At 61.1% G+C, this 56,845-nt stretch carries 48 protein-coding genes, 3 tRNA genes and 2 riboswitches (1 of these 53 cut by a window edge); of the genes, 27 read left to right on the top strand and 24 right to left on the bottom strand.

The window, feature by feature from the left end; genetic code table 11:
* A protein-coding gene (locus tag ABWU19_RS03815; protein ID WP_435900438.1) for an aminotransferase class V-fold PLP-dependent enzyme crosses the window boundary here: on the top strand, positions 1-517 show its 3' end. 677 nt of this gene lie to the left of the window's left edge; only the last 517 of its 1,194 coding nucleotides appear in the window; its start codon lies beyond the left edge, outside the window; the stop codon is at positions 515-517.
* Between the two features lie 29 nt (positions 518-546).
* Here the strand turns inward: ABWU19_RS03815 and ABWU19_RS03810 are convergent.
* Positions 547-637: transfer RNA gene (locus tag ABWU19_RS03810), tRNA-Ser, on the bottom strand.
* 64 nt (positions 638-701) lie between these two features.
* On the opposite strand from ABWU19_RS03810, the gene ABWU19_RS03805 reads away from it, so the two are divergent.
* Entirely contained in the window at positions 702-1,367 is a 666-nt protein-coding gene (locus ABWU19_RS03805) for a PIG-L deacetylase family protein (RefSeq protein ID WP_435900437.1), read from the top strand.
* Here ABWU19_RS03805 and ABWU19_RS03800 read toward each other — a convergent pair.
* The 5 genes from ABWU19_RS03800 to ABWU19_RS03780 form a co-directional block, all read right to left on the bottom strand.
* Positions 1,270-2,601 carry a chloride channel protein gene (locus ABWU19_RS03800; RefSeq protein WP_435900436.1) on the bottom strand — a complete coding sequence of 444 codons (1,332 nt, stop codon included), beginning with the start codon at positions 2,599-2,601 and terminating at the stop codon, positions 1,270-1,272. The two genes, ABWU19_RS03805 and ABWU19_RS03800, sit on opposite strands and share 98 nt — an antisense overlap.
* 43 nt (positions 2,602-2,644) lie before the next feature.
* Positions 2,645-3,694 (bottom strand): amidohydrolase family protein, encoded by a 1,050-nt coding sequence (locus tag ABWU19_RS03795; RefSeq protein ID WP_435900445.1) that lies wholly within the window; start codon positions 3,692-3,694, stop codon positions 2,645-2,647.
* Positions 3,695-3,778: 84 nt separating this feature from the next.
* Positions 3,779-4,573 (bottom strand): GNAT family N-acetyltransferase, encoded by a 795-nt coding sequence (locus ABWU19_RS03790; RefSeq protein ID WP_027878354.1) that lies wholly within the window; start codon positions 4,571-4,573, stop codon positions 3,779-3,781.
* A 21-nt stretch (positions 4,574-4,594) separates the two neighbouring features.
* The gene (gene menC / locus ABWU19_RS03785; protein WP_027878353.1) at positions 4,595-5,707 is read right to left on the bottom strand and encodes an o-succinylbenzoate synthase; all 1,113 of its coding nucleotides are present in this window, start codon (positions 5,705-5,707) and stop codon (positions 4,595-4,597) included.
* Positions 5,708-5,969: 262 nt separating this feature from the next.
* Positions 5,970-7,625, bottom strand: a complete 1,656-nt coding sequence (locus tag ABWU19_RS03780; RefSeq protein ID WP_027878352.1) for a S8 family peptidase — start codon at positions 7,623-7,625, stop codon at positions 5,970-5,972.
* 184 nt (positions 7,626-7,809) lie between these two features.
* Here ABWU19_RS03780 and ABWU19_RS03775 point away from each other — a divergent pair, with 184 nt between their 5' ends.
* Positions 7,810-9,234, top strand: coding sequence for a pyridoxal phosphate-dependent decarboxylase family protein (locus ABWU19_RS03775; protein ID WP_333659671.1), 1,425 nt, complete (start codon positions 7,810-7,812; stop codon positions 9,232-9,234).
* On the top strand, positions 9,224-9,901 hold the full coding sequence (gene mnmD, locus ABWU19_RS03770) for a tRNA (5-methylaminomethyl-2-thiouridine)(34)-methyltransferase MnmD (protein WP_051529449.1): 678 nt from the start codon (positions 9,224-9,226) through the stop codon (positions 9,899-9,901). Before ABWU19_RS03775 ends, mnmD begins: the two co-directional genes overlap by 11 nt.
* A gap of 1 nt (position 9,902) precedes the next feature.
* Here mnmD and ABWU19_RS03765 read toward each other — a convergent pair whose 3' ends face one another.
* From ABWU19_RS03765 to ABWU19_RS03740, 6 genes are all read right to left on the bottom strand, one after another.
* Complete coding sequence (locus tag ABWU19_RS03765; protein WP_435900435.1) at positions 9,903-11,480, bottom strand: cation:proton antiporter domain-containing protein; 1,578 nt, start codon at positions 11,478-11,480, stop codon at positions 9,903-9,905.
* 16 nt (positions 11,481-11,496) lie between these two features.
* Positions 11,497-12,015 (bottom strand): hypothetical protein, encoded by a 519-nt coding sequence (locus tag ABWU19_RS03760; RefSeq protein ID WP_027878348.1) that lies wholly within the window; start codon positions 12,013-12,015, stop codon positions 11,497-11,499.
* A 342-nt stretch (positions 12,016-12,357) separates the two neighbouring features.
* On the bottom strand, positions 12,358-13,671 hold the full coding sequence (mnmE, locus tag ABWU19_RS03755) for a tRNA uridine-5-carboxymethylaminomethyl(34) synthesis GTPase MnmE (RefSeq protein WP_435900434.1): 1,314 nt from the start codon (positions 13,669-13,671) through the stop codon (positions 12,358-12,360).
* Between the two features lie 41 nt (positions 13,672-13,712).
* Complete coding sequence (locus ABWU19_RS03750) at positions 13,713-13,838, bottom strand: hypothetical protein (protein ID WP_435900433.1); 126 nt, start codon at positions 13,836-13,838, stop codon at positions 13,713-13,715.
* Positions 13,838-16,123, bottom strand: a complete 2,286-nt coding sequence (locus ABWU19_RS03745; protein ID WP_435900432.1) for a DEAD/DEAH box helicase — start codon at positions 16,121-16,123, stop codon at positions 13,838-13,840. Before ABWU19_RS03745 ends, ABWU19_RS03750 begins: the two co-directional genes overlap by 1 nt.
* 9 nt (positions 16,124-16,132) lie before the next feature.
* On the bottom strand, positions 16,133-17,410 hold the full coding sequence (locus ABWU19_RS03740; RefSeq protein ID WP_435900431.1) for an MFS transporter: 1,278 nt from the start codon (positions 17,408-17,410) through the stop codon (positions 16,133-16,135).
* Positions 17,411-17,858: 448 nt separating this feature from the next.
* On the opposite strand from ABWU19_RS03740, the gene ABWU19_RS03735 reads away from it, so the two are divergent.
* The 5 genes from ABWU19_RS03735 to ABWU19_RS03715 all read left to right on the top strand — a co-directional run bounded on the left by ABWU19_RS03735 (position 17,859) and on the right by ABWU19_RS03715 (position 21,537).
* Entirely contained in the window at positions 17,859-18,365 is a 507-nt protein-coding gene (locus ABWU19_RS03735) for a TlpA family protein disulfide reductase (protein WP_435900430.1), read from the top strand.
* Positions 18,366-18,426: 61 nt separating this feature from the next.
* The gene (locus tag ABWU19_RS03730; protein ID WP_435900429.1) at positions 18,427-19,110 is read left to right on the top strand and encodes a DUF2461 domain-containing protein; all 684 of its coding nucleotides are present in this window, start codon (positions 18,427-18,429) and stop codon (positions 19,108-19,110) included.
* Complete coding sequence (locus ABWU19_RS03725; RefSeq protein WP_435900428.1) at positions 19,107-19,499, top strand: M67 family metallopeptidase; 393 nt, start codon at positions 19,107-19,109, stop codon at positions 19,497-19,499. Before ABWU19_RS03730 ends, ABWU19_RS03725 begins: the two co-directional genes overlap by 4 nt.
* A gap of 33 nt (positions 19,500-19,532) precedes the next feature.
* Entirely contained in the window at positions 19,533-20,333 is an 801-nt protein-coding gene (locus ABWU19_RS03720; RefSeq protein ID WP_435900427.1) for a HesA/MoeB/ThiF family protein, read from the top strand.
* A gap of 61 nt (positions 20,334-20,394) precedes the next feature.
* The gene (locus tag ABWU19_RS03715; protein WP_435900426.1) at positions 20,395-21,537 is read left to right on the top strand and encodes a citrate/2-methylcitrate synthase; all 1,143 of its coding nucleotides are present in this window, start codon (positions 20,395-20,397) and stop codon (positions 21,535-21,537) included.
* A 290-nt stretch (positions 21,538-21,827) separates the two neighbouring features.
* Here the strand turns inward: ABWU19_RS03715 and aat are convergent, their stop codons facing one another.
* From aat to ABWU19_RS03675, 8 genes are all read right to left on the bottom strand, one after another.
* Complete coding sequence (gene aat / locus ABWU19_RS03710; RefSeq protein ID WP_435900425.1) at positions 21,828-22,436, bottom strand: leucyl/phenylalanyl-tRNA--protein transferase; 609 nt, start codon at positions 22,434-22,436, stop codon at positions 21,828-21,830.
* 69 nt (positions 22,437-22,505) lie between these two features.
* On the bottom strand, positions 22,506-24,275 hold the full coding sequence (locus tag ABWU19_RS03705; RefSeq protein ID WP_435900424.1) for an ATP-binding protein: 1,770 nt from the start codon (positions 24,273-24,275) through the stop codon (positions 22,506-22,508).
* Positions 24,276-24,289: 14 nt separating this feature from the next.
* The gene (locus ABWU19_RS03700; RefSeq protein WP_435900423.1) at positions 24,290-25,225 is read right to left on the bottom strand and encodes a DNA double-strand break repair nuclease NurA; all 936 of its coding nucleotides are present in this window, start codon (positions 25,223-25,225) and stop codon (positions 24,290-24,292) included.
* A gap of 147 nt (positions 25,226-25,372) precedes the next feature.
* The gene (locus tag ABWU19_RS03695; protein WP_435900422.1) at positions 25,373-26,437 is read right to left on the bottom strand and encodes a tetratricopeptide repeat protein; all 1,065 of its coding nucleotides are present in this window, start codon (positions 26,435-26,437) and stop codon (positions 25,373-25,375) included.
* Between the two features lie 106 nt (positions 26,438-26,543).
* Complete coding sequence (locus ABWU19_RS03690) at positions 26,544-27,797, bottom strand: ATP-dependent protease ATPase subunit HslU (protein ID WP_435900421.1); 1,254 nt, start codon at positions 27,795-27,797, stop codon at positions 26,544-26,546.
* On the bottom strand, positions 27,794-28,345 hold the full coding sequence (gene hslV / locus ABWU19_RS03685) for an ATP-dependent protease subunit HslV (RefSeq protein ID WP_435900420.1): 552 nt from the start codon (positions 28,343-28,345) through the stop codon (positions 27,794-27,796). The genes ABWU19_RS03690 and hslV overlap by 4 nt, the downstream gene beginning before the upstream one ends.
* Before the next feature lie 69 nt (positions 28,346-28,414).
* On the bottom strand, positions 28,415-29,197 hold the full coding sequence (gene lepB / locus ABWU19_RS03680; protein WP_435900419.1) for a signal peptidase I: 783 nt from the start codon (positions 29,195-29,197) through the stop codon (positions 28,415-28,417).
* A 195-nt stretch (positions 29,198-29,392) separates the two neighbouring features.
* The gene (locus tag ABWU19_RS03675; RefSeq protein WP_435900418.1) at positions 29,393-30,136 is read right to left on the bottom strand and encodes a patatin-like phospholipase family protein; all 744 of its coding nucleotides are present in this window, start codon (positions 30,134-30,136) and stop codon (positions 29,393-29,395) included.
* A gap of 151 nt (positions 30,137-30,287) precedes the next feature.
* On the opposite strand from ABWU19_RS03675, the gene ABWU19_RS03670 reads away from it, so the two are divergent.
* Positions 30,288-31,106: a serine/threonine-protein kinase gene (locus tag ABWU19_RS03670; protein WP_435900417.1), complete on the top strand. Its 819-nt coding sequence runs from the start codon at positions 30,288-30,290 to the stop codon at positions 31,104-31,106.
* A 9-nt stretch (positions 31,107-31,115) separates the two neighbouring features.
* Here ABWU19_RS03670 and hemW read toward each other — a convergent pair whose 3' ends face one another.
* Complete coding sequence (gene hemW, locus ABWU19_RS03665) at positions 31,116-32,231, bottom strand: radical SAM family heme chaperone HemW (protein WP_435900416.1); 1,116 nt, start codon at positions 32,229-32,231, stop codon at positions 31,116-31,118.
* A 160-nt stretch (positions 32,232-32,391) separates the two neighbouring features.
* On the opposite strand from hemW, the gene ABWU19_RS03660 reads away from it, so the two are divergent.
* The 15 genes from ABWU19_RS03660 to ABWU19_RS03590 all read left to right on the top strand — a co-directional run bounded on the left by ABWU19_RS03660 (position 32,392) and on the right by ABWU19_RS03590 (position 54,793).
* Entirely contained in the window at positions 32,392-32,883 is a 492-nt protein-coding gene (locus tag ABWU19_RS03660; protein ID WP_435900415.1) for a roadblock/LC7 domain-containing protein, read from the top strand.
* A 2-nt stretch (positions 32,884-32,885) separates the two neighbouring features.
* Complete coding sequence (locus tag ABWU19_RS03655; protein ID WP_027877545.1) at positions 32,886-33,476, top strand: GTP-binding protein; 591 nt, start codon at positions 32,886-32,888, stop codon at positions 33,474-33,476.
* 207 nt (positions 33,477-33,683) lie between these two features.
* Complete coding sequence (gene gcvT, locus ABWU19_RS03650) at positions 33,684-34,739, top strand: glycine cleavage system aminomethyltransferase GcvT (RefSeq protein ID WP_435900414.1); 1,056 nt, start codon at positions 33,684-33,686, stop codon at positions 34,737-34,739.
* Between the two features lie 76 nt (positions 34,740-34,815).
* A complete protein-coding gene (gcvH, locus tag ABWU19_RS03645) occupies positions 34,816-35,196 on the top strand; it encodes a glycine cleavage system protein GcvH (protein ID WP_435900413.1) in 381 nt (126 codons plus the stop codon).
* A 136-nt stretch (positions 35,197-35,332) separates the two neighbouring features.
* Positions 35,333-35,418: riboswitch (glycine riboswitch) on the top strand.
* A 133-nt stretch (positions 35,419-35,551) separates the two neighbouring features.
* Positions 35,552-38,443, top strand: coding sequence for an aminomethyl-transferring glycine dehydrogenase (gene gcvP, locus ABWU19_RS03640; RefSeq protein WP_435900412.1), 2,892 nt, complete (start codon positions 35,552-35,554; stop codon positions 38,441-38,443).
* Positions 38,444-38,731: 288 nt separating this feature from the next.
* Positions 38,732-38,857, top strand: a riboswitch (SAM riboswitch).
* A gap of 283 nt (positions 38,858-39,140) precedes the next feature.
* Positions 39,141-40,433: an O-acetylhomoserine aminocarboxypropyltransferase/cysteine synthase family protein gene (locus tag ABWU19_RS03635; RefSeq protein WP_435900411.1), complete on the top strand. Its 1,293-nt coding sequence runs from the start codon at positions 39,141-39,143 to the stop codon at positions 40,431-40,433.
* A gap of 47 nt (positions 40,434-40,480) precedes the next feature.
* Positions 40,481-41,620 (top strand): homoserine O-acetyltransferase MetX, encoded by a 1,140-nt coding sequence (gene metX / locus ABWU19_RS03630; RefSeq protein ID WP_435900410.1) that lies wholly within the window; start codon positions 40,481-40,483, stop codon positions 41,618-41,620.
* A 147-nt stretch (positions 41,621-41,767) separates the two neighbouring features.
* On the top strand, positions 41,768-42,055 hold the full coding sequence (gene gatC, locus ABWU19_RS03625; RefSeq protein ID WP_435900409.1) for an Asp-tRNA(Asn)/Glu-tRNA(Gln) amidotransferase subunit GatC: 288 nt from the start codon (positions 41,768-41,770) through the stop codon (positions 42,053-42,055).
* 120 nt (positions 42,056-42,175) lie between these two features.
* The gene (gene serS / locus ABWU19_RS03620; protein WP_435900408.1) at positions 42,176-43,453 is read left to right on the top strand and encodes a serine--tRNA ligase; all 1,278 of its coding nucleotides are present in this window, start codon (positions 42,176-42,178) and stop codon (positions 43,451-43,453) included.
* A gap of 330 nt (positions 43,454-43,783) precedes the next feature.
* Positions 43,784-47,158 carry a DNA-directed RNA polymerase subunit beta gene (gene rpoB, locus ABWU19_RS03615; RefSeq protein ID WP_435900407.1) on the top strand — a complete coding sequence of 1,125 codons (3,375 nt, stop codon included), beginning with the start codon at positions 43,784-43,786 and terminating at the stop codon, positions 47,156-47,158.
* Positions 47,159-47,218: 60 nt separating this feature from the next.
* A complete protein-coding gene (locus ABWU19_RS03610; RefSeq protein WP_435900444.1) occupies positions 47,219-51,796 on the top strand; it encodes a DNA-directed RNA polymerase subunit beta' in 4,578 nt (1,525 codons plus the stop codon).
* A 286-nt stretch (positions 51,797-52,082) separates the two neighbouring features.
* Entirely contained in the window at positions 52,083-52,685 is a 603-nt protein-coding gene (locus tag ABWU19_RS03605) for a class II aldolase/adducin family protein (RefSeq protein WP_435900406.1), read from the top strand.
* A 103-nt stretch (positions 52,686-52,788) separates the two neighbouring features.
* Entirely contained in the window at positions 52,789-53,013 is a 225-nt protein-coding gene (locus tag ABWU19_RS03600; RefSeq protein WP_435900405.1) for a hypothetical protein, read from the top strand.
* Between the two features lie 26 nt (positions 53,014-53,039).
* Positions 53,040-53,909, top strand: a complete 870-nt coding sequence (locus tag ABWU19_RS03595) for an alpha/beta fold hydrolase (RefSeq protein WP_435900404.1) — start codon at positions 53,040-53,042, stop codon at positions 53,907-53,909.
* Between the two features lie 431 nt (positions 53,910-54,340).
* Positions 54,341-54,793 (top strand): cytochrome P460 family protein, encoded by a 453-nt coding sequence (locus ABWU19_RS03590; protein WP_435900403.1) that lies wholly within the window; start codon positions 54,341-54,343, stop codon positions 54,791-54,793.
* Here the strand turns inward: ABWU19_RS03590 and ABWU19_RS03585 are convergent, their stop codons facing one another.
* Both ABWU19_RS03585 and ABWU19_RS03580 read right to left on the bottom strand, forming a co-directional pair.
* Entirely contained in the window at positions 54,794-55,480 is a 687-nt protein-coding gene (locus tag ABWU19_RS03585) for a Crp/Fnr family transcriptional regulator (RefSeq protein WP_435900402.1), read from the bottom strand.
* A gap of 53 nt (positions 55,481-55,533) precedes the next feature.
* Positions 55,534-56,139: a TetR/AcrR family transcriptional regulator gene (locus ABWU19_RS03580; protein WP_435900401.1), complete on the bottom strand. Its 606-nt coding sequence runs from the start codon at positions 56,137-56,139 to the stop codon at positions 55,534-55,536.
* Between the two features lie 140 nt (positions 56,140-56,279).
* Here ABWU19_RS03580 and ABWU19_RS03575 point away from each other — a divergent pair.
* Positions 56,280-56,356 (top strand) — tRNA-His (locus ABWU19_RS03575).
* 66 nt (positions 56,357-56,422) lie between these two features.
* Positions 56,423-56,507, top strand: a tRNA-Leu gene (locus tag ABWU19_RS03570).
* Between the two features lie 115 nt (positions 56,508-56,622).
* On the opposite strand, the gene ABWU19_RS03565 is transcribed toward ABWU19_RS03570, so the two are convergent.
* A partial coding sequence (locus ABWU19_RS03565; protein ID WP_435900400.1) for a hypothetical protein occupies positions 56,623-56,845 on the bottom strand: 223 nt, incomplete at its 5' end.

The following is a 56,845-nucleotide window of genomic DNA, read 5'->3' as shown; positions in this document are numbered from 1 at the left end:
CGGCAACCTGCACAAATGGGCCCTGGCCCCCAAAGGCTGCGGTTTTTTGTGGGTGGCTCCCGAGCGGCAGCAGGGCCTGCATCCTCCGGTCATCTCCTGGGGTTTGGGGCAGGGCTTTGTGCAGGAGTTTGACTGGGTCGGCACCAAAGACCCCACCCCCTTTCTGGCCGCCCCGGCGGCGCTGGCCTTGATGCAAGAATGGGGCCTGGAAGCCATGCAGGCCTATAACCACCACCTGGCCCGGCAGGCCCTGGCCTGGCTGAGCGCACGCTGGGGGTTTGAACCTCCAGCCCCCGAAGCCATGCTGGGCTCTATGGTTACGTTGCCGCTACCCGCCGCACTGGGCAGTACCCGCCAGGAGGCCCTGCGCCTGCAGTATGCGCTGCTGTACGAACACCGGATTGAAGCCCCCATCCTGTGCCTTGGCGGGCGTTTATGGGTGCGGATTTCGGCCCAGGTGTACAACAGCCTGGAGGATGTGGAGGCCCTGGCTTTGGCCCTCGAGGCCTACAAATAAAAAAGCCATCCGCTAGCGGATGGCTTTTCTGGCGGAGTGGGAGGGATTCGAACCCTCGATACGGAGAACCCATATACACGCTCTCCAGGCGTGCCCCTTCAACCACTCGGGCACCACTCCAGGGCAACGTTGAGTGTACAGGGCAGTATTAGGAGCGTCAAGCTTTGGCGATATACTCTTGTGCGTGCGCTTGCTAGCTGTCTTTCCTCATCCAGACGATGAAATAGGCGTTTGTGGCACACTGGCCAAGCATGTAATGCGGGGCGACGCAGCCAGGATTCTCTGGCTTACCCGGGGGGAGCTGGCCAGCCAGTTTGGCCAGATGTCCCCCGAAGAGGTCGCGCGTATCCGCGAGGGGCACGGGCGTACCGTGGCCCAGATGATTGGCGCAGAGGCGCAGTTTCTCGACTTTGCCGACTCGAGCCTGACCGGAGGCCGCGAAGAGGCCCTGGCCATCGCCCAGGTGATGGCGGCCTGGAAGCCCGATGTGGTCTTTACCTGGAACCCCTACGATGTCCACCCCGACCACCGGGCCGCCTACTGGGCTACCCTCTCGGCGCTTAAGTTCTGCCGCATTCCCAAGCTGGTGGGGCAGCCACACCGCAAGCCGGTGCGGTTGCTGCACTACTACCGCAGTGATATTCCCAGGCCAGCGGTGTATGTGGATGTGGGCGAGGAGGGTCAGGCGGTGGCCGAACAGGTGTTCAGTTTTTACCGCGACTTTTACCAGTGGGAGTACAGCCTGGAGGCCTTCAGGGCGAATCGCTCGAGGCTGGGGGCGGAGGCTTCAGTAAAGTTTGCGGAGCGTTTTCAAGCGGAGGCTCCGCTGGCGCTTCCTTATCTTGGTTGAGCTCCACATCCTCAAAACTTCCCCGTGGGCTGGTAAAGGTATAGGCCGCGAATGCGCCAATCAGCGTGAGCGGCAACAGGCTATACCCGCCAATTTCGCCTGCCAGCACCACTGCGGCAAAGGGTGCACGGGCGATACCGGCCAGAAGCGAGGCCATACCCACCAGCGCAGCGGTCTGGGGCGAGGGGGCAATGGAGGGAAAAACCTCGCCCAGAAGCTGGGCCAGAATCAGCCCGCTAAGGCCGCCCAGGGTCAGGGCCGGGGTTAGCCGACCGCCGTAGGCCCGCACACCGCCACCCAGTATCAGCAAGGCCAGCTGTACCAGGAACAGCACACCCAAAAAAGGCAGCGTCAGGATGGGTGAGGTGCCGAGCTGTACCCAGGGCAGCCCATTGCCGATGGCCTCGGGCATGAGCAGCAACACCACTGCCAGCACCAGGCCGAACAGGGCGTGGCGTAGGCCAAACCCGATGCGCCTTAAGTAGCGCTGCAAAACCCGCTCGGACTCGAGCCAGAGCGTCCCTACCCCGGCGCACACCAGCCCGATGGCCAGGCCAAACAAGAGCTGGGGCCATTCCAGTGGTCCTGGGGGCAGCTCGAGCAGCGGCCCGTAGCCATGAAAAAGCCCATACACGGTAAAGCCGGCCAGGGCCCCAATCAGCGCTGGGGCCAAGGCACCGACCTCGAGGGCCAGCCCCCGGTAGACAATTTCACTAGCCAGCAGGGCGCCGGCCATGGGTGCATGAAAGGCTGCGGCGAACCCTGCAGCCATCCCCGCAAATGGCAGGAACCGGCTCGACTCCCCCAACGGGATGCGCCGCCCCAGCGCACCGCCTACCCACAAGCCCAGGGCGGCCATGGGCCCTTCACGACCCAGGGGTGAGCCTGCCCCTAACTGAACCAGCGAACCGATAATGCCCCGAAAGTACTCAATGGCCCGTACCGGGCGGCCTGCCCGGTAGGCCGCTAAAAGCCAGCCCAGCCCTCGGCCCGAACCCAGATAGCTCGAGGCTGCGAAGGCCAGGGGCAGCAGCAGGGCCAGCCACCAGAAGGTCGGCCCACGAAAAACCTGGGACAGCCCACCCTCGCCGGGCAGGCCGGGCGGCAGGTAGCCCAGGGTTTCACCCAGCAGGTAGCGCTCGATCAGCTGCAAGATGAATACAAACCCAGCAGCAAAAACGCCGGTTAAAGCCCCGACGAATGCGCTATAGAGGATGAGTGAACCAATCTGCATAGTGTTTTGGGCGTTGCGCGGTGTTTTGCAACCGCTGTGCTCACTACCAGGATTGTACTTGGGAAATTGGTGTTCCGCGGGTGATGCGCGGGGCCTCGAGGCCCAGCACCCGGTAGCCGTTGCGGGTTGCAGCCCGCACCAGCACCCTGGGGTCTACCTGTTTCCACAAGAAAAGCGCCTCCTTTCGCACGTCCAGGTCGGGGCTGCTGCTCTTTGAGTCGGTGCCCAGGGCGGGCTCGAGGCGATGCTTCAGGTACAGCGTCCAGGGCAGCGAGCCACAGGCCAGGCCCTCGTTGCTGCGCGGGCAGGAAACCAGGCGGGTTCCCGACTGGGCCAGCATCTGCACCTCCTCTTCGTCTACCTGAACCCCGTGCACGATGGTTAGGTGCGGCCCCAGCACCCCCAGTTCGGCCAGATAGCGCACGGGGGTGAGGCCAGGCCAGTCCTGATAAGCGGGAAAGCCATACTGCAGGGGTACTTCCTGTAGCGCCCCGCTGCCCTGGGTCATCAGCTCGGTCTCCTCGGGGCTTTCGGCCACGTGCATCTGCAGGGGGAAGCCCTCCAGCCGGGCAATCTCCACCAGCTTTTTGAGCAGAGCCGCGCTCACGTTGTACGGGGTGTGGGGCGAAATGCCCACCCCAACTTGACTATTCTGCTGCCTCCAGTCCGATAACTGCTGGGCGACTTTTTTCGCCACCGAATCTGCCTGACTGGGGTTTCGGTTGATCACTTCCAGGTAAAGCACCCCTGGGAGTGGGCTATGTTCTAGGAGCCATGTGAGCACCTCGGGCTTGTACACGATGTCGCCAAAGCCGCCTACACCGAGCGCCTGAAGTTCGCGCAGGCCTCGTTCGGCAGCCTTTACGTTGCGTTCGGAAGCGTGGTCAATCACGTGCCTGATGAAGCTGCTGTAGCTTCCTCGAAAATATGGAACCGTGGACAGATCCAGGTGGGTGTGGGCGTTCACCACCGGCGGCGTGAGGGCTTTGCCTTTGTGCACCAATGGCGTATCAGGATAGGCTTGCTGCAGCTCGGCCAGTTGACCCACTGCCGCTACATGCTGGCCCACCACCACCAGGCCCCCCTCGAGCATGGGCGTGCCAAAGCCCGCATACACCACCTCAGCAGTCCAGATTTCAGGCTTGAGTATCAGGTTATCCTCCCGATGATGTCTGGCTCAATCGTCCCGTTCCAGCACGTAGCGGTTGGGGTTTCGCACAAAGTCCACCGCCCGGTAGCCCTGCTGGAAGTAGTGCTCGAAGACCTCGCGGCTGTGGGTGCGCCAAAGCTGGGCCAGGGGCGGGTTGGTTTGCAAGATCTGGCCCCAGTTCTCGGGTATCTGTACCAGGACGTGCTTTTCGGTCAGGCTCAGCTCGAGCCCTACTGGCACCTCTCTTTCGATCTGGTTGGCCTGGGGCAGGCCCCTGGGGTCAAAGGCAGGGGCGGGGGCGTAGATGCGCTGAAAAACCCTGGGGGAGCAGAGCTCCCATACCGCGTAGGCCCGGTCGGAAGGTGCGCCCGCATTGATGCCGCCCATAGTGCCGTAGCAGTTGGGGATATAGCGGTTGAAAGTAGCCCCCAGCTTGCGAAGGTTGAAATGGGCGTTGAGGCTCCGCAACGGGTCGAAGGTCCAGACCACCCGCAGGTAGCCCTTGCTCAAGGCCCAGTCGCGCTGGTAACGCTTGAGCAGGAGGCCAATCTGGCTGCCCTGAAACTCCGGCAAGACCCCGGCCATGTGGGAGTGGTGTTCGCTCGGGCGGTCGGTGGGGAAGCCGAAGATGAAGCCCACCAGGCGCTCGGTGGCGTTGGGCTCGGGCACATAGGCCCCTGCCAGCAAAGCTCCCTCATGCACCAGGGCCATCAGGGTGCCGGGGCGGATGGTGTCGCTGGGGTCGTTCCAGATGGCCTGCTCGAGCCGGGGAATTTGTGCTATTTCCTCGGGTTCGTGCAGTTCACGAATCACAACGTTCATAAGGCGAGGGCGTTGGGCGTTTTAGCTCCGGGGGGTCACATAGGCCGATTTCTCGGTCAGGCTTTGAATCAGGTCGCGCTTCAGCGTGATGCCCAGGCCGGGGCCTTGCGGCACAGGCATCAGGCCGCTGGTGGCCTCGAGGGCCTCCTCGATGATGTCCTCCTGCCAGTAGCGGCTGGCGCTGCTGGTATCGCCTGGCTTGATGAACATGGGCAACGTGGCCACGTGGATGTTGGCGGCGCGGCCAATGCCGGCCTCCAGCATCCCGCCCATCCAGACCGGCAGGCCGTAGCTCTGGGTGATGTCGTGAATCTTGCGGCTGGCCAGGATACCGCCCACCCGCCCCGGCTTGAGGTTAATCACCCGCCCGGCCCCAATTTCCAGGGCTTTGCGGGCGTCCTCGGGCGAGGTGATGGACTCGTCTAAGCAGATGGAGGTGGAGATGGCCGCCTGCAACTTGGCGTGGTCCAGGATGTCGTCGAAGGCCAGGGGCTGCTCGATATAGTCCAGCCCGGCGGCGTCCAGGGCCTTGAAGGTGGCAATATCGTTTAGGCTGTAGGCCGAGTTGGCGTCTACGGTGAGGCTGGCCTCGGGGTAGGCTTCGCGCACCGCCATCACCACCTTGACGTCCCAGCCGGGCTTTATTTTCAGCTTGATGCGCTTATAACCTTCCGCCAGTCCCCGGCCCACCTTCTCGAGAGTGGCCTCGAGGCTGGGTTCTATCCCCAGGCTGATGCCCACCGGAATCTCGGTTCGCACACCGCCCAACACCTTCCAGAGGGGCTGTCCCAGGCTTTTGCACCAGAGGTCCCAGAAGGCCATCTCGAGGGCCGCCTTGGTCATCTTGTTGCCCCTAAAGCCGGCAATCTCGCCCCAGAGCTGCTCGGGGTTGGCGAAGTCTTTGCCCAGCACTTTGGGAAGCAGCAGCTCTTCCAACAGCGCCCAGGCCCCTGGGATGGTCTCCTCGCGGTAGTGGGGTGTGAACTCCATCACGGTCTCGGCGTAGCCCTCGAGGCCCTCGCCGTAGAGCGTCAGGACGATAAGGTGACGCATGGTCTGCACCCCAAAGGAGGTCTCGAAGCGAAACTTGAGTGGTAGCGAGATCAGGCGGAGGTCGGCTGCTTCGATTTTCATGCCTGTATGCTAACACGCTGGATGCGAAAAGCCCAGTAAGTGTACCGGATGGTCGGTGTAGACGGTTTTCACAAGCGTCAGTATAGTGAACAAAGTCACAGATTGCAGACTACTGTGACCTGAGTTTTCATGCCAAAATCACAAAAACCGGGCTAACGGTATAGGACGAAACCGACCCAGTCTGAAAAATGCTCGCGCCAAGGCCAAAGCAAAAGGAACGCATCAAGGGCGCAAGGTTTTCTTCGGCTTAACTGGGCCAGCCTTAGCGCAGGAGCTGCTGGATGAGGCCCTGCAAAACCTGCGCCTGCTGCTCGAGGCCCATACGGCCCAGGTCGCCGCTGACAAAGCTGGCCTTGCCTTTACCAAAGGTGCTGGACTCGGCCAGGGGGCGCTGGCTGGGGTCGTTGGTTATGAGCATCAGCCTGCCGCCCTGCTCCACGTAGGCCCGCAGCATCTTGCGCTGGGTTTCTGGCCAGTGGTTGCTCCAGTCGGGCGGCAGAACCCAGACGACCAGTGGGTATTCTGCCACTTTTCCGGCCTCAGGCCGCTTTGTAGGGCTTGCCTGAACCAGGGTACTGCTAAAACCCAGGCCATCCAGGGCCTTTTTTACGGCGTCTACCTCGGAGGCTTCGACCACCAGAAGGGCGGATTTTTTGGGGATGGGCGGGCTATCTGCTGGGGTGTTTGGGGCTGGCTGGCCGACCTGAGGGCTGCTGGGCGGTGCGGGCTTTAGCGCAGCCAGCGCTTCTGCCAGCCGAATCAGGCCCCTGCCGCTGCCAGCAGATGACAGGGGCAGCGCTGCACTAAGCAGGGCTTGCCGCACCTGCTCGGCCTTGAAGCCCCCGGACATCAGCAAGGCCGCACTGCCGGCAGCAATGGCGGTGCTGACGGAGGTTCCACTCATGGCCATATAGCGCCCGCCGGGAATGGTTGAGTGCACGTCCACCCCCGGGGCAACCAGGTCGGGCTTGCTCACCACGGTGTGGTAGGGTGCGCCCCAGCGCACCTCGCCGCGGCTGCTGAATCCAGCAATCTGATTGGCGGGGTTGCTGGCTCCTACCGCCAGCACCCCCGGCATGTTGCCAGGGGAGGCCGGGGCGCCGCCGGAGTTCCCTACCGCAAACACTGGCAATACCCCCATTTGCTTCATGCGTTCGACCACAGGCACAAACTCGCTCCAGCTCCCCTCGAGGCCCAGCGACATCGAAACGATTTGCACGTTTTGCTCGAGCACCCAGTCCAGGCCGCCCAGCACCTGGGCCAGCGTGCCGTAGCCGCCCGGCAAGACCAGAGCTGAAACCAGGCGTGCCTCTGGGGCCACACCCACATTGTTGGCCACCAGCAGACCGGCAGTAAAGGTTCCGTGCAGCGAGGAGTCGTAGGGGTCGCTGGGGCGGGCTGTGCCGTCGGTGTCAACCTCTGCAAAGGCGGCTATTTTCCCACGCAGGTCGGGGTGGGATGCATCTACCCCAGTGTCCAGGTGGCCAATGCGGATGCCCTGACCCCGCATCCCAGCCGCCCACAGGCCAGGCACGCCGATGTGCTGTAAGGCCCAGTTGCTTCCACTGTTGACCGGGTTAGCAAGGGCCGAGGCTACGGGCTGGCTGATATGTACCGGGCGGTTTGGGTAGACCCGTCGCACCCCGGGAATCTGGGCCAGGCGACTTACCTGCGACTCCGGTAAGCGCACCAGGAAGCTCTGACTGGCCCAGAACCCCTTGCTAGCCTTGACGCTAAGCCGCCCTTGCATCTGGCCCAGGTGGGCTTTGAGCAGACGCGTGAGTTCGGCCCGGGCCTGCCCTTTGGGTAGTTGTGGCCCATCAAGTTCCACAATTACTTCTACCAGGGCAGGTGCGGCCAGCGTGACTGGGGCCAGCAATGCCAGAAGAATCGGGATGAGCAGTCTTAATAACACCATGCCTTCAGGCTAGGCAGCGCTATGGATCTGAGTTTGAGCGAAAACTAAAGAAATCTTGGGATAGACCTTGAGCCTGGCTTTATCTACCCGGCAATGGTCGGGTTGACCTGTCGCAAAGGCCCGTCTGGTTGGGATTGAAGCCATAGCAACCTCTGTGAAGCGCACGATCAGGTAGTCTTGGGGTATGACGCCAGAAGAGTTCAAGCGCCTGGGATACCAGCTGATTGACTTTATAGCCGAGTACCGCGCCGGGCTCGAGGCCAAGCCCGTGATGGCGCAAGTGCAGCCTGGGGCCATCAAAGCCCTGTTTTCCCCTACACCTCCCGAGCAGCCGGTGGGCTTTGAAGAGGTGCGGCAAGACCTCATGGCCCTTTTTCCCGGCCTGACCCACTGGCAAAGCCCCAATTTCTTCGCCTGGTTTCCTTCCAATGCCCCGCTGTCTTCGGTACTGGCCGATCTGGTAGCTACTGGGTTGGGCCAGACCGGCATCACCTGGCAGGCTAGTCCAGCCCTGACCGAGCTCGAGGAGGTCACGACCGACTGGTTGCGGCAGATGTTGGGCCTGCCCGAGTATTTTCAAGGGGTAATTCAGGACACCGCCTCCAGCGGTACGCTGGTTGCGCTGCTTACGGCCCGGGAGTGGGCCACCGGCCAGTCCCAGGATCGGGGCGGGCTCCAGGCCGAGCCGCAACCCCTAACGGTCTACGCCTCCGATCAGGCCCATAGCTCCGTACCCAAGGCCGTGCTGCTGGCGGGCTTTGGCCGCGAGAACCTGCGCCTCATCGGCACCGATGACAACCACGCCATGTGTCCAGACCAGCTCGAGGCCGCCCTAAAGCGCGACCTGGCCGAAGGCCGCAAGCCCTGCGCGGTGGTGGCGGCGGTAGGCACTACCAATACCACCGCCATCGACCCCCTGCGCGAAATTGCCAAACTGTGCCAGCGCTATGGCCTCTGGCTGCACGTGGACGCCGCTATGGCCGGCTCCGCCATGATTTTGCCGGAGTGCCGCCACCTGTGGGACGGAATCGAACAGGCCGATTCCATCGCCATCAACCCCCACAAATGGCTGGGGGTAGCCTTCGATTGCTCGCTTTATTACGTGCGTGAGCCGGAGCACCTGATTCGGGCCATGTCCACCAACCCCTCCTACCTGCACTCCGCCGCCGATGGGCAGGTCAAAAACTACAAGGACTGGGGCATCCCGCTGGGGCGGCGCTTCAGAGCCCTCAAACTCTGGTTCACCCTGCGCGACCAGGGGGTTCAGGGACTGCAAGCCCGCCTGCGGCGCGACATAGCCAATGCCAGGTGGCTCGAGGCCCAGGTGCGGCAGACCCCCGGCTGGGAACTGCTGGCCCCGGTGCCCTTCCAGACGCTCTGTGTGCGCTACAATCCGGGCCACCTCTCGCCCGAGCAGCTCGATCAGCACACGCAAAACTGGGTGGCCCGCATCAACCGCTCGGGCCGGGCCTTCCTCACCCCAGCCTTGCTGAAAGGGCGCTGGATGGTGCGGGTTTCGATTGGGGTCGAAAGCACCGAACGCAGCCACGTGGAGGCGTTGTGGCACCTAATGCAGCAGGAAGCCCAGAAGGTGGAGATTGAGACCTGAGCTGAAACCCTACCAGCCCCTGCAAACCCAGGATGGCTCGCTCACCCTGGTGCACCCGGTATTCGGCGAGGCCTACAGCTCGCGGCATGGGGCCTGGATGCAGGCCAACGAGCTTTACCTGAAGCTGACCCAGACCCATCAGCACCCGGCCCCCAGGGTGCTGGAGGTGGGCTTTGGACTGGGGGTCAATTTCCGGGCCACGCTGGAAGACTGCCTGAAGCGCGGGGTTTTTCTGGAGTACATAAGCTATGAGGGCTTTCCGGTATCCCGCGGGGTTCTGGCCTCGGTGGAGCTTCCCCTTTCGGCGCCATCCCAGCGGATATGGGCCAGCCTGCTAAAGCGCTGGCCGGCCCATCCGCAGGGTTCACTCTGCCTAAAGGGCCCCTGGGGCCGCCTCGAGGTTCGTTTCGAGGACGTAACGGCTGCGCTTTTTCCGGCGGGGTGGGCCAGCGCTATCTATTTCGACCCCTTTAGCCCCCGGGTTAACCCCGAGCCCTGGCAGCCCCGCGTGCTGGAAAAGCTATTTTTGGCCGCCAGTAGTGGCGCACGGCTGGCAACCTACTCGGTTTCTGGACGTTTTCGGCGCGACCTGGCAGCGGCCGGTTTTGTGGTAAGTAAGGTTCCGGGTGTAGGCAAGAAAGCCTGGACGCTGGCAGAACACCCCTAAATCAAGCTGTTCGCGTATCGGCCAGCTTGGGGTCATCCGACTCAGGGATAATGTTCAGGCCCATAGCCCGTTCGGCCAGCCGTTCTCCGGCCTCGGCGAAGGGGTGCGAGATGAGGGTTACGCCGGCCTCGAGCAGGATCGGGTCTTCTTCGCGGTGGTAGCCGGTAGCGGCAATGATTCCACTAAAGCCCCGCTGCTTAAGGCCACGGGCGGCCCGAAGCTTGGCCTCGAGGTCGGGCAGGGTCAGCAATACGCCCCTGAGTCCCGTCAAGTCCAAGCGCTCCCATAGCTCGGGGTCTTCGGCGTCGCCGTAGCGCACCTGACGCATTTTAGCCCGGTGGAAGTCCAGCTTGCCTTCGTCCGCATCCAGGCCCAACACCCGGTAGCCGTGGCTGGCCAGCATCTTGTAGGCGGCCCCACCCGTGCGGCCCATGCCCACCACCAGCCACTCGGCCCCGCCCAGGCTGGTAGGCTCGTCGTCGGCGTGCTGTACCTTACGCTCGAAGCGCAACAAGAAATGCTCGTAGCGCTGAAACAGGCTATGCACCGAGCGGTTGAGGGGGGCGGCCAGGGCCAGCGAGACCGCCACCACCAGCCCCACCAGCTGGCCCCAGGACTCCGGTAACAGACCCCCCTCTACGGCGGCCACACTGGTAATCAGGGCGAATTCACTGTAGCTGGCGAGCGAAACGCTGGTTACAAAGGCAGTGCGAGCCCGCAAGCCAAAGGCGATGAAGAGAGCGAAGAACAAGACGGCCTTAAGCGGTATGAGCAGGATAAAACCCAGCGCCAGCGGCAGCGCCGAGGCCGAGGGTAGGCCCATCAGCCCAATATCCAGGAAAAAGGCCACCAGGAAAGCCTCTTTCAGGCCCCACAGGGTACGCGAAAGCTCGGAGGTTTGCGGGTGTCCTGCCAGAACCGCGCCCATCAGCAAAGCCCCCAGCTCCGGCGATACCCCCAGGCTTTGGGCCAGGCTAGCACCCCCTAGGGACAAGCCCAGGCCGTACAGCAACAAAAGCTCGTCGTGGCCGCTTTTTTCCAGAATCCAGCCCACAACAGGGCGCAGCAGAGGCAGGGCCAGAAGGAGCAAGGCCCAGGGCGTTGGATTTTTGACGCCGGCATAGGCCAGTAGCCCAACCGCGACCAAGTCCTGCAAAACCAGGATGCCTACCGCCACCCGCCCGTGGAAGGTGGAGAGCTCCCGCCGGTCATCCAGCAGCTTGACGGCCAGTACGGTGCTCGAGAAGGCCAGCCCCACCCCTACAAAAAGCGCCGCATCGGTGCTCATGCCCAGCAAAAGGGTGATCAGGCCCAGCAGCAGGGCGAAAAGCACCAGATGGATCCCCCCCACGCCCAGCACTTCCCGGCGCACTAAGCTGGCAAAGCGGAGCTTCAGGCCCACCGTAAACAAAAGCAGCAGCACGCCCACATCGGCGATTTCTCCCAGCAAGCGGCTGTCCTGGTAGCCAAACCCCCAGAGCGCAAAACCCGCCCCCAGATAGCCCACCAGGGGTGGCAGGCCAAAGCGGCTCGCCAGCAACCCCAGCCCATAGGCGGCCCCTACCCACGCCAGCTCCATACCTCAATCATAGAGGCTAACGCCTGGATTTCTTAGCGGCCAAAACCCCGAAGGGGGGCTGGCCCAGCCGCCTGGCCAAACGGGGCATCAGGATAAGCTGGGGGTTTTTCAACCACAGCGCATCCAGCAAGCCCTGGGCCAGGGGGCCAGCGTTGGCGTAGCGGCGCAGCGGAACCCGGATGGCCTCGCCTTCGCTGGCTATCAGAACCAGCTGGATTCCACCGCCCAGGATGTCCCGCAGGCCATCCACGGCCTCAACGCGGGGCAGCGGGTGTTCCGTCCAGCGGCCAAAGCTCTGGATGCGCAGGTGGGTGGGGGTGACCTCGAGCCCGCTCAGCCAGCCTTCATCCACCCCGAGTAGCACCATGTAAACCCCCAGCAGCCCAAACAGAATCACCGACCAGCGCGGCTCGACGCCCTGTAGCCAGGCGGCGCTGCATAAAGCTACCAGGGCCAGGCCCATGACCATCAGCCCTACCGCAACCACATAGGTCTGCAGGCTGCGTTTTGAGACTACCGCTTTGGGCTCCTCCATGGCGGCAAGTTTACGTGGGCTGCCAGCACCGTACAAGTGCAGGGGACGGTCTTTTGGGACATAGCCCCGACCAGCCTGTTCACCTAGGGACGATCCCCTTCGGGACAGACCGCTAAAGCGGCTGTTCACCAAGCGGACGATCCCCTTCGGGACAGACGGCTGGCGCCGCTGTTCACCCAGGGACGATCCCCTTCGGGACAGACGGCTGGCGCCGCTGTTCACCCAGGGGACGATTACCCTCGGGACAGACGACAGAAGCCGCTTTTCAACGAATGCGCGCCATCAGGGTGGGAAGTTCAAGGACAAAGCTCGAGGGGTGCTTGGCTTTTTGCCTTCGACTTTTCACTTGCCCACGCAAAAGTTACGGAATACTCGGTCAATCACCTCTTCCGAAACGTCTTTGCCCAGGATTTCGGCCAGCGCGTCCAGGGCCATCTCGATCGAGAGGGCGGCCAGGTCCTGGGGGGCTTGCAGGGCTTCGTGCAGGTGGGTTTGGGCCCGGCGCAGGGCCTCCACATGCCGCTCGTTGCTGACCCAAAGCTCCCCCTCGGGGGCCTGGCCCAGAAGCCGCTGGTGGATTTGCTGGCGTAGCTCGTGCAGGCCCAGGCCGGTCTGGCTCGAGACCCGCAGGTACGAATCCGCTGTCCAGGCGGGGGCCAGGTCGGCCTTGGTGGCTACCTTCAGGGTGCGCTCCCAGGGCAGCGGTGGCGGGGTGGGGTGGGGCTGGCTCTGGTCGGCCAGGTAGAGCACCAGGTCGGCTTCCTGTGCGATCTGTAAGGCCCGTTCCACCCCGCTTTTCTCGATTGGGTCGTGGGTTTCCCGGACTCCGGCGGTGTCCACGGCCACAATGGGCACCCCGGCAATCTCCATAGGGGCTTCCAGGTAGTCGCGGGTGGTGCCCGGGATGGGGGTAACGATGGCCCGCTCGTAGCCCAAGAGCGCATTGAGCAGGCTGGACTTGCCGGCATTGGGGGCCCCCACCAGGGCAATCCGGGCCCCTTTCTGGGCGATGCGCCCGGCGGGGGCGGTGGCCAGCAGGTGGCCGATTTCCTGCAAAACGGGCTCGAGGGTTTCCTGAATCTGGGCGGGTTCGACCCCTTCTTCGGGGTAGTCCAGCCAGGCCTGGATGTGCGCCAGCAGGTCGAACAATTGCTCGGAGAGGTGCGCGATCTTCTGCGACAACCCCGCGCTCAGGCCCCGCAAGGCCTGACGCCGGGCGGCGTCCGACTCGGCCTCTACCAAGCTCAGCACCGCCTCGGCCTGGGCCAGGTCCATTTTTCCGTTCAGGTAGGCCCGCAGCGTGAACTCACCGGGCTGGGCCGGGCGGGCCCCTAGCTCAAACAGCGCCTGCAAAACCCGGCGCAACACCGCAGGCGAGCCGTGGGTGTGCAGCTCGGCGCTGTCCTGGCCGGTGTAGGAATGGGGCCTGCGGAAAACCAGCAACAGCGCCTCGTCCAGCACTTCCTGGGTGTTCGGGTCGCAGATTTTACCGTAGGTGAAGCGCCCGCCGGCCAGTCTGTAGGGATTTTTGCCCTGCCAGAGCCTAGAGACCAGTTCTAGAGCGCCGTTGCCCGAGACCCGCACAATCCCCACCGCGCCCTTGCCGGGCGGGGTGGCGATGGCGGCAATCACATCGTTTAGCGAAGGCAGGCCCACAGGGGTTTAGTCTATTCTCGGCAGAATCCAGTCAATGAGGGTTAAGGCAGTTTTGCTGCGGCTGAGGGGGTGGCATTGCCCTGTGCGCGGGAGCCGGTTAGCAGCACCCCCATCACCTTGAGGTCGGACTCGAGCGAACCTACCATCTGGGCAAACAGTTCATCCATCAGTTGGGCTTTCGGGTGTGGTAACGGGTACTAAGTGACTCAGCCAGCAGTAAGGCGGCTTGTTTGTCCAGATACTGGTTGCCATTGCCGCACTTGGGAGACAGGATGCAACGCGGGCAGCCTTCCTGGCAAGGGCAGCGCTTTAGCAGCTCGCGGGCGGCGGCTATCCAGCGGGGGAATTGCCGTGCCGCCGCACGAGCATACCCCACCCCACCCGGATAACCATCGTAGATGAAGATGGTCGGGCCGCTACCTGAGGGCAGGGGCCGGGGATAGAAGGGGTAGGAAACCCCGCCGATGTCCTGCCGCTCGGCCAGCACAAAAAGCGGCAGCAAACCAATCAGGGTGTGCTCGAGGGCGTGAATGGCCGCGGGCACCAGGGCCTGGGTCAGAAAAATCTCGTCGGGCTGGCGGGCTTCTTCCAGGGTGGGTAGTACCTCCAGGCCTTCGCAGGGATGAAACCAGACGGCCTCGGTCTGGAAGGTCAGCTCGGGCATCAGGAGGGCCACCTCTTCCAGCACCGTCTCGGTTAGGAAGCGCTTTTTCACGTACCCGCTAACCCGCTCCCGCAGCATCACCGTTCCCACCCAGACCCCGTCTAGAACCTCCTCGCCCTCCAGCACCTCGATCTCGGTCTCGGCCCGGGGCTGGGTGTAGTAGTCCTCGAGGCCCGGCAAGAGCACAATCTCCCGCCGCTCGGGGTCGAGGTTGCGAACCAGGTAAGTTTCGCCCTGGTGCAGATAAACTGCGCCGGGATGGGCCTCCCAGTAGGCCTGGCGCTCGTCCAGGGTGCCCAGGAGCTTCCCGCTGTTGTCGCGCAGGCTAAAGCTCTTGCCAAACCCCCGCAAAACCAGGGCCTGGTGCGGGTTTCGCACCGGGGAGTAAAGCCGCCCGTATTTTTCGATGAGGGGGGGCTGGATGTTGTGCCAGGGTTTGTAAAAAGGGTCGGAGGCCTGCAGAGTGCCGGGCAGCGCAATGGGCAGCTCCCGTGCGGCGCAGTGGGCGTGTAGGGGGTAGAGCGTGGGGTTATCGGGGTCGGCAATGGCCGCCTCGGGAGCGCCTGCCAGGAGCAGTTCGGGGTGTTGTTCAAAATAGGCATCCATGGGGTCTTCGCGGGGAATCCAGAGCACCAGTGCGCGCCTGCTTCCCCGCCCGGCCCGCCCGGCCCGCTGCCAGAAGGAGCTCACCGAGCCCGGATAACCCAACAGAATGACCGCGTCCAGCCCCCCAATGTCCACCCCCAGCTCGAGCGCGCTGGTGCTCACCAGCACCCGCACCGTGCCCTCTTGCAGGGCTTGCTCCAGCTTGCGCCGCTCGGCGGCGGTATAACCCGCCCGGTAGGGCCGTACCCGCTCGTCGGCGGCATAGCGGGCGACCAGCTCGGCGGTGCGCCGGGCGTTGGTAAAAATCAGGGTGCGCAGCCCCTGTTCTGCGGCATGGCGGGCCAGCAAGGCCGCCTCGAGGTTGGGGCTGCGGCGGTTCTTGCCTTCCTTATCCAGGGCTTTAGGTACCCAGACCGCAAACTCGCGCTCGGCCCCCCGGGGGCTGGCGGTGATCTGCACAAACTCCAGGCCGGTCAGGCTCTGGGCGTGTTCGGCAGGGTTGGCGATGGTGGCGCTGGCTGCAATCACCTGGGGGCTGGCCCCGTAGTGCCAGGCCAGCCGCAACAGCCTTTGCAGAATCAGCGCGGTATGTGTGCCAAATACCCCCCGGTAGGCGTGCAGTTCGTCCAGCACGATGTACCGCAGTTTGGACAAAAACCCGGCCCACTCGCCGTGGCGGGGCAGCAGGCCAAAGTGCAGCATGTCGGGGTTGGTGAGGAGGGCCTGCCCAAGTTCCCTGGCCTTTTTGCGCTCCGAATCGCGTGTATCACCGTCGTAGGCGTAGATTTTGTCGGCGACCTCGAGCGCCCTGCCCATCTGCCTCAAGCGCAAAAGCTGGTCGTGGGCCAGGGCCTTGGTGGGGTAGAGCAACAGCGAAGTCTGGCCCTCGAGCAAAGCCTTTAGCACCGGAACCTGGAAGACCAGGCTCTTGCCCGAGGCCGTAGAGGTGCTCATCACCAGGTGCTGGCCCTGCTCGAGCTGGGCAAAGGCCTCGGCCTGAAAGCGATAGGGGTGCAGCCTTAAGGCCATCAGCACGCCCGAGAAAATACCGTCATAGGGCACCTTTTCCGGAGGTTTTGGGGGCAGTACCCGCACAAAGGTGAGCTGCCCGGCATAGCCTTCAAGGTCGCGCAGCCATTCGGCGTAGCTAGGGTAGGGGAGGAGTTCTTTGGGCAACGACATGCTTTAGGGTTAGGGGCGGTAGTCTCCGGGTTTTTGTTCCCGCACCTGAGACAAATTGTAAAGTGGAACCAGCACCAAAAGTGCACCAAAAAAGCCCAGTGCTTGTAAATCGAACCCTTCTACAATCAGCCCCCCCAGGATGGGCAGGCTCATGCCGGCGGCGTTGGACCACAGGTCGAGCACCCCGATGGCCTGGCCGCGCCGGGTGGGTGGCGTCACATCGGTCAGCATGGTGTTGGCGCTCAAAAAAGCCCCCGACCAGCCCAGCCCCACCAAAAAAGTGCCGGCGGTAATCACCCAGTAACCCTCGCCCAGCCCCACCAGCAAGGCCCCCAGCCCCGCTACTACCAGCCCCGCCATAATCACCGGCTTGCGGCCCAGGCGGTCGGCCAGGCGGCCAATGGGCCAGGAAAAAGCAAACATGCCCATTACGTGCAGCGCTACCGAAAAAGAGATTTGCGAAAGGCTGCAATCGAGGGCCTTGAGCGCCAGCGCCGTCATGGCCATCATCATGACCATCTGCCCCTGCACCGTGACCGCGGTGAGGATGGCGGCAACCCGGATGCGGGCCAGGTCTTTTTGCTCGAGGTTGTCCGTGTTTGAGGCGTTGCCCTGCAAGGCCCAGGCCGGGTAATAGCGGTTGAGCTCGAGGGCCATCTGCTTGGGGTCGGGCCGAATACTCCTAATCAGCAAAAAACTTGGCAGTATGAGCAACGGCACCATCAGCCAGGCCAGGGCAATCTCGCTCACCCCCAGGGCCAGCCCCAGCCGTTCGGCGGTCCAAACCAGCAACGGCGAGAGGCCCGCCCCCAACAAAGAACCCATTGCCACCAGGCTCAGCCCCTCGGCCCGTCGGCTGGGAGGGTACATATCGGCTGCCGCCACCCGCATCTGCTGTACGGCCCCCACCCCACTGCCAAACACCAGCACCCCCACACAAAACAGGGCAAACGATCCCAATAGGGTGGCGGTGCCGATGAGCAAGGCCCCCACCAGCGCCAGCCACAATCCCAGGTATAGCCCGGCCTTCCTTCCCCGCCGGTCGGTCATGCGGCCCACAAAATACGCCGTCATGACCCTGGACAGGGCCAGAAGACTGGTGGCCAGGCCCGCGAATGTGGCATTGCCCAGCAACAGCACCACCTGGATGGCCCCGAAGGTGGGTACGAGCTGCATACCTGCTCCGTTGACGGCCTGGGTGATGGCCAGCAGCCAGGTGTTTTTTCGCACCAGGGGGGGAATCGCCACTTGCTTGGTATCGGAGGGTACCTGGGGCCAGGCGGACACAAGGGCAGTATACGCTTGATTCAGTGCAGGCTTTTCTCACCGCCCACCCCCTCGAGGCCGGTTATTGATAAAAAAGAGCAACCTCAGGCTTGTTTCTTGCTGCTGGGGCGCTCGAAAACATGCCTCTGGGCCTAGCAACGCAGACCAGCCTGACCCCGCTTCGCGGCGAAGAAAGCGCATCACTTCGGTGAGGCACGTCTGCTTGTCGCTTCTCGTTTTCGTAACTCGAAGCCCAAGCCCCGGCGGGCTGCGCCCGGCCCACGCCCCAGGACGTAACCTACGTCTAGGCCAGGATAACCACGTTGTGGCTATGACTCACGCCACCCCCTAGCCGACGCACTCACGTTTTCGTACGGCGGCAAAAAAACGAAGACCGCGATAGTATCGCCGCAAGCACTTTGGAAGCGGTAAACACATTATGGGCGGGTGCCCTGCTAGACTTATCTGGATGGAAGCTGCACCCAAAAAACTTTCCCCTGCTTTGCAACTGGGCATCGTTGGCCTTATTGCAGTTGGCCTGCTTGTGCTGGCCTTGTTTTCCTCACCACCGCAAAGAAGCGGGGATTTGCCACAGGCCCAGTTGGTCCGCCTCGACGGGAGCAGCGTACAGCTCCAGAGTGGAAAGCCCACCGTGCTCACCGTCTGGGTCACCTGGTGCTCGTACTGCCAGCGGCAGCTCCCCGAGTTTGAAGCGATAGCCCGCCAGCGTCCAGACGTTCAGTTCGCCTTTGTGAACGACGGCGAGCCGGCCCAGCTGATACGCCAGTTCCACGACACCCGGGGTTTTGCCAGTGCAGCGGTGTATCAGGATGCCTTGCGCATGGTTTCCAGGTCGCTGAGGGTAAATGGCTACCCCGCCAACTATTTTTACGACTCCAAGGGCAAGTTGGTGGGGGCGGTACCAGGCTACATGAGCCCGGAGCAACTTCAGGCTGCGCTGGCGAAGCTCAACTAGCGTTGATTTGGCGCCGGCTCGAGCCTTGGCAACAATTCCTACAACCGTTAACGTTACGCCAATGGCCGCTGTCAAGGGTACGAAGCAAGCCTATTTTTCCTCCGAACTTTTCCAGTTTCTGATTGAGCTGCGTTACAACAACCAACGGGAATGGTTCAAGGCCAACAAGCCCCGCTACGAGGCCTGGGTTCGGCAGCCGTTTCTGCGCTTTATTGCAGATTTTGCTCCGCGCCTGGAGAAAATAAACCCGGACTATGTAGCGGGCCCCCAAAGTCTCTTTCGCATCCACCGCGATACCCGCTTTAGCGCCAACAAAGCCCCCTACAAGACCCATGCCGCGGCTCAGTTTCGCCACCGCCTGGGGCAAGATGTGCACATGCCGGGTTTTTACATCCACCTCGAGCCCGACAACTGCTTTCTGGGAGCCGGAATGTGGATGCCTGAGCCCGAAAACCTGCGGCGCATCCGTGCGGCCATTGCCCGCCAGGATCCCCGCTGGTTGATGCTCCGCAAGAAGCTAAAGCTCGATGGAGAGGGCAAACTAACCCGCCCGCCCAAAGGCTTTGACCCCCATCACCCACTTATCGAAGACCTGAAGCAGCGTAGTTTTACAGTCTCGTACAACCTGTCCGAGGAAATAGTTGTTTCGGAAGAGTTTAGCGATACAGTAGAAAAGACCTTTCGCAGGCTGCTGCCGCTCAATCGGTTTTTGAGTGAGGTCTTGTTGCTTCCCACGCAGACATGATTGTGCGCCTGCCCAGGACATGCCTCGAGCAAACCCTTTCCCACCTGCGGGCGGCCATGCCCCACGAAGGGGTGGGGCTATGGCTGGGCCGGGCAAGGCGGGTCTCTGAGGTCTGGCCCTTGCATAACGTTCACGCCCGACCCTGGGAACGCTACCAGGCAGAACCCCAGTCCCTCATCGAAGCAGTTCGGTATAGCGAACGGGCGGGCCTCGAGCTCGTGGCAATTTTTCACTCCCACCCCAATGGGCCCGCGCAGCCCAGTGAAACTGACCGCGCCCAGGCCTTCTGGCGTGTCCCTTACGTAATCTTCGATATGCGCACAGAACACCTGCGGGCTTTTTGGCTACCGCAAGGGGAAGAGGTGCTGGTCTGGCTCGAGGAAGACTGAACGCTTCAGGCGCAGGGTTGCTATAGTGCTGGTATGTGGACCAAAGAGGAGCTGGACCGTTACGCCCGCCACATTGTGCTGCCAGGGGTGGGTGGCGCAGGCCAGGCCAGGCTCAAGCAAAGCTCCGTGCTGGTGGTGGGCGCAGGGGGCCTGGGCTCGCCGGTGCTCATGTACCTGGCCGCAGCGGGGGTGGGCCGCCTGGGCCTGGTAGAAATGGATAGGGTAGACCTCTCCAACCTGCAGCGGCAGGTACTGTTCGATACCGCATCCATCGGACAGCGCAAGGCCGAGATAGCTAAAAGTCGGCTGGAAAGCCTTAACCCCCACCTCCGGGTAGAAGCCTATGCCCAGCGCATTACCGCTGAAAACGCCTTAGGGCTGCTGGAGCCCTACGATCTCATCATCGACTGCACCGACAACTTTCCTACCCGCTACCTGATCAACGACGCCTGTGTTTTGCTGGATAAACCGCTGGTTTACGGGGCCATTCACCAGTTTGAGGGCCAGCTCTCGGTTTTTCATTACCAGGGAGGACCCTGTTACCGCTGTTTGTTTCCCCAGCCGCCCAGGCCTGGAACGGTTCCCAACTGTGCGGAAGCCGGGGTGTTTGGGGTGCTTCCCGGTGTGATTGGCAGCCTGATGGCCACCGAGGCGCTCAAGGTGCTGCTGGGGCTGGGGGAGGTGCTGTCCGGCCAGCTTCTGCTGTACGACGGCTTGCAGGCGCGCTTCCACCGCCTTGGTTTTCCCCGCCGCCCGGACTGCGGGGTGTGTGGCGAACACCCTAGTGTAACTACACTGCAAGATTATGAGCTTTGGTGCGGTATTTCGGTGTAAAAAGCGCGATACAATACACAGGCTATAGCCGACTGCGGTCGGGCGAGCTTAAGGAGAGTCTATGAGTGCAACCGTAACCATTGCTCGAGGTCTGGAAGACGTCATTTTCACCGAAAGCAGCCTGTGCTTTATCGATGGCGATCAGGGTCGCCTGTACTATGCTGGCTACAAAATCCAGGATCTGGCCGAGTACTCCACTTTCGAGGAGGTAACCTACCTACTTCTGCACGGCCACCTACCCAACAAAGCGGAGCTCAAGGCCTTCAGTGCCAGGCTGGCCTCGCTGCGGGCTTTGCCGCCTTCCGTCATCAAGCAAATCAAACAGTTCCCCCGCGACGCACACCCCATGTCCATGCTCCGTACGGCGGTGAGCGAGCTGGGCATGACCGACCCCACCGAAGGCGACGTATCGCCCGAGGCGCTTTACGAGAAATCGCTCTCGCTCATAGCCAAGTTTGCCACCATCGTAGCGGCCACCAAGCGCCACCGCGAGGGGCAAAAAATTCTTGCCCCCCGCAAAGGCTTGTCCCACGCGGCCAACTTCCTCTACATGTCCAACGGCAAGCTGCCCAGCAAGGAAGAGACCAAGCTGATGGACGTAGCCCTGATTTTGCAGGCCGAACACGGCTTTAATGCCTCTACCTTTACCGCCATTGCGACCTACTCTACCCAGGCCGACATTTATAGCTCCATTGTGGCGGCGGTGGGCGCCCTTAAAGGGCCTCGGCACGGCGGGGCCAACGAGGCAGTGATGAAGATGATTGCCGAGATTGGCGAACCGGAGAACGTCTCAGCCTGGCTGGCTGAGCTCCAGGCTAAGAAAGGCCGCGTGATGGGCATGGGCCACCGGGTGTACAAGTCCTATGACCCCAGGGCCGGGGTGCTCGATAAGTATGCGGGTGAGGTTGCGCACAAGCACGGGCACAGCAAAGAGTACGGCATTTTGAAGGAGCTCGAGCGCCAGGCTGGTGCAATCTACAACCCCAAGGGCATCTACCCGAACGTCGACTTCTACTCCGGGGTGGTGTACTCCGACCTGGGCTATCCCCTCGAGTTCTTCACGCCCATTTTTGCGGTGGCCCGTATCTCGGGCTGGTGTGCACACATCCTCGAGTACACCAAAGTGGATAACCGCCTGCTGCGCCCAGACTCCCACTACACCGGCAAGCTGGATCTGCCCTATAAGCCCCTGTCCAAGCGCTAGCCAACGCCAGGGTTGGCAAGATCGTTTAGACCGCCCCGACCGAAGGGAACAAAGATGCGTTGTGGTAAATAGCCGGGATTCCCACGGATTCCAGGGCCTGAATGGGGGCACCCGTGGGAATCTGGCATTTGCTGGAGCTTCCTCAGCAGCACCTGGCCCGCGACACCTCCCTGGGTTTAAGTTGCGCCAGGGCAGATTGGCAAAACCAGCGGAATGAGTCAATGCATACCTGGCGCAATTCCTAAAGCGAACTTCCGGTACGGCATCTCGCATTTCGCTTATGGAGACACTTAGTCTACAAACCGGGCCGGTTTCTGGATGGCCTGAAAAAGCTGCTGGCGAAACTCGAGGGGGTCTACCTCTATGGCCCCGAATCTGGCCAGGTGGGGGTTTTGCACCTGCACATCAAAAATTTCAAAACCCCGTACCCGCAGGTGTTCCACCAGCTGCACCAGGGCCACCTTGGAGGCATCGGGAACGCTATAGAACATGCTGTCGCCAATAAAGGCTGCCCCCAGCGCTACACCCAGAATGCCACCTGCCAGCCTGCCCTGGTGCCAGGCCTCAAAGCTGTGGGCAAACCCGTACTGGTGAAGGCTCAGGTATAGCTGGGCTACCTCTGGGGTGAGCCAGGTTTCACTTGAATACGACCCGCCTCGAGTCGCACAGCCTTGCAGAACCCCAGCAAAATTGCGGTTGATATGCACTTCAAAACGCCTGCTGTTCAGCACCCGGCGCAGGCTGCGCGGAATGTGAAAGCGCTCGTCGAGGGGCATTAGGGCGCGGTAGGGCGTGCCATAGGCCCGCTGATCGAACCAGCCAATGCCGTGCTCCATTCCCAGGGGAAAGTACCCCTGGGCGTACATACGCAGCACGGCTTGCAAGTTTTTCCTATCCACAAACGATAATCTCGAGGGCCGGCACCCGGTCTGATACCGAAGAATGCCCGCAGAAGGCCGCCGACCATCTTAATCTATCAGCTTGGAAAGCCTTTCTGCTGAGATGTCCTCACGTACCTCGTCTTTTTTCATCGCCCAGGCCGGCAGCGGAAAGGTGAGGGGTAGGGGTACGGGAATTTCAGGCTGGTGCAGAATCATCGTTCCTTGCGGCAGGATCATGGCCCGCTGACGGAAGGAAGGAGGAAGGTAGCGGTACTCGGGCCGTTCAGCTTCGGCTGCATCGAGCCGGCCCACCACCCGAATGGCGGCGTTTCCCACCACCCGGCTTTCTACCTCAGAGGCGGTCTGCTGGGCTCCAATCAGAATCACGCCCAGGCTACGCCCGCGCTCGGCGATGTCAAGCAAGATGTCCTTGATGGGGCTTTCGCCATCGCGGGGGGCATATTTGTTGAGCTCGTCCAGCACCACAAATACCCGACCCTGGTAATCGCCGCGCTCCTTGCGCCCGAAAACCTCGCGCAAAATGGAGCCCACCACAAACATCTGCCCCTGCGCCGAGAGCTGGTGAATGTCCACCACGCTCACCTGCGCCTGGCTTCCCAGGGGGTTGGGGCGTTTACCGGCTTTGTCACCACGAATCAGGTGTTCTACGTTGCCAATGGCTGCGCGCAAACGACGCACAAAGGCCTCGAGGGTTCCCCTGGCCTGGCGGGCTGTCCAGCGCGGGTCGCCCTTTTGCTTTTCCTCGTCTTCAGCCGACTCGGGCCCCAGCAGCTTGTACTCGATGTAGCGTACTAGCTGAGCGAAGCTGGTAATCTTGAGTTTGCCCAGCTCGCTAAAGGTGACGCTGGCATCCGCAGCCGACTGCTCATCGAACCAGTCGTCTACAACCAGATGGGGGCCTTTCTGGCCGTCTTTGTCGTTTTCGTCGCCTACCAGACGGCGCAGGCGCTCGGTAACCTGGTCAATCAGGAACCCCAGGTTGCTCATGGCCCCCCGGTCGGTAAATAGAAATGGAAGCAGGCCATCACGACAAAACTGCACCAGGTCCCAGTAGTAAGCCGGGGCATCAGGGCGGGCCACATCGGCCAGGATGTCGCCGGGCGTTTTGCGAGGGGGGGCCAAAAAAGCCACGCTCTGGAAGGCTTTGGCCGGAAGGCCCAGCCTGCGATAGGTTTCCCTGGCCTCGTCGTTTAGGCCGCTGTTGTCCTTGTCGAGATAGAACAGGTCTTCGCCCTTCACGTTGAAAATCAGGGCCTTGGAGTTGGCTTTTTGCTGGTTGGCGGGCGACTGGAAAATGCTGTGCAGCAAGAAGGTAGCGTAGCTGGTCTTGGCTGCTACCCCCGAGACCCCCGAAATGTTAACGTGCCCGCCTTTGAAGCCATTTAGGAATTCGAAGTTGATGTAGGCCACCTCGCCATTCTTGAGTAGCCCTACCGGCAGTTTTTGCTCTTGCATCCGGTCGTAATAAAGGGCCAAGCCCAGGGCCTCTTCCTGGGCCAGATAGACCGGTGAGCCGGGGTCGGGTGGCAGGTACTCCTCCGGCAGCAGGCGGGTAACCTGCACGTGTGCTGCGTAGGAGAGGCTTACCGGCAACAGGTCGCGCCGGGCCAGAAACACGTCGGTGTCGAATTGCGAGCCCTCGTAGAGCTTGATGACGTGGTCTACCATGCCGTAATAGCGCACATTGCCACTAGCATCGCCCTTGCGCGGGTCGGGGTGGCGAAATTCGACGTAGACCAGGTCGTCGAGGCGCAGGTACTGGCCCTCTTCTACGGCAACCCAAAAATCCAACGCACCTGCCTCACGGCTACCCAGTACCATTCCCACTTGTTTCACAACTTCCTCCCAAATTAGTTAAATAGCGCTTGCATGATTCTACGCCGCGCCACTTCCCCCTGGCCCAGATGACGACCCAGCCACTGCTCGAGCCCTCCAATGGGAATCAGGTTCTGGGGGGCACGGGGGTCTTTCGCGGGGGAAGAGGCCATATCACAAAAGATGTTTACCGAAAGGTCGGCCAGACGGATGGCCTCGTAAGCCTCCGGGCTGATGGTCTCGACGCGCAAGAGCGAAGCGCCGGTGTAGAAGGTGGCCGTTGGCTTTAGGGGCAGCCGCACGTACCAGGAGAAAACATCCAGCGGACGGTTGATGGCTTTGCCAGGAATCTTAAAAATGGGCGTGCGCTGGTAGGGTTTGAGTTCGTACAACAGGGCTTGTTGCTCTGCGCCCAGATAGATGGCGGCCTGGGTCTTGGTGTAGCCCAGAACTCGCTCTGGTGCGGTGTACGACGTTTCACCTTGGTATATCTGCCCGTCCACAATCACTAGCCCCCCCTCTAGCTCATTCACCAGGCTGGCCTCCAGGCGCCGCATCTCCTCGGTTACCCTGGAGCGCATGCTGGCGGGGTCGGATTTTTTAGTCTCCACCGGCTGGTAGTGGCCCAGGCCTTGGGGCAGAGGCTCCTCGAGGTCGCCGCTGTGCAGCAAAATATGGCGTTTTAGGGGCTCCCCCACCGGGCGGATACCTGCGCCATCGCGCAGCACGGCCCCTGCTATCACGGTAGCCAGCAGGGCTCGGCGGCCCCGCGAGTTGGCAATCTGAGCATCTATGCGCTGGCGGCCATCCACCAGGTACACAATGGGCCAGTCGTTGGGTGCTTGCCTTTTTGGGGTACGGGCCGTCCAGTCACCTTCGTAGTGCGCTTTGATATCCTCGAGGCCCTCACCTTCTTCTAGCCTGTCCGGCAGGGCATACTCAGGATTCCAGGCTTCCAGCTTCCAGCTCATGGACACAATCTACACTATTTTGTTTTAGACGTAAATATCAACTACAAAAAGTTTTCATCAGAAAAGCCTGCCGCGCTTAGCAAAAAAACCCCCAGCCCTTCCTTGTGGGGTCAGGGCTGGAGCTAAAAACTATTCGTAAGCGCCGCTTTATTTCAGGCGATTGAGCACATCCTGGGCTTCTTTGAAATCGGGCCGCAGCTTGAGGGCCTGTTCGCACTGCGCCTTAGCCCCAGCCTTGTCACCCAACAGCTCGTTGGCACGGCATAACCAGAAGCGGTAAACCGGGTTGTCCTGCTCCAGGGCCACCGCCTTGGTAAAGTTGAAACGGGCCTTCTGGTAATCCTTAAGTTCGATCAAAACCTGTCCCAAACCGATATAGGCATCCGGATAACGAACCGGTGAAAGGGCTACGGTTTGCTGGTAAGAAACCCCGGCCTGCTGCCAGTCTTTCTTTTCGTAGTAGGCATCACCGCGGCGCAGCCAGGCCTCAGCGTTACCGGGGCTCAGAATAACGGCCTGGTCTAGGTGCTCAATGGCCAGATCGACGTTGCCCCGCAGCAGCAGCAAGCTGCCGTACTTGACCCGCAGATTAGAGTTTTTGGGGGCCGCCTTGACCGCTTCATCGTAGTTCTTGAGGGCTTCATCCCATTTGCCCTGGCGGATATAAATATCGGCCAGCAGAGCCCGCACAACCGGCTCATCTTTGATGGTCAGTGAGCGGTTGATGGATTCAATGGCCTGGTCTAGCCTGTTTTGATATGCGAGAACTGCCCCGCGGGTGGCATAAATGGGGGCATACCTGGGGTTGACTCGCTCGGCTTCGCGCAGAATGTTCAGGGCCTGATCCAGCAAACCCTTAGAGGCTTCTCGGTTTTCTGACAGCAGGTACTGGCGCACATACACCTGGGCCAGGGCCACATAAGACTGGGTAAAGCTGCTGTTGAGGGTAATCGAACGGCGCAGGTTCTCAATGGCTGCGGTAAAGCGGTTTAGCTCGGACTGTACCCTTGCCAGCAGGTAAAGATTTTCAGCGCTGGGAGCATCTTTTACCGCCCGCTCGCAGGCCGGAAGCGCTGCCTCGGGACGCCCAGCCTCGTACAGCACGACGCATAAGCTGGCCTGGGACTGCGGCTTTGAGGCAGGCTGGGCAGGGTTTTGTTGCGCCAGCACGCCCCCCATCGACAGCACCAGCATAAAGAACCAAAAACGCATCATCTTCCTCCTAAATGTTTCAACTTGTTGGCCGTTGCTCACCTGGCAGTAAGGTGTTGCCAAAACAGGTCTTGTTTGCCTGGATTTCATAGAAGGCCCCCGGTCTTCATAGGATGTAGCGGGAAAGGTCGGGGGAGGCAAGTATATCTTTGAGCCGCGCTTCCACATACTCCTTGGTTACTTCAACCCGCCCCAGGCTGGTTTGAAAGGAAACTTCTTCCAAAAGCCGTTCCAACACCGTAGCGAGTCGCCTGGCGCCAATATCCTCCAACTCTTGGTTAGCTTGGTGAGCAAATCGGGCTACGGCCTGGATGGCCTCGGGGGTAAAGTGCAGCTCGGTCTCGTCGGCAGCAAGCAAGGCCTGGTACTGTTTGATGAGCGAGTTTTCTGGCTCGCGCAAGATGCGCTCGAACTCCTGGGGCCCGAGGGGCTCGAGCTCGACCCGAATGGGGAACCTGCCCTGCAACTCCGGGATAAGGTCTGAAGGCTTGGAAACATGAAAGGCCCCCGCAGCAATAAATAGCACATGATCGGTCGAGACCGGCCCTAAGCGGGTCGAGACCACCGTGCCCTCCACGATGGGCAGCAAGTCGCGTTGCACCCCCTCGCCCGAGACGTCCGGGCCGCCGACACCACCTTTGCTCCGGGCGATCTTGTCCATCTCGTCAATAAACACAATGCCCTCTTCCTGGGCACGACGCAGGGCTTCCTGGGTGGCCTCCTCCTTGTCCACCAGGCGTTCAGCCTCCTGGTTTTTCAGGATTTCCAGGGCCTCTTTGACCCGCACTTTGCGCCGTACTTTACGCTGCGGCATCAGCCCTTTGAGCATGTCCTGCAGGCCTTGCATCTGCTCGCCGCCAAACATACCCATCATGGGCAGGCGGGCCTCCTCGGCCACCTCGATTTCCACCATCTGGTCGTTGTAACGGCCCGTGCGCAATTCAAAAGGCTGGATGCGCAAGAGCGAGGCCACCTCGTCCTCGGCCAGGCTCTGGGCCCGCCCCTCCACTTTGGCCTTCATCTCCTGCATGACCAGTTGGTAGGAAGCCTCGGCCAGGTCGCGCACAATGGAGTCCACATCCCGACCCACATAGCCCACCTCGGTAAACTTGGTGGCCTCGACCTTCAAAAAGGGTGCCCCTGCCAGGCGGGCCAGGCGCCGGGCGATCTCGGTTTTGCCGACTCCGGTGGGGCCAATCATCAGGATGTTTTTGGGCGTGACCTCTCGAGCCAGCTCGGGCGGTAGCTTCTTCCGGCGTATACGGTTGCGCAAGGCAACCGCCACAGCCCGCTTGGCGGCGGCCTGACCCACGATGTGTTTGTCCAGCTCGCGCACAATTTCGGCTGGGGTCAGGGTCATCCTTCACCCCCTACGCTCAAGACCTGGGTGGCCTGGCCACTGGTGTAAAGGTCTATCTCTCCGGCAATCCGGATGGCCTGTTCGGCTATCTGGGGGGCAGGGAGGCTCGAGTGCCGTAGCAAGGCTTTTGCAGCAGCAAGGGCATAGGGGCCGCCAGAGCCGACGGCCATTACCGGCTCATCCGGGCTCAACACCTCGCCGTTGCCAGACAAAAGCAGCAGGCTGTCGCGGTCGGCGAGCACCAGCATGGCCTCGAGGTTCCGCAGTATCCGGTCGCTACGCCATAGTTTGGCGGTTTCTATGGCGGCTCGCTGCAAGTTTCCTTTTGCCCCCGACAGCGCACCCTCAAACTTTTCCAGAAGCACCAGGGCATCGGCCACAGCGCCGGCAAAACCAACCAGGATGCCCTCGCCCTGCTCCAGGCGGCGAACCTTAACCGCCCCGGTCTTCATGATGGTCTGACCCAGGGTGACCTGTCCGTCGCCTGCGATTGCCGTGACACCGTCTCGACGAACTGCCACAATGGTGGTGCCGTGCATTCGCTCCATTCCTAAGGAATCTAGCGCCGCACGGTGAAGCTGGTATGAGAAGCCAGAAAGCCCCGACCTGCTCAAGCCCTATAGGCCTTTGAAACCCTCGGGAATGTCCAGGCCCCGAATGCGGTTGAGGGGCCACCAGACTGCATTGGCCCGGCCCGCGATTGCCTCCGTGGGCACCGGGCCGAAGGTGCGCGAATCCTCCGAGCCTCCAAAGGTGCGGTTATCACCCATCACGAAGTAGTAGCCAGGCTTGAGCCTAAGCGAGCCAGTAAAGCAGTGCTCGCCAGCCAGGCTTTTTGCCAGGTCTTGGGGGCTGGGGGGTGCGAGCATCTCGAGGGTGGGTTTGAGGTATTCGGGGAGCTGTTCTGGGGCAAAACGCACCTGCTGCTGGGTAAAGAGGGCTGTTAACCTTTCATTCTCGTAGCAGACCACCGGATAGCTATCGGGGTAGGGGCTCAGCGAGGCCGTGATGTGGACTTCGTTGAGGGGTTTGCCGTTGAGGTAAACCACCCCTTCCCGCAGGCTTATTTCGTCGCCCGGCAGGCCAACAATGCGCTTGATGAAAAAAGCCCGAAACTGAAAACCCAGCACCGGGAACTGGGCTACCGCGTTGGGCGTTCCCTCGGGCGGCTTGACAATGGCGATCTCGCCCCGCCGCCACTGCATAAGGCCAAAGCGCACCAACCAGGTCTCATATTTGGGTACAAACACCCGCTCACCGTTGAGCAAGGTGGGGTTCATCGAGCTGCCTACCACGCCTACTGTGGTAAACAGGAACGTAGTAACCAGGAAGGCCAGCAAAAGCGCTTCGCCCACTTGACGAAACCATTCTTTGAAGAGATAGTCCAAAAACCTGTGCATCGCAAAAAGTCCCTTTCGTGGTAGCCAAGGCCCGGCCCATAGCATAACGCACGGCCGACCTGCCCCGGCAGTTCACTTCAAAAAACCTTCTGGCATCGAGTGCTGGCTATGTTGCATAGCGGAGCTGTGCCGACAGCCCGGCATAAACACCGGCCAAACCTCGATTTACCCTGGTTGGCCGGCACCAGGATAGTCCTAAAATCTGAGCTGTGCCTGTGAGGCTGCTTTGCGGCCAGCCTCAACAATCTCCTCGAGCCGGCCAAACTGCTCGATACCTACCCCAGGCAGCTCTGGGCGAATATAAAGCTCGGGCGGGTAGAGCGAACGGCGGGCTGCGGTCAGGTGGTTTTGCATGATGTCTATGGCCCGGCGCACCTGTCCGATGGAGGAGCGTGGAACCCCAGGTAAGTGCATCTCCGGGGTCACATCCACCGCCAGCACGTATTTGGCCCGCATAAAGCGGGCAGCATCTACCGGCAGGTTGTCGAGCACCCCGCCATCCACATAGGTTCGACCCTCGAAGTGCACCGGAGCCACCAGGCCGGGGTAGGCCACCGAGGCCAGCACCGCCCCGGTCAGGTCGCCCTCGGAGAAGTAAGCCACCTTACCAGCCTCGAGGTCCACTGCAGTAACAACCAGCCGAATGGGCAGTTGCTCGAACCGCGCCGGCAGGTATTTGGCCAGGAAGTCCCGCAGGCCACGCTGGGAAATGAGCCCTGGGCGAGGTACCAGATCCAGCAGGCGCAGCCAGGGTGTAGAGCGGGCAATTTCCAGGATTTCATGGGGCTTTTTGCCGGAGGCATAAAGAGCCCCTACCACTGCTCCCATGCTGGTCCCGGCTACCACCTCGGCCTGGAATCCCTGGGCCTCGAGTACCTCCAGTACCCCAATATGGGCCAACCCTCTGGCTCCGCCTCCTGACAACACTAAACCACGCACGTTGCAACCTCCCCAGCCTGGGCCAGGGTAATTCTAACCTGAGCCACCCACCCCTGCCCTGACCTGGCACTACCCAAACAAGGCAGCCCGGTACGGCCCGGCACCTGCATCCTGAAATTACCTCTGATGGCTGGTCAAAATCGGTATAGTGATGGTTGTGGGGTTAGCCGGAATCACCCTGGAAGGCCGCTACAAGGTCATCCGACCGATTGCCCGTGGGGCATTGGCTACGGTATACCTGGCTTTCGACATACACGGCACCCCCTATGCCTTAAAGGTCTTTCCCAAGGGCTTTGAAGGGCGGGCCGACCGCGAGTGGAGGGTGGGTCAGAGGCTCAAGCATCCGCACATCAACCCTGTTCTGGCACGGCTAAGCGTACCCCATGAGGGGGGTGAACACCCGGCGGTGCTGCTGGCTTTTGCGCCTGGCAGCCGCCTCTCGGAGTGGCGAAAAGATAATCCCGCCAAGGTGTTGGGGGTGTTTCGACACCTGCTCGAGGCCCTCGCCCACATGCACGGCCTGAACCTGGTGCACCGCGATGTTAAGCCCGATAACCTTGTTGTAGACGGCACTGGAGAGGCCCGCCTGGTGGACTTCGACCTCTCCGGCCCACTGGGTGAGCGCTTTAGCCAGAAAGTTCGCCTGGGAACCATAGCTTATATCGCCCCAGAACAGATCCGGGGGCAGTCGCCTACCCCGGCATCGGACATGTACTCGGCGGGAATCCTTTTGTACTGGGCAATTGCGGGCGAGTTGCCGTTTGTAGGGGAGCCTGCCGAAGTGATGAATGCCCACCTAAACCTGTCCCCCCCACCGCTGATAGCTGCCCCGGATTCGGGCTTGTTGGTTACCACAGAGCTACGGGGCTTTATAAGCCGACTCATTTCCAAAGATGCCAGTAAGCGCTACCAGAATGCCCTCGAGGCCCTGCGGGACTTTGAAGCCCTGAACTTCTCAGCGCTGGACTGATACGCATGGTCAGCATTCAATTTGCGCTGCCTCTAACGCTGCCCAAAGCTGCAGAATTATGGGGTGCAGGGTGCTGAGGTCCAAAGCGCGGATGCGCTTTTGCTGCACCTCGAGCACCCCCTCGAGGCTCAAGGCCTGCACCGCAGGCTCCAGGGCCTGCCACAGCTTTAGCCCACAGCGCAGCTCGATCTGCCCCACATCCACCCCCTGGGCCAGCCGCAGGCCCAGCATCAGGGACTCTCTGGCGTGCTCGAGCGCACTTACCTGCTCAACCCAGGGCCCTTCGCCCTGAAGCCAGCGCGGTAGCGGAGGATTGGTGTAGCGCCAGGTGAGAAAGCCGCCATTGCCAGCCCCAGTGAGCTGGCCGGTAGCCCCAGGCCCCAGCCCTCCCCAGGTGGCGTTGTGCCAGTAGGCCAGGTTGTGCTGGCTCTCCTGGCCGGGGCGGGCAAAGTTGGATACCTCGTAGCGTACCAGACCGGCCTGCCCCAGCACGGCTTGTGCCAGCTCAAAAGCCTGGGCCTCGGCATCCGGGTCGGGCACAAGGCCTGCCAGGGCAAATGGCGTACCGGGCTCGATTTGCAGGGTGTAGGCCGAAACGTGCCCCACGCCCAAAGCCACAGCCTGCTCGAGGTCGGCCAGGGCATCCTGTCCGGGCAGGCCCAGAATAAGGTCAATGGAGGTACGAAACCCGGCCTCGAGGCTCATCTCTACCGCCCGCAAAGCCCCTTTTTGTCCGTGAGCCCGGCCCAGGGCCTTGAGCACATCATCCTGAAAACTTTGCACCCCCAGCGAAAGGCGGTTGACCCCCAGCTCGCGCAGCAGCTGGAGGCGCTCGGGGTTGAGCGTACCGGGGTTGGCCTCGAGGGTCACCTCGGCCCCCTCGAGGTTCCATGGTAAAGCGCTAAAAAGCAGTTCGAGCTCGCGGTTTCGTAAAAAGCTCGGTGTGCCCCCACCCAGGTACAGCGTGTTGAGCTTGCCAGGGTGCTGCGCGAAGAGGGCCTGGGCCTCCTGGGCCAGCCGCTTTAGATAGGCCCCCACCATCCCCCCATACCGCCGAACCACATGAAAGTCGCAGTAAGGGCAGATGGTAGGGCAGAAAGGAACGTGAACGTAGAGGTGTTTCAAAAGCGGGTCTCCCTTGTTTGGGCCAGCTCGAGGCCGCGCACGGCTTAGTTTAGCGCCCTGGGGTAGAAGTCCAAGCCGGGACGTCCGACCGCTGGTGGCGTGGCTTTAGCGTAATTGGTCACAGGGGTAGGTAAGGTGTGCGTGTTACACTGGGCCCATTATGGTTGAGCCTGCAATCGCACTCTTTGGGGGCGCCTACGAGAAGGCTGCGCATGTCCTCGAGGAGTTACTGCGAGAGAGTGGGGCCCGTTACGTGCTGCTGCTCGATCGTAAGGGCTTTGTGCTGGCCCACAAAGAAGCCTTGTGGGCACCCCGGCCTCCAGCCCTGGACTCGCTGGCAACCCTTATTGCCGGCAACGCAGCAGCCACCCAGGCCTTAGCAAAAATGCTGGGGGAGCCTCGCTTCAACGAGTTATTGCACCAGGGTGCCACCTACGGCCTCTACGCAGAAGAAGTGGGCGATCTGGCCCTGCTGGCGGTCATCTTTGATAACTCGGCCCCGGTGGGGCGGGTTAAGCTGTTTGGCAAGCGGGCGGTGCAATTGCTCGAGGTCATCACCAAAGATGCTCTGGTGCAGCCCAGAACCCTTGGGATTGACCACGAGTACCGCGATGGGGCCAGTGCCCTCTTGGACGAGCTATTTGGTAACTAACTATGAGCACGATTAACTTTGCTGCCAGGGAAATCAATTTCAAAATTGTCTACTATGGCCCCGGCATGTCTGGAAAGACCACCAACCTCAAGTGGGTTTTCCAGCAGGTGCCGCAAAACCGCAAAGGCGAGATGGTCTCGCTGGCTACCGAGGACGAGCGCACCCTGTTTTTCGACTTTTTGCCTGTGGATCTGGGTGAAGTTAAGGGCTTCAAGACCCGCTTTCACCTGTACACGGTGCCGGGCCAGGTCTTTTATAACGCCAGCCGCAAGTTAATTCTGCGCGGCGTAGACGGCATTGTGTTTGTGGCCGACTCGGCCCCCAACCGCTTGCGTGCCAACGCCGAGTCCATGCGCAACTTGCGTGAAAACCTGGCCGAGTACGGCATAAAACTAGAAGACATCCCCATCGTGCTTCAGGCCAACAAACGCGACGCCCCGGATGCCCTACCGCTCGAGATGATTCAGGCCGTTATTGACCCCGAGATGCGCCTGCCCATCTTCGAGGCGGTAGCCACCACCGGTATGGGGGTTTTCGAAACCCTCAAGGCTGTGAGCCGCCAGGTGCTTTCAAGGGTTGCGGCTGCCAGCTAGTGGCGTAAGTTAAAGACGGATACGCAGTTTACTGTGCTCCACAAGCAAATAGCTGAGGGTTGTAGGGGGCCTTCTCGACCACCCTGGCACCTGCGTCGCGCATTCCAGCTCACTTTTGTGGGGATTGGCCTGGCAGGTTGATTTTTGACTACGCAGCCCTACGGCAATTTGCAGCCATTGGCCCTGGCATTGGTATGCTATTGGGGCATGAAAACCACTCCACTACATCAAGCCCACCTGGCACAAGGAGCCCGGATGGTGCCTTTTGCGGGTTACGAGATGCCCATCCAGTACACCTCCATCACCTCGGAGCACCTGGCGGTGCGGGGGCTGGTGGGTATGTTTGATGTGAGCCATATGGGCGAGTTCTGGATACGGGGGCCAGGTGCACTGGATTTTTTGCAGTACGCAACCCTGAACGATGTCTCCAAGCTTAAGGAAGGACGGGCCCAGTACTCCATGCTGCCCAACGCGCGGGGGGGCGTGGTGGACGACATTTATGTTTATCGAACCGGCGAGCAAGAGTATTTGATGGTGGTGAACGCAGCCAACATCGAGAAAGACTGGGGTCACCTCCAGCGGCTGGCGGAGGGCTTTGCAGTAGAGCTAAAGAACGCTTCCGATCTATTTGCCCTGATCGCTGTGCAGGGCCCCAACGCGGTGGCCGTGATGCAAAAACTCACCGATACCGACCTGGCCTCGCGTAAAAAGAACGATACCTTCATGGGCAAGCTGGCGGGCAAATGGGTGCGCTTTGCCCGGACAGGCTACACCGGAGAGGATGGCTACGAGGTGTTTATTGCCCCTGAGGATGCCCAGGCAGTCTGGGAGGCTTTGCTGGCTGCTGGGGTAACCCCCTGTGGCCTGGGGGCACGCGATACCTTGCGGCTCGAGGCCGGATTTCCGCTCTACGGCCACGAGTTAACCGATGAGACTAACCCCCGGTGTACCCCCTTTAGCTGGGTGGTCAAAGACCAGAAGGAGTTCTTTGGTAAAAGCGCTATGCTCCAGGGCGTATGTGAGCGCCGGTTGGTGGGCTTGCTGGTCGAAGGGGGCATTCCCCGCGAGGGCTACCGGGTGCTCCGAGACGGGCGGGAGGTGGGATTCCTGACTTCGGGCACGCACTCGCCGGTGCTCAAAAAGGGCATCGGGATGGGCTATGTCGAGGCAGATTTAAGTGACCCTGGCACGCCGCTCGAGGTCGAAATTCGCGGCAAGATGGCGGCTGCAACAGTGACCGAGACCCCTTTCGTGAAGCTATAACCCAGGGTGCATGAGGTAAATTGCTCCCTGTGCGACCAGAGCTTTTTGGCGATACACTCACAACCGAGGTGTGATGATGAACTATCCTTCCGAGCTCAAGTACACCAAGACGCATGAATGGGTTCGCCTCGAGGGCGACGTGGCCGTGGTTGGCATCACCGACTTTGCCCAGGATGCCCTTGGGGATGTGGTTTTTGTGGATCTGCCACAGGTGGGCAAGAAGGTAGAAGCCGCTGCAGCGGTGGCGGTGGTGGAATCGGTCAAGACGGCTTCCGACATCTATGCGCCACTGAGCGGCGAAATCATTGAAGTTAATAGCGCCCTGACGGACAAGCCCGAGCTTATTAATCAGTCGCCCTACGGCGAGGGCTGGTTGTTCAAAATGAAAGTTAACCCAGAAAGCGCCAATGGGCTTTTGTCGGCGGCGGAGTATCAGGCTGTGGCAGAAAGCCAGTAACGCTCGAGCGGGCGCACTGCCAGGCTGGGGATGGGGTAATACGGCCCCATCCCGATTTCGTCGGTATCAGAAACTGTACAAGTGTCACTTTTTGAGCCAGGCCTGTTTGGGCTATGATAATCGAGGTACATGCAGCAGGCTGCTGATGGGAGAGATGGGCCAGCCCCACGCCGAAGGAGCAACCACCCCGGAAACTCTCAGGCAAAAGGACCACAGCAGTGCAATCTGGAGAGAGGCGAACACCGCCCGCCGACGGGATAACACTCTCAGGCAAAAGGACAGATGGGGTCAAGATTCTTCAAAGACTGCAATGGGTGTGCTTGCTACCACTGCAACAGCGAAGAGAGGAGACCCCATGACCCAAGAACGCAAACCCCAATCCACCGACTTCTCGCGCCGCCACATTGGCCCCACCCCTGCCGACATCGAGCAGATGCTTCAGGCGGTGGGGGTTTCATCGCTGGATGAACTGATTGAGCAAACCGTACCCGCCTCCATTCGCGAGGCCGCGCCCCTGAACATCGGCCCGGGCCTGAGCGAAAGCGAGATGCTGGAACGCATGCGGGCCATTGCCAGCAAGAACCAGGTCTTTACTTCGCTGATTGGACAGGGCTACTACGGCACAATTCTGCCCCCCGTAATCCAGCGGAACCTGTTGGAAAACCCCGCCTGGTACACCGCCTACACCCCTTACCAGCCTGAAATTAGCCAGGGCCGCCTGGAAGCTTTGCTCAACTTCCAGACCATGATCGCCGACCTCACCGGGCTGGACATTGCCAATGCCTCGCTGCTGGACGAAGCTACCGCGGCTGCCGAAGCCATGGCGGTAGCACAAAGAGGCTGTAAGCAACCCCGAACCGCGTTTTTTGCCGATAAAAACCTTCACCCCCAGACCCTGGCGGTGTTACAGACCCGGGCCGAGCCCCTGGGCTGGCAGCTGGTGGTGGGCGACCCCGAGACCGACCTGAACCCTGAGGGGCTGTTTGGTGCCATTTTTCAGTACCCGGGTACCCTGGGGCATATTCGCGACCTGCGGCCCTACATCGAAAAAGTAAAGGCCGCGGGTGGGTTGGCGGTGGTGGCTGCCGACCTTCTGGCCCTTACCTTGCTGACCCCTCCGGGCGAGCTGGGGGCCGATATTGCGGTGGGTTCGGCCCAGCGCTTTGGGGTACCGATGGGCTACGGCGGGCCCCACGCGGGCTATATGGCGGTCAGGGACGCGCTCAAGCGGGCCATACCGGGGCGGCTGGTGGGGGTTTCGATAGATTCGAGGGGCAACCGGGCCTACCGCCTGACCCTCCAGACCCGTGAGCAGCACATCCGCCGGGAAAAAGCCACCTCCAATATCTGCACCGCGCAGGTGTTGCTGGCGGTTATCGCTTCGATGTACGCGGTTTACCACGGGCCTGATGGGCTGCGTGAGATTGCCCAGAGCGTACACGACAAAACCTCAGTGCTGGCAGTGGGACTAAAACGTCTGGGATTTGAGCCTGTCAACCCACACTTTTTTGATACCCTCACCATTCGGGTGGAAGGCCAGCTCGAGGAGATTCTGGCCAAAGCCCGCACCCGCCGCATCAACCTGCGCAAAGTGGACGAAGCCCATATAGGCATCGCCCTCGACGAGACCACCACCCCCGCCGTCATCGAGGCGGTCTGGCAGGCTTTTGGGGGTGATTTCAAATACGAAGAATTTGCTCCGGAAAACCATCTGCCTGCGGCCTTGCGGCGCACCAGCCCCTACCTGACCCACCCGGTTTTTAATCGCTACCACTCCGAGACCGAGCTGATGCGCTACATGCGTAAGCTGGCCGACCGCGATCTGGCCCTGGACCGGGCCATGATCCCCCTGGGCTCCTGCACCATGAAGCTCAACGCCGCCGCCGAGATGATGCCCATTAGCTGGCCCGAGTTTGCCAACCTGCACCCCTTTGCACCCGCCGAGCAGGCCCAGGGCTACCACGAGCTTTTTGAAACCCTGAGCCGCTGGCTTTGCGAGATTACCGGCTTTGACGCCATCTCGTTACAGCCCAACTCTGGAGCCCAGGGCGAGTATGCCGGGCTTTTGGCTATTCGGGCCTACCACCGCTCACGGGGGGAGGGGCACCGCAAGGTCTGCCTAATACCTTCTTCGGCCCACGGCACCAACCCGGCCTCGGCGCAGATGGCCGGCATGGAGGTGGTGGTGGTAGCCTGCGATGAGCAGGGCTATGTGGATTTGAGCGACCTCGAGGCCAAAGCGAAGCAGCACGCCGATAAACTGGCGGCGGTGATGGTCACCTACCCCTCTACCCACGGGGTGTTCGAGGAAAAAATTCGTGAGCTGTGCGACATCGTGCACCGCTACGGGGGCCAGGTCTACCTGGATGGCGCCAACCTCAACGCCCAGGTGGGGCTGGCCAAACCCGGCCACTATGGGGCCGATGTTTCGCACCTCAACCTGCACAAGACCTTTGCCATTCCCCACGGCGGTGGTGGCCCAGGCATGGGGCCTATCGGGGTCAAGGCCCACCTGGCCCCTTTCCTGCCGGGACATCCCATGCTCGATGGGGGAACAGCGCCGGTGGGGCCGGTGGCAGCAGCCCCCTATGGCTCGGCCTCGATTCTCCCCATTTCCTTCGCCTACATCTGGATGATGGGCAGTGAGGGGCTCAAGCGGGCCACCGAGGTGGCCATTCTGAACGCCAACTACATTGCCAGCCGGCTCGAGCCCTACTTCCCGGTGCTTTATAAAAACGAAAAAGGCCGGGTGGCCCACGAGTGCATCCTCGACCCCAGGGCCTTCAAAACCCGCTGCGATATTACCGCGGAGGACATTGCCAAACGCCTGATTGATTTTGGCTTCCACGCCCCCACCATGAGCTTCCCGGTGCCCGGCACCCTGATGGTCGAGCCGACCGAGTCGGAGTCGAAGCACGAGCTCGACCGCTTTATTGCCGCCATGATTGCCATCCGTCAGGAAATTGCGCAAATCGAGCGCGGCGAACTTATCGCAGACGAAAGCCCCTTGCGCCATGCTCCTCATACGGTGCTGGATATTGCCGATGAGCACTGGAACCGCAAGTACACAAGAGCCCAGGGCTGCTTCCCCGCGGGCCAGCAGGCTATGGACAAGTACTGGAGCCCGGTAAACCGGGTGGACAACGTCTATGGTGACCGCAACATCGTCTGCTCGTGCCCACCGATGGAAGCGTACGGCCAGGCTACCGATTCGCCGGGACTGCAGAAAGAGACACATAGCGCCTGATCGGCGTCCAGGGCGCTTGCCGTGGCGGCCTGGCTGAGCGGTGCCAGTTGGCCCCTGTTGGGACAGACTGCTGGCGCGGCTGTTCACCGGGCGGACGATCCCCTTCGGGACAGACCGCTGGCGCGGCTGTTCACCGGTGGACGATCCCCTTCGGGACAGACGGCTGAAGCCGCTGTTCACCAGCAGGATGATTCCCTCTGGGCCTGGTTTGCACTGGGCTTGACATAACCATACCTTCTAACTACACTCACTTTTATCCGCGCTGGGGCGCGGCCACAATCAAAAGTTCTTTTATCGAGAGCGACGGAGGGATTCGGCCCTGTGAAGTCGCAGCAACCCACAAAAAGCTTCTGCTCATTACCAGAAAGCTTTTTGCACGGTGCTAATTCCGGCCCATCCGCTGAACGTTGTAGGCACACGACGTTCGAAGCTAGGCATAGCTTGGCGGTTGGGAAAGATAAGAGAAGGGAATGCGCAAGCCGTACCCCCTTCCAGCCATAAAAGAACGTCTGGTAGGGGGTTTTGCTATAGCAAAACTCCTACCAACAGCGCCCCAAATCCCACGCGGACGATCCCCTTTGGGACAGACCGCTGGCGCGGCTGTTCACCGGGCGGACGATCCCCTTTGGGACAGACCGCTAAAGCGGATGTTCACCAAGCGGACGATCCCTTTCGGGATAGACGGTAGGAGATGCACATGTCACAAAAACACCGCTTCGAGACCCTTCAACTGCATGCTGGTTATAGCCCCGACCCCACCACCGGCGCCCGCCAGGTGCCCATCTACGCCACAACCTCGTACCAGTTCAAGGACGCCGACCACGCCGCCCGGCTCTTTGGGCTGCAGGAGTTTGGCAACATCTACACCCGCATCATGAATCCCACCACCGATGTGCTGGAAAAGCGCATTGCTGCCCTCGAGGGCGGTGTGGCTGCCCTGGCTACCAGCTCGGGCCATGCGGCGCAATTTCTGGCCATTACCAACATTGCCCAGGCTGGCGACAACTTTGTTTCTACCCCCAACCTGTACGGCGGCAGCATCAACCAGTTCAAAGTTACGCTACCGCGGCTGGGCATCGAAAGCCGCTTTACCGACAGCGCCGAAAGCGTAGAGGACTTTATCCGCCTGACCGACGAAAAAACCCGCTTCTGGTACCTGGAGTCACTGGGCAACCCAGCCCTGAATATCCCCGACTTCGAGCTAATCGCCCAGGCTGCCCAGGAGCGGGGTATTGCCCTTATTGTGGACAACACCTTTGGGCACGGGGGCTACCTCTTCCGCCCGCTGGAGTGGGGCGCCAACATCGTGACCCACTCCGCAACCAAGTGGATCGGGGGGCATGGCGCCGCCATTGCGGGGCTTATTGTAGACGGAGGCAATTTCGACTGGGGCAACGGGCGGTATCCGCTCATCACCGAGCCGCAGCCTGGCTACCACGGCCTCGAGCTCCACAAAGCCCTGGGAAACCTGGCCTTTATTATCAAGGCCCGCATCGATGGCCTGCGTGACCAGGGGCAGTGCCTGGGGCCCTTCGAGGCCTTCTTGCTGCTGCTGGGCCTCGAGACCCTCTCACTGCGCTCCGAGCGGCACGTAGAAAACACCCTGGCCCTGGCCCACTGGCTGCGCGAACAGGACGAGGTGGCCTGGGTCAATTACCCTGGCCTGGACGACCACCCCAGCCACGCCAAGGCGCAAAAGTACTTCAAAGGCAAACCCGGCTCGGTGCTCACCTTTGGCCTCAAGGGAGGCTTCGAAGCAGCCAAGCGCTTTATTAACAGCCTCGAGCTGGTCTCGCACCTGGCCAACGTCGGGGATACCCGCACCCTTGCCATCCACCCGGCCTCTACCACGCACTCCCAGCTATCGCCAGAGGAACAAGTCCAAGCCGGAGTAAACCCCGAACTGGTACGAATCAGCGTGGGCCTGGAAGCCATTGACGACATCAAAGCCGACATCAAGCAGGCCCTCCGTGCAAAGGTTGGGGCCTGAGGCGCATAGCCTTAGGCTTGGCAATTCACAACCGGGGATAACCAGAAATGACCGATCTGCTGATTCAAGAGGCCTGGGGCGATCACGAGGCCCTGCTCATCAAGCCCCCCAAGAGCCGGGGCCGGGTACCGCCTCCGGTACCGGCCCAGGCCCTGGTAGCGGGTGGGTTTCACCTCGAGTACGGCGGTACCTTGCCCGAGCTGCGCATGCGCTACGAAACCTATGGTCAGCTCAACCTCGAGCGCAGCAACGCGGTGCTGGTTTTCCACGCCTGGACGGGCTCTGCACACCTGGCCGGAACCTATAGCAAAGAAACCCTCAGCAGCCTGCCCAGGCTCGACCAGGCCTTCGGGCCGGACGGCTGGTGGGACGCGCTGGCCGGGCCGGGCCGGATGCTGGATACGGAGAAGTATTTTGTCATTTGTGCCAACCACATTGGCAGTTGCTATGGCTCTACCGGCCCCCTTTCGCTCAACCCGGCCACAGGCCGGCCCTATGGGCCGGAATTTCCCAAGCTCACCGTGCGTGACCTGGCTCGAGCCCAGGCCAAGCTCCTGGACTTCCTGGGCATCGAAAAGGTGACCTTGCTGGGGGGCAGCCTGGGCGGGATGGTAGCGCTGGAGTTCGCCCTGCTGTACCCACACCGGGTGCATAAGATGGTGGTGCTGGCCGCACCCGCAGTGCATAGCCCCTGGGCCCGGGCTTTTAACCGACTCTCGCGCGAAGCGGTGCTGGCCGACCCCGGCTATCGGGGTGGCTACTACACCGAACAGCCCCTGGGGCTTCAACTGGGCCGGGCCATCGCGATGCTTTCCTTCCGCTCACCCGACTCCTTCCGCCTGCGCTGGCAACAGCACCCTGAGCGGGGCGAGAGTTATGTGCTGTACCAGGGAGAAAAATTTGCCAAACGCTTCGACGCCAACGCCTACCTTACCCTCTCGGAGGCCATGGATACCCACGATGTGGGCCGTGGGCGCGGAGGCCTCGAGGCCGCACTAAACCGCCTAAAGGGCATCCCCAGCTTGTTTGTCGGCATCAACACCGACGTGCTGTACACCGCCCAGGAGGTTCGTGAAATGGCTGCTTTGAGCGGCGCCATGTACCGCGAGATTCACAGCCCGCATGGCCACGATGCCTTTCTGATTGAGACCGACCAGGTTGAGCGTATTCTGGGGGATTTCCTGTAGGGGCCAGGCCGCTTCGATGCCTTCACCGGGCGAGCAGCCACACAGCGGGGGCCTCAGCAAAAAGAACAAAGCAAAGACATTTTTTATTAGCCCCCTCTGCTCGCCTTTGCTAACGAACCGGGCGAATCTGGTATTAGAATGACAGCTATGGAGATTACGCCTGAGCTGGTGAAAAATCTGGGCAGGCTTTCAAGGCTTGCACTCACGCCCGAAGAAGAGACCCGGCTCGAGGGCGAACTGCGCTCGATTGTGGGTTTTTTTGAGAAGCTGAGCGAGCTTGATACCCAGGGGCTTCCCGAGATGGCCCGACCGGTAGAGATCACCAACCGCCTGCGGGCCGACCAGGTTGGCCCATCGCTTTCGCAGCAGGAAGCCCTCTCGGTAGCCATTGAGCAGCTCGAGGGGCAGTTCAAAGTGCCCAGGGTCATCGAATAGCTAATGCGATCCCAAAGGGCCTGAACACCGCGCGGGCTCACGCAGAAAGCACCTCGAGCTCGGATGCGGCGCTAAAACCAGACTGAAAGCCAAAGACCTCCGCAGTACCCTGGACTTTTTATGCTAGACATCAAATTCATTCGCGAGAACCCCCAGATCGTCCGCCAGGCCATTGAAAAAAAAGGCGCCAACCTCGACCTGGACGAGTTGCTGGCCCTGGACAAGCAGGTGCAGGAGCTAAAGCGAAAAACCGAGCACCTCCAGGCTGAACGCAACGCCAACGCCAAAGCTGCGGCCCGGGCCAGGCCGGAAGAACGCGCGGGCATGATTGAAAAAGGCAAGGAGATTGGCCGACAACTGGCCGAGCTCGAGCCTCAACTACGTGCCCTCGAGGCCCGGCTCAAGAACCTGCTCTACCTTACCCCCACCATTCCCTGGGAGGGTGCGCCGGTTGGCCCGGACGACTCATTCAACCTGGAAACCCGTGTGCATGGCAACCCGCGTATATTTCTATTTGAACCCCTGGACCACGTGGCATTGATTGAAAAAAACGGCTGGGGTGATTTTGAGCGGGCCGCGAAGGTCTCGGGCTCTCGCTCTTACATCCTCAAGGGTGACCTGATGCTCTACGAGCAAGCCCTGCTGCACTTTGCCCTGGATCAGATGATCCGGGCTGGTTTTACCCCCATGAGCGTACCCAGCCTCACCAAGGAAGAGGCCCTCTATGCCCATGGCCAGTTTCCGGCTGCCCGCGACCAGGTCTACTCGGTAGACGGGCAGGACGCCTACCTCGCGGGGACTGCCGAAGTGTTGCTAAACTACCTGCACGCTGGAGAGATCCTTTCTGAAGGTGAACTGCCCAAAACCTACTGTGCGCTTTCGCCCTGCTTTCGTAGCGAGGCCGGCTCGGCGGGAAAGGACGTGCGGGGCCTGATGCGCGTTCATCAGTTCAATAAAGTAGAGCAGTACGTGTTGTGCAAAGCCGATCTGGAAGAGTCGAACCGCTGGTTCGAGACCATGCTCTCTATTTCCGAGGGCATTTTACAGGCCCTCGAGCTGCCCTACCGCGTGATCGAGGTGTCCACCGGCGACATGGGTTTGGGCAAGTACCGCCAGGTAGACCTCGAGACCTGGGTTCCCAGCGAGAACCGCTACCGCGAAACCCACTCCTGCTCGGCCCTGCTCGACTGGCAGGCCCGGCGGGCCAACCTGCGCTACCGCGATGAGCACGGCAAGGTACGCTACGCCTATACCCTTAACAACACCGCTTTGGCCACGCCCAGAATTCTGGTGATGCTTCTGGAAAACCACCAGAACGAGGATGGAACCGTCAACGTTCCCAGGGCAGTGCAGCCCTACTTCGGAAAAGAAAAGCTCGAGCCCACGCCCCTGCCCTAAAACCCCTCTTGCTTTGGGGGTCGCAGCCCGGTTGTGACGGAGGGCCCGGCTACTCCTCAAAAATCTCATTCTGTGTTACACTCGCCTCTAGCAGCTTGAAGATTCGGGGTGCATATTGTGCCTTCACGTGTAGGTGTGGTACACTGGCGTTTGTGTTTTGTGGCCTGCACCCCAGGTGTGCCCCACAAAAAGCGTAAGAGCCAGCCGCCGCAGGGAATTTTCGCCTGCGGAAGAACCCTGTTAGCTTACGAAAACCCCCAAACGACCCCAGGCAAGCCGTTTCTGCACCAGTGCGGGCAGATAAGAGCGTACGGGTTATGAGGTGTTTTGATGAAGATAGAGCGGTTCGGCAAAATTAAAGAAATTATCCCCCTTCCACCCCTCACCGAGATCCAGGTAGACTCCTTTACCAAAGCCTTACAGGCCAACGTGCCCCCCTCTCAGCGGGAGAACGTCGGTCTGCAAGCTGCCTTCAAAGAGACCTTTCCCATTGAGGAGGGCGAGAAGGGGCGGGGGCTGGTACTGGATTTTCTCGAGTACCGTCTGGGTGAGCCGCCCTTTGACCAGGACGAATGCCGGGAAAAAGACCTGACCTACCAGGCGCCGCTGTACGCCAAGCTGCTGCTGGTGCACAAAGACACCGGCCTGCTCAAGGAAGACGAGGTTTTCCTGGGCGACCTCCCCCTCATGACCCAAGACGGCTCGTTTATTGTGAACGGCGCCGACCGGGTGATTGTTTCTCAGATTCACCGTTCACCCGGTGTTTACTTCACCGCAGACCAGGCGCGCCCGGGCAGGTTTGTGGCCTCGGTCATCCCGCTGCCCAAGCGCGGCCCCTGGATCGACCTGGAGTTCGAGCAGTCCGGCGTGGTGGTGATGAAGGTCAACAAGAAGAAGTTCCCGCTGGCCCTTCTTCTGCGGGTGCTGGGCTTTACCGCCGAAACCCTGAGCAAAGAACTGGAAAGCTACCCAGACCTGCTGCCGGGCCTGTTGGAAGCCCAGTTCCGCGGAACCAAGGCCCTCGAGATGGGCGTGGACGAGGCCCTGTTAAAGCTGTTTACCGAGCTTCGGCCCGGCGACCCGCCCAAACGCGATAAAGCCGTTACCTACCTGTACTCGCTGTTGTCCGACCCCCGCCGCTATGACCTGGGCGAGGCTGGGAGATACAAAGCCCAGCAAAAACTGGGCATTCAGCTTTCGGGACGAATGCTAATTAGGTTTGAGAACGGCGAGTTCAAAGACGAAGCCCTGCTGTCGGTGCTCAAATACCTGTTTGCCCTGCAAAGCGGCGAGCCCGGCTACGAGGCCGACGACATTGACCATCTGGGCAACCGCCGCATCCGCACCGTGGGTGAACTGCTGGCCGACCAGTTTAGGGTGGGGCTTTCCCGGCTGGCTCGAGGCGTGCGCGAGCGTATGCTTCTGGGTACACCCGAATCGGCCACCCCGGCCAAGCTAGTGAACAATCGCCCCCTGGTAGCGGCCATCCGCGAGTTCTTTGGCCGCAGCCAGCTCAGCCAGTTCAAAGATCAGACCAACCCGCTCTCGGAGCTGCGCCACAAGCGCCGTATCTCCGCACTGGGGCCGGGCGGTCTGACCCGTGAGCGTGCAGGCTTCGATGTCCGCGACGTGCACCGCACCCACTACGGGCGTATCTGCCCCATCGAGACACCTGAAGGCGCCAACATCGGCCTGATCTCCTCGCTGGCTTCCTTTGGTCGCATCAATGACCTAGGCTTCATCCTCACCCCTTACCGCAAGGTGGTCAACGGACGGGTAACCGAGCAGGTCGACTTCATGACCGCTACCGAAGAGGACCGCTACGCTATTGCCCAGGCCAACACCCCGCTCAAGCCCGACGGCCACTTCGATACCCAGCAAGTGGTGGTGCGCAAGAAGGGCGAGCCCATTGTGATGCGCCCGGAAGAAGTGGAGTACATGGACGTTTCACCCAAGCAGGTTTTCTCGGTGAACACCAACCTGATTCCCTTCCTCGAGCACGACGACGCCAACCGCGCCCTGATGGGTTCTAACATGCAGGCCCAGGCGGTGCCGCTGCTGCGCGCGCAGAGCCCGGTGGTGATGACCGGGGTGGAAGAGCGGGTGGTGCGTGACTCGCTCACCTCCCTGTACTCCCACGTGGACGGGGTGGTGGAGTATGTGGATGGTTCCAGAATTTTGATCAGGGGCGAAGACAAGGGGCTGTACGAGTTCAACCTGCGCCGCTTCACCCGTTCCAACCAGGGGACTGCCCTCGACCAGCGCCCTCGAGTTTCTAAGGGCCAGAAGGTTCGTAAGGGCGATCTCCTGGCCGATGGCCCGGCCTCGGAAGAGGGTCACCTGGCCCTGGGTCAAAACATCCTGCTGGCCATCATGCCATTTGATGGCTATAACTACGAAGACGCGATTGTTATCTCCGAGGATCTGCTGCGCCGCGACTTCTACACCTCGGTGCACATCGAGCGCTACGAGATCGAGGCCCGCGATACCAAACTGGGCCCCGAACGGGTAACCCGCGACATCCCCAACCTTTCCGAAGCCGCCCTGCGCGACCTCGACGAGGACGGCGTGGTACGAATCGGGGCGGAGGTCAAGGCCGGCGATATCCTGGTAGGCCGTACCAGCTTTAAAGGCGAGACCGAGCCCACCCCCGAAGAGCGGCTTTTGCGCAGCATCTTCGGTGAAAAAGCCCGCGACGTGAAGGACACTTCCCTCAGGGTGCCGCCCGGCGAAGGGGGCATTGTGGTGCGTACCCTGCGCCTGCGCCGTGGCGATCCCGGTGTAGAGCTCAAGCCGGGCGTGCGGGAGGTGGTGCGGGTTTATGTGGCCCAGAAGCGCAAGCTGCAGGTGGGCGACAAGCTGGCTAACCGCCACGGCAACAAGGGCGTGGTCTCTAAAATATTGCCGCCCGAAGACATGCCCCACATGCCCGATGGCACCCCGGTGGACATCGTGCTCAACCCGCTGGGCGTGCCTAGCCGTATGAACCTGGGCCAGATACTGGAAACCCACCTGGGTCTGGCGGGGTATGAACTGGGCATTAAGTTTATTACCCCCGTGTTCGACGGCATCAGCGAGGAAGAGATCAAGGAAATGCTGGGCAAAGCCTTCGACAAGAAGTGGGAGGCCCGCACCGCTGCCGGATTCGGTATCGACAACCGTGAGCGCGAGGTGCTGGCTCGAGCGGCCAAGCTGGGCCTGGTCAACGGAGAGGCCAGCCTGGTCGAGCAGCTGCGTGAGGTGGCCCAGCAGGGCAAGAGCGTGCTCTACGATGGCCGCACCGGCGAGCCCATCGAAGCCCCCATTGTGGTTGGTGTGATGTACATCATGAAGCTGTACCACATGGTCGAGGACAAGATGCATGCCCGTTCTACTGGCCCTTACTCGCTCATCACCCAGCAGCCCCTGGGTGGTAAGGCCCAGTTCGGCGGCCAGCGCTTCGGCGAGATGGAAGTGTGGGCCCTCGAGGCCTACGGCGCGGCCCACACCTTGCAGGAAATCCTCACCATTAAGTCCGACGACATCGAGGGCCGCAATGCCGCCTACGAAGCGGTGGTCAAAGGCGAAGACGTGCCCGAGGCCAGTGTGCCGGAGAGCTTCAGGGTGCTGGTAAAGGAACTGCAGTCGCTGGGGCTCGACGTGGAGACCTACGACGAAAACGCGCGCAACCTGGACATCTTCGAGGGATTGGCTTCTAAACGCTAAAAGCAGTGAAAGCCGATGGCCCTATTGATGGGCCATTGGCTATCCAAGAGGGAAAAAATGATCAAACGTGAAGTGCGTAAGGTAAGAATCGGTCTGGCCTCTCCCGATAAAATCCGCAGCTGGAGCTATGGGGAGGTCGAAAAACCCGAGACCATCAACTACCGCACCCTGAAACCCGAGCGCGACGGGCTTTTTGACGAGCGCATCTTTGGGCCGCAAAAAGACTACGAGTGCGCCTGCGGCAAGTACAAGCGGCAGCGTTTCGAGGGCAAGGTTTGTGAGCGCTGCGGGGTCGAGGTCACCAAGAGCATCGTGCGGCGCTACCGCATGGGGCACGTAGAACTCGCAACCCCGGTGGCCCACATCTGGTACGTCAAGGACGTGCCCAGCAAGATTGGTACCCTGCTCGACCTTTCGGCGCAGGAGCTCGAGCAGGTTCTGTATTTTGCCAAATACATCACCATTGACCCCAAAGGGGCCATGCTGGGCGGCGTGCCGGTGCAGAAGCGCCAGCTGCTCACCGACGACGAGTACCGCGAGCTGCGGTTTGGTCGGCAGGAGACCTATCCCATTCCGGCAGGCGTGGAGACCTTCGTCAAAGATGGCGACGAAGTCAAAAAAGGCCAGGAGCTGGCCCCCGGCGTGGTGAGCAAAATGGATGGGCTGGTGCTCTTCCGCTTTCCCCGGCGCATCCGGGTAGAGTATGCCGATAAGGAACGGGCCAGCCTGACCCTGCCTAAAGCCGCCTGGATTGAACAGGACAGCTACAAGCCCGGCGAGCCGCTGGCTGAGCTCGAGGCCTCCTACCAGATCATCAGCGAAGACGCTGGCGTGGTGGGCGTTGAGGAGATTGGCGACGGGGCCCTGGTAAAAATCCTGGATCCGGACACCAGTGTGGTGAATGCGATTTACCTCATTCCTGCCGGCATGCACCTCAAGGTGGGGCAGGGGGAGCTGGTGGGGAATGGCGATGTGCTGGCCCAGGGCAAAGGGCAGCTACGCATGCCCAAAGGCTTGCAAGTCGAAAAGCTGGTGGCCGAGACCTCCAAAAAAGAAGTACACCTCAGCTTCACCCTCGAGCGCCCCCGCGTGGTGGACTATCCCCTCCAGCCGCACATGCACGTGCTGGCGGGTGAAGGCACCCAGGTGCGCAAGGGCGACAAGCTGGTGGGGGCCATCGAGCCGGAGGAAGAGGTTTATGCCGAGGCCGATGGGGTGGTGCACCTGCACGAACCCGCCTCCATTGTGGTGATGAAGGCCAGGCTCTACCCCTTCGAGGACGACGTAGAGGTGACCAACGGCGACCGGGTCTCACCCGGCGACGCCCTGGCCGACGGCGGCAAGGTAACCTCGGACATCTATGGCCGGGTGGAAGTGGACTTTATCCGCATGGCGGTGCGGGTCATTGAGTCCTACGACATTGACGCCAAGATGGGGGCCCAGGCCATCCAGGAACTGCTCAAGGAAATCGACCTGGGTGTGCTCGAGGCCGAACTGGTGGAGGAGATGAAGCACCCCAGCCGGGCCAGAAGGGCCAAGGCGAGGAAGCGCCTGGAGGTGGTGCGCTCGTTCCGCGACTCCGGCAACCGCCCCGAGTGGATGGTGCTCGAGGCTGTGCCGGTGCTGCCACCCGATCTGCGCCCGATGGTGCAGGTGGACGGTGGGCGTTTTGCCACCTCCGACCTCAACGACCTCTACCGCCGCCTGATCAACCGCAACAACCGTCTGCGCAAGCTGCTTTCGCAGGGCGCCCCCGAGATGATCATCCGCAACGAGAAGCGGATGCTGCAGGAAGCTGTGGACGCCCTGCTGGACAACGGTCGTCGGGGCACCCCGGTCACCAACCCCGGCTCCGACCGGGCCCTGCGCTCCCTCACCGACATCCTCTCGGGCAAGCAGGGCCGCTTCCGCCAGAACCTGCTGGGCAAGCGCGTGGACTACTCGGGCCGTTCGGTAATTGTGGTGGGGCCGCAGCTCAAACTGCACCAGTGCGGTCTGCCCAAGCGGATGGCCCTCGAGCTCTTCAAGCCCTTCCTGCTCAAGAAAATGGAGGAAAAGGGCATCGCCAACAACGTCAAGAGCGCCCGCAAGATGCTGGAGCGCTCCCGCGACATCAAAGACGAGGTCTGGGATGCCCTGGAAGAGGTCATCCATGGCAAGGTGGTGCTCCTGAACCGCGCCCCCACCCTGCACCGCCTGGGTATCCAGGCCTTCCAGCCGGTGCTGGTGGAGGGTCAGAGCATCCAGCTGCACCCGCTGGTCTGCGAGGCCTTCAACGCCGACTTCGACGGCGACCAGATGGCCGTGCACGTGCCGCTGTCCAGCTTTGCCCAGGCCGAGGCCCGTATCCAGATGCTCTCCTCGCACAACATCCTCTCGCCCGCTTCGGGTGAGCCGGTGGCCAAGCCTGCCCGCGACATTATTCTGGGGCTTTATTACATCACCCAGCTGCGGCGCGAGAAGAAGGGCCAGGGTCTGGAGTTTGCCAGCATCGAGGAGGCCCTCCAGGCCTACGACGAAGGCCGGGTTGCCCTCAACGCCAAAATCAGGGTGGCGGGCAAGGAAACCAGCGTGGGCCGCCTGAAGTTCGTCTTCAGCAGCGTGGACGAAGCCCTGCTGGCCGTGCAGAGCGGCGTGGTGGACCACCAGGACGTGGTGACGGTGCGCCTGGGCGATAAGCTCATCGAGACCTCGCCGGGCCGGATGCTGTTCTTGCGGATTGTGAGCGAGGCCATCGAGGACCAGGAAAAAGCCCAGGAACTTGTGAACCTCGAGGTGGCCCAGGAAAAGAACTCCCTCAAAGACCTGGTCTACAAGAGCTTTTTGGTGCTGGGCGTGGAAAAAACCGCCAAGCTCCTGGACGCCCTCAAATACTATGGCTTCGTGCTCTCCACCACCTCGGGCATTACCATTGGCATTGACGATGCGGTAATTCCAGCCGAAAAGAAGCAGTACCTGCAGGAAGCCGACGCCAAACTGGCCCAGATCGAGCAGGCCTTCGAACTGGGTCTGATGACCGAAGAAGAGCGTTTCCAGCAGATTTTGCAGCTCTGGAGCCAGACCACCGAAAAGGTTACCAGCGCGGTTTTTAAGAACTTCGAGGAAAACTATCCCTTCAACCCGCTGTATGTGATGAGCCAGTCGGGGGCCCGTGGTAACCCCCAGCAGATTCGTCAGATCTCCGGGATGCGCGGCCTGATGGCCAAGCCTTCCGGTGAGACCTACCCGGTTCCGGTAAAGGCCTCGTTCCGCGAGGGCCTGACGGTGCTGGAATACTTCATCTCCACCCACGGGGCCCGTAAGGGTGGGGCCGATACGGCGCTGCGCACCGCCGACTCGGGCTACCTGACCCGCAAGCTGCACGATGTGGCCCACGAGGTGATCGTGCGCGAAGCAGACTGCGGCACGCCCGACTACATCTCGGTTCCCCTGTTGCAGTTCGACGAGGCTTTCCGCAACAAGCGCCTGCGCAAGAAGAGCGACATCGAGTCGGGCCTGTATGGCCGTACGGTAGCCCGCGAAATCGAGGTCAAGGGCAAGGTGTTTTCCGAAGGACATCAGCTTAGCCTGGAGGACGTCAACCTCATCGTCAAAGCGGCGGAAGAGCGCCTGATTGAGGAGGTGCCGGTGCGTTCGCCCCTCACCTGCCGCACCCGTTATGGGGTCTGCCAGCAGTGCTACGGCTGGGACCTGTCGGCGGCCAAGCTGGTCTCGATCGGCGAGAGCGTAGGCGTGGTTGCTGCTGAGTCCATCGGTGAGCCCGGCACTCAGCTCACCATGCGTACCTTCCACACCGGCGGTGTGGCTACCGGTACCGACATCACCCAGGGTCTGCCCCGCGTGATCGAGCTGTTCGAGGCCCGCCGTCCCAAAGTGAAGGCAGTTATTGCCGAGATAGACGGGGTGGTGCATATCGAGGAGCTCGAGGACAAGGTCATCATCTACGTGTCCAGCGAGGGCTTCTCCAAAGAGTACAAGGTGCCCAAGGATGCCCGCCTGACCGTCAAGGAAGGCGAAACGGTAGAAGCGGGCCAGCCCCTGACCCGTGGGGCCATTGACCCCCACCAGCTCCTCGAGGCCAAAGGCCCCGAGGCGGTGGAGCGCTACCTGACCGACGAAATCCAGCGCGTCTACCGCGCCCAGGGTGTGAAGCTGCACGACAAGCACATCGAGACCATCGTGCGGCAGATGCTCAAGTATGTGGAGATCACCGACTCTGGCGATAGCCGCTACCTCGAGGGCCAGGTCATCGAGAAGTGGGACGTGGAGTCGGCCAACGAAGCCCTGATGGCCGAAGGCAAGACCCCGGCCAGCTGGAAGCCCATGCTGATGGGCGTAACCAAGAGCGCCCTCTCGACCAAGAGCTGGCTCTCGGCGGCCAGCTTCCAGCACACCACCCATGTGCTGACCGAAGCCGCCATTGCTGGCAAGCTCGACGAGCTGATTGGCCTGAAGGAAAACGTGATTCTGGGCAAGCTGATTCCCGCCGGCACCGGCTCCGACTTTGTGCGCGATACCCAGGTGGTTGACCAAAAGACCCTCAAGCGGCTCGAGGAGGCCCGCCGCGAAGCCGAGCAGGCCCCTATTGGCACGCGCCGTCCGGGTGTGCGCCCCGAGCAGCCCGCACGCGAAGCCTGAAGCAGAACGCCTCCCTATGGGCTGTAGGCTTTGTGCTTGCAGCCCATGGCCTAATGTGCCCTCGAGGACGCCAACAGGCCACTTTCCGGGTAGTAATGTTGGTGAGGATGAAGAGCACCCTAATACCGGCTTCACACAGACAATCTTCAAAAAGAGGCCCGGGTGCCGATTGTTTGGGGCAGGCTCTGCGCTCGCCGGTTTTTTTCTGACTGGAAACAGATGAATCGAGTCTGGTATAAGAACCTAAGGATTGGCAGACTTCCGGGCTGCTAGGGGCAGATAGCTCATGAAAGCCAAGCTTTATCTTGCCTTTCAGCAAGTTGGCGCTGATTTGTTTGCTGCTGGGCTGGCCTCGGCCACCTCGGGCAACTACTCGGTGCGGGAGGGGGAAGGGCTCTGGATTACCCGCTCGGGTGTGCAGAAGGCCCACCTGACCCCCGAGGATGTGATGTTTCTGCCGCTTTTGCCCGACCCAAAGCGGGACCAGGGGGCCTCGGTTGAGCGGGTGATTCACCGGGCCATATACCAACAAACCGACGCCACAGCGGTGGTACACGCCCACCCCCGCCACGCCATTGCGCTGTCGTTTCACCTCGAGGCCATCGTGCCCATTGACCTCGAGGGCCGCTATTACTTTGACCAGATTCCGGTGGTGGCTCCCACAACCCTCTCGGCCACCCAGGAAGCCGCTGATGCTGTAGCCAGGGTGCTACAGCATCACCCTGCTTGCGTGGTGCGCGGCCACGGGGCCTTTGTTAAGAGCAGCTTGAACCTTCCGGAAAAAGCGCTGCTGCAGGCCTACTCGCTCATGACCAGCCTGGAGGAAGCTTGTGAGGTGCTGTTTTTGGAGCGCCTGTGGCGTGGCGGGGGTGGAGCTCCCCATACCTAAGCAGCTCAACCGGGCTGGCGAAAACGCCTCGAAGTTGCCTCTCGGCTGGGAGGCCACGTCGGAGAAGAGTGCGACATTAAACGAAAGGGTAGACTGAAGGCCGATGAAGGTGCTATTTGTGGAAGGCAAGTACCCAGAGCCCCTGCGGGCCCTGGCCCGGCGGTATCCACACCCCTACCGGCTGCTGCACCGTCCCGAACAGGCCCTTTTCCTGCTCGAGGTCTGGGCTTTTGGCCCCGAGATGGAGGCTGCTGCCCTGAGGCTCGAGGGTTATCGTAGCTGGAGTTTTGAGCTGCTCGAGGAGGGGAGACGGGATACCGTCTCTTAGCCGGTGGCGGATCTGTCAGGTAAGGTATGCGTGAAGAAATCGATTTGATTGCAGTTGACGATGGGGTAGAGGTCTACCTCGAGGACACCGGCCCACCTGATGCACCGGCCATCGTGGTGCTCCACGGCGGGCCGGGGGGTAGCAGCTATACCCTGCGGGAGGGCCTGGAGGAGTACCTGGAGGGCTTCAGGGTGATTTACCTGGATCAGCGCGGTGGTGGGCGCAGCCCAGCCCTTCCAGAAGAACCCGGACTTTTTACCATTGATGCGCTGGTGAGCGACCTTTTCCACCTGCGCGACCACCTGGGGCTTAATTCCTGGACACTGCTGGGGCATGGGTTTGGTGGGCTGTTGGCCCTGGATTATGCCCGCCGCTCGCCCGACACCACCGAGCAGCTGGTGCTCATCAACCCCTGGACCAACTTTCCCTGGCTGGCCCGCCAGCTATACCGGGCCTCGCTGGCACTGAGGGGCATGGACGAAAACGCAGACCTAGAGATTCCCGAAGACGGAACCCGGCTGCTGCAGGAGGCTTTTGCTACGGTAGAGCCAAAAGCAGCTTTTGATCGTCTGCTGTTTCCCAGCCCGCACAGCCGCATGGAATACGAATGGATAGCCGAGGGATCAACCGTGGTGGGGGCCGATACCCCAGGGCGAATGTTTGTGCTCAACGGGCTTTGGCGGCTAGACTATACCCCCTTTGTGCTCGAGGTGCAGGCGGCCACTGCGGTTTTGCTGGGTGCCCTGGATGCCAGCAGTTACCCCGAAGCCCAGACCATTGCCGACCTGGTTGGCGGCCAGCTCGAGCTGATTGAAGGTGCAGGCCATTATGCCTGGATCGACCAGCCCCAGGCCTTTGAAGAAGCGCTCCAAAACGCTCTGCAAAACCTGCAATAGGGCGTTCTTCAGAGAAATTGCAAAAGACCCCTTGGGAGAAGGACTAAGTTGCGCCAGGGCAGATTGGCAAAACCAGCGGAATGGGTCAATGCATACCTGGCGCAATTCCTAAAGCGAACTTTCGGTACGGCATCTTGCATTTCGCTTATGGAGACACTTGCTTATATGAACCCCACCCGCTGGCCCTGAGGTGTAGGGGTTATGGCACCACCTAGGTAGCCTGGCTCTCGAGGTCGGTGAACAGGCTCCTGGGGCGCAAATCAATCGCCTGGTAGCCAAAGCGCTACAGCTCGAGCAGGCTTCCTGGGCCATGGCCCATTCGCTGGCCCAAGCACAACACCCCCGATGTTCACGAACACAAACGCGCTTAGGTTATGCGCAATACACAGCCCCCCTGGGATAGGACGTAGGCTCAACCTGGGAGGAAGCTTATGAAAAAGTGGATGGCATTAGTGGGATTGCTGCTTGTTGGGGTGGTTTTGGGACAGGTGACCAGCCTGGCGGAAAATATCCGTGCTTACGCGAGCTGGACCCGGGTCAATGTGAACAAGATCAACACGTCTGGCGCACACCCCATGGGGAAAGATGTGTATGTCAACCTGGCCCCCGATCGGCTGCTGGGCGCGAATGGAAGCTACAACCTGCCCTTTGCCCAGGGCACTATTTTCGTTAAGGAGCGGGTTGATCCCCAAAGCCTGCAGGTTACCAATGTATGGGTGATGCAAAAGCGCAGCAACACTGCTGGCGACTGGGCCTGGGCAGCCTACGAGCGTAAAGGCGACACCCTCCAAGGTGGAGCGCTGGCCAACCCGGCCATGTGTGTGGATTGCCACCGCCAAGCCAGTGCATCTGACCTGGTATTTACACCCTGGGGCCGCAGATAACTAGGCCATTTCACCAAAGCCCTCGAGCCAACCCTCGAGGGCTTTTAGATTTACCCGGTACCGACCTCGGGTACCTTGCACCAGCCCCAGGTTTCTAAGCTCGCCCAGGCTATTGGTAACCGAAACCCGAGTGGTTGCGCACATGGCTGCCAGGTCTTCTTGCTTGAGCTCTATGGGTAAATCACGCCAGGCCGAAAAATCGGGCGTGCTAAAGCGCTGTGCAAGCCAGGCTAGGGCACGCCCCAGGCGGAAGGCCACCGGAGCTGAAGCCACCTCGAGCTGGCCCTCAAGCAAAGCCGCGCGTTGTGCCAGCACCTGGGCCAGCCGCAGTGGCACATTGGGCAACTCACGCGAGACCTGCTCGACCTGGCTTTTTCCCACCGGACAGATCATCACGCGGCTCAGGCAGACCGCGTTGCTGGTATGGGTCGCGTCCTGATCCAAAAAGTTAATGCCCAGCAGGTCGCCGCTGCCGGCCACATAAACAATGCGTTCCTGGCCTCCGGCAACCACCCTCAGCAGCTTTACCTGGCCCTCAATCAAGATTATCAAACTCTGACAGGGGTCGCCCATGCGGTGCAGCAGCTCGCCGGGCTGGAAGATTCGGGGTGGGCAAATCTGCGCAAGCCTTTCGCGTTCGTAATCGCTAAGGCCCTCTAGGAAGCCTGGCTGATGAAGATAGGGCATTTGAACCCGATTTTACCCGAGGCAGCCAGGGCTAGGGTATGGTTTGTGTGGGCTCAAGAAGCTCCTAAAGTTTTGAAAATGAGCGTGCAGTAGTGGCTCGAGAGGGACTCGAGGGTCAGCTTGCCGCCGGGTCGGTACCAGTGATACGTCCAGTTCAGAGCCGAAAGTATAAACAGGCTCGCCAGCCGAACATCCTCGACCTGGAACTGGCCCTGCTGAACACCCGCCTCGATAATCCGGCGAAAGTGGGCCTCGTAGGCATCCCGGCGGGCGGTGATTTTGCGCTGTAGCTCCGGGTTCAGAAATTTCCACTCGTGAAAGAAGACCGTGGCATTATCCAGCTCGCGCACGATTACCTCGAGGTGTCCGTGCACAAGGCGCTCGAGCTGCTCTTTGGGTGATAGATCGGAAGGTATCGCTTCAGCATTGCTCAAAAACTCATCCGCAGCCCGATTTACCAGCTCAAACAACACCTCTTCCTTCGACTGGATATGGGCGTAAAGGCTTCCACCTTGCAAATTAACGGCTCGAGCCAGATCCCGCATCGAGGTGGCGTGAAACCCCTGTCGGCTGAAAAGCTGACCGGCTGCATCCAGAATTTCGTCGCGGCGGTTTACCTTTTCTCCTTTGGCCTCTTCAAACGAACGGTTGTTTGACACCTTGGCGCAGAGTATAGGATTTGAGCATGGCTGCGTCAATAATGCCAGGCGCATTTGCCCGCCTGTACAGTGAACCACATCGTATCTGGCTTGACGATAACCTAAGCGAAGCCTACAATACCTTTTGCTGTTGCGGCGTGGTGAGCGTAGCTCAGCAGGTTAGAGCACCGGTCTGTGGAACCGGGGGTCGTGGGTTCAAGTCCCATCGCTCACCCCAAAACCAGGGCAAATGATTGGGGCACAGGACAAAAAGTCTGGCCCCAATCGCAAGCCCTTCTACCGTGCGCGGATGGTGGAACTGGTAGACACGCAAGACTTAGGATCTTGTGCCGCAAGGTGTGGGGGTTCAAGTCCCCCTCCGCGCACCACATAACCCCGGCTGTGCCGGGTTTTTTGTTGGCTCGAGCAACTATGCACAAACTGCTGCGTTGCTGCACTCGAGGACATCTTCAGGTAACTAAAAGATAGCCCCCAGATAGTTGGCTATCTGGAGTTCTCGCTTTTTTGAAGTAGGGCCTGCAGGGCAGCGATGGCAGCTTCCTGGTGGCGCTGTTCGGGTGGGCGTAGCACCAGCGGCTGGGCGGCCAGCGCCAACCGGATGGGCCAGGCTAATGAGTCGTTTGGGTTCTTCAGGTAGCGTTTGATCAAACCCCAATTCGGAAAAGCCACCAGCCACATTTCCCCAAACTGCGCCAACAGGAGGCGC

It is taken from the genome of Meiothermus cerbereus (assembly GCF_051297115.1).
GTDB lineage: Bacteria > Deinococcota > Deinococci > Deinococcales > Thermaceae > Meiothermus > Meiothermus cerbereus_A.
This window is presented reverse-complemented; position numbering and strand designations above follow the sequence as displayed.

Excerpts from the sequence above, each read along its gene's own strand:
- ABWU19_RS03725 (WP_435900428.1), top strand. The coding sequence starts at position 19,107 with ATGATTGTGCGCCTGCCCAGGACATGCCTCGAGCAAACCCTTTCCCAC.
- ABWU19_RS03745 (WP_435900432.1), bottom strand. The coding sequence starts at position 16,123 with ATGTCGTTGCCCAAAGAACTCCTCCCCTACCCTAGCTACGCCGAATGG.
- ABWU19_RS03700 (WP_435900423.1), bottom strand. The coding sequence starts at position 25,225 with ATGAGCTGGAAGCTGGAAGCCTGGAATCCTGAGTATGCCCTGCCGGAC.
- ABWU19_RS03790 (WP_027878354.1), bottom strand. The coding sequence starts at position 4,573 with ATGAACGTTGTGATTCGTGAACTGCACGAACCCGAGGAAATAGCACAA.
- ABWU19_RS03590 (WP_435900403.1), top strand. The coding sequence starts at position 54,341 with ATGAAAAAGTGGATGGCATTAGTGGGATTGCTGCTTGTTGGGGTGGTT.
- ABWU19_RS03690 (WP_435900421.1), bottom strand. The coding sequence starts at position 27,797 with ATGACCCTGACCCCAGCCGAAATTGTGCGCGAGCTGGACAAACACATC.
- menC (WP_027878353.1), bottom strand. The coding sequence starts at position 5,707 with ATGAAAATCGAAGCAGCCGACCTCCGCCTGATCTCGCTACCACTCAAG.
- ABWU19_RS03655 (WP_027877545.1), top strand. The coding sequence starts at position 32,886 with ATGAGCACGATTAACTTTGCTGCCAGGGAAATCAATTTCAAAATTGTC.
- ABWU19_RS03800 (WP_435900436.1), bottom strand. The coding sequence starts at position 2,601 with ATGCAGATTGGTTCACTCATCCTCTATAGCGCATTCGTCGGGGCTTTA.
- ABWU19_RS03670 (WP_435900417.1), top strand. The coding sequence starts at position 30,288 with ATGGTTGTGGGGTTAGCCGGAATCACCCTGGAAGGCCGCTACAAGGTC.
- ABWU19_RS03765 (WP_435900435.1), bottom strand. The coding sequence starts at position 11,480 with ATGGAGCTGGCGTGGGTAGGGGCCGCCTATGGGCTGGGGTTGCTGGCG.
- ABWU19_RS03715 (WP_435900426.1), top strand. The coding sequence starts at position 20,395 with ATGAGTGCAACCGTAACCATTGCTCGAGGTCTGGAAGACGTCATTTTC.
- ABWU19_RS03750 (WP_435900433.1), bottom strand. The coding sequence starts at position 13,838 with ATGGATGAACTGTTTGCCCAGATGGTAGGTTCGCTCGAGTCCGACCTC.
- ABWU19_RS03730 (WP_435900429.1), top strand. The coding sequence starts at position 18,427 with ATGGCCGCTGTCAAGGGTACGAAGCAAGCCTATTTTTCCTCCGAACTT.
- ABWU19_RS03795 (WP_435900445.1), bottom strand. The coding sequence starts at position 3,694 with ATGCTCGAGGGGGGCCTGGTGGTGGTGGGCCAGCATGTAGCGGCAGTG.
- ABWU19_RS03635 (WP_435900411.1), top strand. The coding sequence starts at position 39,141 with ATGTCACAAAAACACCGCTTCGAGACCCTTCAACTGCATGCTGGTTAT.
- gatC (WP_435900409.1), top strand. The coding sequence starts at position 41,768 with ATGGAGATTACGCCTGAGCTGGTGAAAAATCTGGGCAGGCTTTCAAGG.
- ABWU19_RS03780 (WP_027878352.1), bottom strand. The coding sequence starts at position 7,625 with ATGGTGTTATTAAGACTGCTCATCCCGATTCTTCTGGCATTGCTGGCC.
- gcvP (WP_435900412.1), top strand. The coding sequence starts at position 35,552 with ATGACCCAAGAACGCAAACCCCAATCCACCGACTTCTCGCGCCGCCAC.
- hslV (WP_435900420.1), bottom strand. The coding sequence starts at position 28,345 with ATGGAGCGAATGCACGGCACCACCATTGTGGCAGTTCGTCGAGACGGT.
- ABWU19_RS03760 (WP_027878348.1), bottom strand. The coding sequence starts at position 12,015 with ATGGAGGAGCCCAAAGCGGTAGTCTCAAAACGCAGCCTGCAGACCTAT.
- rpoB (WP_435900407.1), top strand. The coding sequence starts at position 43,784 with ATGAAGATAGAGCGGTTCGGCAAAATTAAAGAAATTATCCCCCTTCCA.
- ABWU19_RS03695 (WP_435900422.1), bottom strand. The coding sequence starts at position 26,437 with ATGCGTTTTTGGTTCTTTATGCTGGTGCTGTCGATGGGGGGCGTGCTG.
- ABWU19_RS03775 (WP_333659671.1), top strand. The coding sequence starts at position 7,810 with ATGACGCCAGAAGAGTTCAAGCGCCTGGGATACCAGCTGATTGACTTT.
- gcvT (WP_435900414.1), top strand. The coding sequence starts at position 33,684 with ATGAAAACCACTCCACTACATCAAGCCCACCTGGCACAAGGAGCCCGG.
- metX (WP_435900410.1), top strand. The coding sequence starts at position 40,481 with ATGACCGATCTGCTGATTCAAGAGGCCTGGGGCGATCACGAGGCCCTG.
- lepB (WP_435900419.1), bottom strand. The coding sequence starts at position 29,197 with ATGCACAGGTTTTTGGACTATCTCTTCAAAGAATGGTTTCGTCAAGTG.
- ABWU19_RS03605 (WP_435900406.1), top strand. The coding sequence starts at position 52,083 with ATGAAAGCCAAGCTTTATCTTGCCTTTCAGCAAGTTGGCGCTGATTTG.
- gcvH (WP_435900413.1), top strand. The coding sequence starts at position 34,816 with ATGAACTATCCTTCCGAGCTCAAGTACACCAAGACGCATGAATGGGTT.
- ABWU19_RS03600 (WP_435900405.1), top strand. The coding sequence starts at position 52,789 with ATGAAGGTGCTATTTGTGGAAGGCAAGTACCCAGAGCCCCTGCGGGCC.
- ABWU19_RS03735 (WP_435900430.1), top strand. The coding sequence starts at position 17,859 with ATGGAAGCTGCACCCAAAAAACTTTCCCCTGCTTTGCAACTGGGCATC.
- serS (WP_435900408.1), top strand. The coding sequence starts at position 42,176 with ATGCTAGACATCAAATTCATTCGCGAGAACCCCCAGATCGTCCGCCAG.
- ABWU19_RS03720 (WP_435900427.1), top strand. The coding sequence starts at position 19,533 with ATGTGGACCAAAGAGGAGCTGGACCGTTACGCCCGCCACATTGTGCTG.
- ABWU19_RS03585 (WP_435900402.1), bottom strand. The coding sequence starts at position 55,480 with ATGCCCTATCTTCATCAGCCAGGCTTCCTAGAGGGCCTTAGCGATTAC.
- ABWU19_RS03595 (WP_435900404.1), top strand. The coding sequence starts at position 53,040 with ATGCGTGAAGAAATCGATTTGATTGCAGTTGACGATGGGGTAGAGGTC.
- ABWU19_RS03660 (WP_435900415.1), top strand. The coding sequence starts at position 32,392 with ATGGTTGAGCCTGCAATCGCACTCTTTGGGGGCGCCTACGAGAAGGCT.